The organism is Pseudomonadota bacterium, from assembly GCA_026388255.1.
Lineage (GTDB): Bacteria > Desulfobacterota > Syntrophorhabdia > Syntrophorhabdales > Syntrophorhabdaceae > JAPLKB01.
This window is the reverse complement of the sequence record JAPLKC010000023.1, coordinates 1-51,442: the sequence shown is the minus strand read 5'-3', so window position 1 is coordinate 51,442 and position 51,442 is coordinate 1. Positions and strand designations below refer to the sequence as shown.

42 protein-coding genes, 1 tRNA gene and 1 other RNA gene are annotated in these 51,442 nt (G+C 41.7%); 20 read left to right on the top strand and 24 right to left on the bottom strand.

The genetic code is table 11. From position 1 onward, the window contains the following. The 3 genes from NT178_02260 to NT178_02250 all read left to right on the top strand — a co-directional run. Positions 1-710 (top strand): MFS transporter (locus NT178_02260; GenBank protein ID MCX5811356.1); only part of this gene is annotated, 710 nt, incomplete at its 5' end. A gap of 116 nt (positions 711-826) precedes the next feature. Continuing rightward, the gene (locus NT178_02255; GenBank protein MCX5811355.1) at positions 827-1,441 is read left to right on the top strand and encodes a cysteine hydrolase; all 615 of its coding nucleotides are present in this window, start codon (positions 827-829) and stop codon (positions 1,439-1,441) included. A gap of 123 nt (positions 1,442-1,564) precedes the next feature. Continuing rightward, complete coding sequence (locus NT178_02250; protein ID MCX5811354.1) at positions 1,565-2,692, top strand: NAD(P)/FAD-dependent oxidoreductase; 1,128 nt, start codon at positions 1,565-1,567, stop codon at positions 2,690-2,692. 110 nt (positions 2,693-2,802) lie between these two features. On the opposite strand, the gene galT is transcribed toward NT178_02250, so the two are convergent. The 6 genes from galT to NT178_02220 form a co-directional block, all read right to left on the bottom strand. After that, the gene (gene galT / locus NT178_02245) at positions 2,803-3,807 is read right to left on the bottom strand and encodes a galactose-1-phosphate uridylyltransferase (GenBank protein MCX5811353.1); all 1,005 of its coding nucleotides are present in this window, start codon (positions 3,805-3,807) and stop codon (positions 2,803-2,805) included. A gap of 226 nt (positions 3,808-4,033) precedes the next feature. Continuing rightward, complete coding sequence (locus tag NT178_02240; protein MCX5811352.1) at positions 4,034-7,498, bottom strand: response regulator; 3,465 nt, start codon at positions 7,496-7,498, stop codon at positions 4,034-4,036. After that, positions 7,499-8,074 (bottom strand): GGDEF domain-containing protein, encoded by a 576-nt coding sequence (locus tag NT178_02235; protein ID MCX5811351.1) that lies wholly within the window; start codon positions 8,072-8,074, stop codon positions 7,499-7,501. It abuts the gene before it with no gap. Positions 8,075-8,101: 27 nt separating this feature from the next. Continuing rightward, positions 8,102-10,978 (bottom strand): response regulator, encoded by a 2,877-nt coding sequence (locus tag NT178_02230; GenBank protein MCX5811350.1) that lies wholly within the window; start codon positions 10,976-10,978, stop codon positions 8,102-8,104. 46 nt (positions 10,979-11,024) lie between these two features. Continuing rightward, on the bottom strand, positions 11,025-13,565 hold the full coding sequence (locus tag NT178_02225) for an ATPase, T2SS/T4P/T4SS family (GenBank protein MCX5811349.1): 2,541 nt from the start codon (positions 13,563-13,565) through the stop codon (positions 11,025-11,027). Positions 13,566-13,584: 19 nt separating this feature from the next. Next, entirely contained in the window at positions 13,585-13,908 is a 324-nt protein-coding gene (locus NT178_02220) for an Hpt domain-containing protein (GenBank protein MCX5811348.1), read from the bottom strand. A gap of 857 nt (positions 13,909-14,765) precedes the next feature. Here NT178_02220 and NT178_02215 point away from each other — a divergent pair. The 3 genes from NT178_02215 to NT178_02205 all read left to right on the top strand — a co-directional run bounded on the left by NT178_02215 (position 14,766) and on the right by NT178_02205 (position 16,906). Continuing rightward, positions 14,766-15,962, top strand: coding sequence for a SpoIIE family protein phosphatase (locus NT178_02215; protein MCX5811347.1), 1,197 nt, complete (start codon positions 14,766-14,768; stop codon positions 15,960-15,962). A 153-nt stretch (positions 15,963-16,115) separates the two neighbouring features. After that, positions 16,116-16,451 carry an STAS domain-containing protein gene (locus tag NT178_02210; GenBank protein ID MCX5811346.1) on the top strand — a complete coding sequence of 112 codons (336 nt, stop codon included), beginning with the start codon at positions 16,116-16,118 and terminating at the stop codon, positions 16,449-16,451. After that, the gene (locus NT178_02205) at positions 16,448-16,906 is read left to right on the top strand and encodes an ATP-binding protein (GenBank protein MCX5811345.1); all 459 of its coding nucleotides are present in this window, start codon (positions 16,448-16,450) and stop codon (positions 16,904-16,906) included. Before NT178_02210 ends, NT178_02205 begins: the two co-directional genes overlap by 4 nt. A 19-nt stretch (positions 16,907-16,925) precedes the next feature. Here the strand turns inward: NT178_02205 and NT178_02200 are convergent, their stop codons facing one another. The 6 genes from NT178_02200 to NT178_02175 all read right to left on the bottom strand — a co-directional run bounded on the left by NT178_02200 (position 16,926) and on the right by NT178_02175 (position 22,727). Then, on the bottom strand, positions 16,926-18,194 hold the full coding sequence (locus tag NT178_02200) for a sugar phosphate nucleotidyltransferase (protein MCX5811344.1): 1,269 nt from the start codon (positions 18,192-18,194) through the stop codon (positions 16,926-16,928). Further along, positions 18,191-19,426, bottom strand: a complete 1,236-nt coding sequence (locus NT178_02195; GenBank protein MCX5811343.1) for a sugar phosphate nucleotidyltransferase — start codon at positions 19,424-19,426, stop codon at positions 18,191-18,193. The genes NT178_02200 and NT178_02195 overlap by 4 nt, the downstream gene beginning before the upstream one ends. 246 nt (positions 19,427-19,672) lie before the next feature. Next, positions 19,673-19,918, bottom strand: coding sequence for a LapA family protein (locus tag NT178_02190; protein ID MCX5811342.1), 246 nt, complete (start codon positions 19,916-19,918; stop codon positions 19,673-19,675). A gap of 272 nt (positions 19,919-20,190) precedes the next feature. Continuing rightward, entirely contained in the window at positions 20,191-21,546 is a 1,356-nt protein-coding gene (locus tag NT178_02185) for a tetratricopeptide repeat protein (GenBank protein MCX5811341.1), read from the bottom strand. A 291-nt stretch (positions 21,547-21,837) separates the two neighbouring features. After that, on the bottom strand, positions 21,838-22,173 hold the full coding sequence (locus NT178_02180; protein ID MCX5811340.1) for a hypothetical protein: 336 nt from the start codon (positions 22,171-22,173) through the stop codon (positions 21,838-21,840). Positions 22,174-22,235: 62 nt separating this feature from the next. Beyond that, positions 22,236-22,727, bottom strand: a complete 492-nt coding sequence (locus NT178_02175) for a pyridoxamine 5'-phosphate oxidase family protein (protein MCX5811339.1) — start codon at positions 22,725-22,727, stop codon at positions 22,236-22,238. Positions 22,728-22,999: 272 nt separating this feature from the next. Here NT178_02175 and aspS point away from each other — a divergent pair, with 272 nt between their 5' ends. The 13 genes from aspS to NT178_02110 all read left to right on the top strand — a co-directional run bounded on the left by aspS (position 23,000) and on the right by NT178_02110 (position 35,445). Further along, positions 23,000-24,766, top strand: a complete 1,767-nt coding sequence (gene aspS / locus NT178_02170; protein ID MCX5811338.1) for an aspartate--tRNA ligase — start codon at positions 23,000-23,002, stop codon at positions 24,764-24,766. 86 nt (positions 24,767-24,852) lie between these two features. Further along, a complete protein-coding gene (locus NT178_02165; GenBank protein MCX5811337.1) occupies positions 24,853-26,661 on the top strand; it encodes a histone-lysine N-methyltransferase in 1,809 nt (602 codons plus the stop codon). Between the two features lie 4 nt (positions 26,662-26,665). Further along, on the top strand, positions 26,666-27,961 hold the full coding sequence (locus tag NT178_02160; protein ID MCX5811336.1) for a 3-isopropylmalate dehydratase large subunit: 1,296 nt from the start codon (positions 26,666-26,668) through the stop codon (positions 27,959-27,961). After that, positions 27,927-28,421: a 3-isopropylmalate dehydratase gene (locus NT178_02155; protein MCX5811335.1), complete on the top strand. Its 495-nt coding sequence runs from the start codon at positions 27,927-27,929 to the stop codon at positions 28,419-28,421. The genes NT178_02160 and NT178_02155 overlap by 35 nt, the downstream gene beginning before the upstream one ends. Positions 28,422-28,478: 57 nt before the next feature. Then, complete coding sequence (gene icd / locus NT178_02150) at positions 28,479-29,621, top strand: NADP-dependent isocitrate dehydrogenase (protein MCX5811334.1); 1,143 nt, start codon at positions 28,479-28,481, stop codon at positions 29,619-29,621. An 89-nt stretch (positions 29,622-29,710) separates the two neighbouring features. After that, positions 29,711-30,830, top strand: a protein-coding gene (prfB, locus tag NT178_02145; protein MCX5811333.1) for a peptide chain release factor 2 whose coding sequence is annotated in 2 segments (ribosomal slippage) — positions 29,711-29,779 and positions 29,781-30,830 — 1,119 coding nt in all. Because the reading frame shifts where the segments join, the coding sequence is not laid out codon by codon here. 6 nt (positions 30,831-30,836) lie between these two features. Beyond that, positions 30,837-31,070, top strand: coding sequence for a hypothetical protein (locus NT178_02140; protein MCX5811332.1), 234 nt, complete (start codon positions 30,837-30,839; stop codon positions 31,068-31,070). A gap of 8 nt (positions 31,071-31,078) precedes the next feature. Then, positions 31,079-31,339, top strand: a complete 261-nt coding sequence (locus NT178_02135) for a cell division protein ZapA (protein MCX5811331.1) — start codon at positions 31,079-31,081, stop codon at positions 31,337-31,339. Beyond that, a non-coding RNA gene (ssrS, locus tag NT178_02130) (6S RNA) lies at positions 31,340-31,518 on the top strand. Between the two features lie 158 nt (positions 31,519-31,676). Beyond that, the gene (rny, locus tag NT178_02125) at positions 31,677-33,227 is read left to right on the top strand and encodes a ribonuclease Y (protein MCX5811330.1); all 1,551 of its coding nucleotides are present in this window, start codon (positions 31,677-31,679) and stop codon (positions 33,225-33,227) included. A 1-nt stretch (position 33,228) separates the two neighbouring features. Next, positions 33,229-33,993 carry a TIGR00282 family metallophosphoesterase gene (locus tag NT178_02120; GenBank protein MCX5811329.1) on the top strand — a complete coding sequence of 255 codons (765 nt, stop codon included), beginning with the start codon at positions 33,229-33,231 and terminating at the stop codon, positions 33,991-33,993. Positions 33,994-34,089: 96 nt separating this feature from the next. Beyond that, positions 34,090-35,331, top strand: a complete 1,242-nt coding sequence (tyrS, locus tag NT178_02115) for a tyrosine--tRNA ligase (protein MCX5811328.1) — start codon at positions 34,090-34,092, stop codon at positions 35,329-35,331. A gap of 37 nt (positions 35,332-35,368) precedes the next feature. Further along, a tRNA-Asn gene (locus NT178_02110) sits at positions 35,369-35,445 on the top strand. Positions 35,446-35,597: 152 nt separating this feature from the next. On the opposite strand, the gene amrB is transcribed toward NT178_02110, so the two are convergent. The 3 genes from amrB to NT178_02095 are packed head-to-tail and all read right to left on the bottom strand — an operon-like array spanning position 35,598 to position 40,486. After that, a complete protein-coding gene (amrB, locus tag NT178_02105) occupies positions 35,598-37,103 on the bottom strand; it encodes an AmmeMemoRadiSam system protein B (GenBank protein ID MCX5811327.1) in 1,506 nt (501 codons plus the stop codon). Beyond that, positions 37,091-38,203, bottom strand: a complete 1,113-nt coding sequence (gene amrS, locus NT178_02100) for an AmmeMemoRadiSam system radical SAM enzyme (GenBank protein ID MCX5811326.1) — start codon at positions 38,201-38,203, stop codon at positions 37,091-37,093. Before amrS ends, amrB begins: the two co-directional genes overlap by 13 nt. 18 nt (positions 38,204-38,221) lie before the next feature. Beyond that, positions 38,222-40,486, bottom strand: coding sequence for a methyltransferase (locus tag NT178_02095; GenBank protein ID MCX5811325.1), 2,265 nt, complete (start codon positions 40,484-40,486; stop codon positions 38,222-38,224). A 248-nt stretch (positions 40,487-40,734) separates the two neighbouring features. Between NT178_02095 and NT178_02090 the strand changes: the two genes are divergently transcribed. Beyond that, complete coding sequence (locus NT178_02090; protein ID MCX5811324.1) at positions 40,735-41,637, top strand: LysR family transcriptional regulator; 903 nt, start codon at positions 40,735-40,737, stop codon at positions 41,635-41,637. Positions 41,638-41,725: 88 nt separating this feature from the next. Here NT178_02090 and NT178_02085 read toward each other — a convergent pair whose 3' ends face one another. The 9 genes from NT178_02085 to NT178_02045 all read right to left on the bottom strand — a co-directional run bounded on the left by NT178_02085 (position 41,726) and on the right by NT178_02045 (position 51,428). Beyond that, on the bottom strand, positions 41,726-41,983 hold the full coding sequence (locus tag NT178_02085) for a hypothetical protein (protein MCX5811323.1): 258 nt from the start codon (positions 41,981-41,983) through the stop codon (positions 41,726-41,728). A 204-nt stretch (positions 41,984-42,187) separates the two neighbouring features. Beyond that, entirely contained in the window at positions 42,188-42,847 is a 660-nt protein-coding gene (locus tag NT178_02080; GenBank protein ID MCX5811322.1) for a hypothetical protein, read from the bottom strand. Between the two features lie 108 nt (positions 42,848-42,955). Further along, a complete protein-coding gene (locus NT178_02075) occupies positions 42,956-43,999 on the bottom strand; it encodes a PEP/pyruvate-binding domain-containing protein (protein ID MCX5811321.1) in 1,044 nt (347 codons plus the stop codon). 196 nt (positions 44,000-44,195) lie between these two features. After that, the gene (locus NT178_02070) at positions 44,196-45,878 is read right to left on the bottom strand and encodes a PEP-utilizing enzyme (GenBank protein ID MCX5811320.1); all 1,683 of its coding nucleotides are present in this window, start codon (positions 45,876-45,878) and stop codon (positions 44,196-44,198) included. Between the two features lie 41 nt (positions 45,879-45,919). Then, a complete protein-coding gene (locus NT178_02065) occupies positions 45,920-46,675 on the bottom strand; it encodes an SDR family oxidoreductase (GenBank protein MCX5811319.1) in 756 nt (251 codons plus the stop codon). A gap of 56 nt (positions 46,676-46,731) precedes the next feature. Beyond that, entirely contained in the window at positions 46,732-47,595 is an 864-nt protein-coding gene (locus NT178_02060) for an ARMT1-like domain-containing protein (protein ID MCX5811318.1), read from the bottom strand. Between the two features lie 41 nt (positions 47,596-47,636). Then, a complete protein-coding gene (locus tag NT178_02055) occupies positions 47,637-49,319 on the bottom strand; it encodes an NAD(P)/FAD-dependent oxidoreductase (protein MCX5811317.1) in 1,683 nt (560 codons plus the stop codon). Between the two features lie 33 nt (positions 49,320-49,352). Then, on the bottom strand, positions 49,353-49,763 hold the full coding sequence (locus tag NT178_02050) for a hypothetical protein (GenBank protein ID MCX5811316.1): 411 nt from the start codon (positions 49,761-49,763) through the stop codon (positions 49,353-49,355). Between the two features lie 24 nt (positions 49,764-49,787). Next, positions 49,788-51,428, bottom strand: coding sequence for an NAD(P)/FAD-dependent oxidoreductase (locus NT178_02045; GenBank protein MCX5811315.1), 1,641 nt, complete (start codon positions 51,426-51,428; stop codon positions 49,788-49,790). Between the last annotated feature and the right edge of the window lie 14 nt (positions 51,429-51,442).

Below are 51,442 nucleotides of genomic sequence, written 5' to 3'. Positions count from 1 at the left end.
GCAAGGAAAGGGTTGTTATGCAGCACGGGCATAAGGTAAAAATCACCGATGTGCTCAAATACAAGAATGTAATCATTTCGACTATCAACAGCATACCGGTCATGGCCTGGCTCTGGATTTACAGTGGCTTCTCCGCATTATTTCTTGCCAAGGTTCACAACATGAGCATGGAAGGCATCGGTCTTGCTATGGGCGCCTCCGGTATCGGTGGATTCCTCGGGATGATAATTATGGGACGGTTGTCGGACAGCATAGGACGTAAAGCCGCCATTATTATCAGCGGCCTGCTATGTTGCCTCGCAGGTGTTGGGATCATCGCTATGCCTGTGGGCACTACCCTCACTGCTTTCTCCATCCTCTTTTTCTTCTGGGGTATGTTCGGCGGCGCGTTCTTCCCCTTGTATGTGGGCACCCTGGCCCCCGAAGCTGTACCGCCTGAATTTGCCGGAACAGCCGTGGGCGTTCCTACGGCAGTAGGTGAGATTATCGGTGCAGCCATTATGCCGACTATTGCGGGCGCACTTGCCGATAAGTTCGATCTTTATGCACCCATGTGGATGGCTGCAATAGCAGGACTATTGGTTATGGTTATCTCGACGGCCTATGTAGAAACGGCGCCAAGGAAGGTTGCAAAGATGGCGAAAAAACCAACGCGCGATGACCATCTACTTAAGCCATTCAGAGGTAAGCAGCCGATCGTCACGTCTTGACCCTGAGAGCATGTGTAAGCGTTAATATATAGATTTCCAACACCCAAACCGAGGCCAGGATAGTCCTTATGATGATCCTGGCCTCACCCCCATCGTTTATTAAATAGGAGGAACTCATGGATATTAGCAACCTGACGCGGAAAGCTGCATCGGAACAGACCGCACTTCTTATAGTGGATATGCAGAAGGATTATTGTTGTGAAGGCGGGATTTTCCACAGAACAGGCTTTGATGTAGAAATTGCCAAAGCACTTGCGATTCGGCTCAACCTATTTCTGAACCAGGCAAGGAAAGCGCTTAAACATATCGTTCATTTAAAGATGACAAAAATTGCATCTCTCAGCTCGCCGGTAGCACTCGAACATTATCAGCGCCATGGCATCGAAAGGCACTACGATCCTTCATACTCGGACTTTTATGAAGTTTTACCGGTTGAAGGGGAATTGGTAATACCCAAATACAGGCATTCCGGTTTTGTTTCAACATATCTGGAGCACTTTCTGAGGATTGGCAATGTAAAAACGTTGATCTTGACAGGATTGGCTACAAATGTTTGTATAGAATCTACAGCGCGGGATGGATTCGCACGGGATTACCATATAGTTGTTCCCGAAGACTTGACTGAGGGGACCAGTTCGGAGGCCAAAAAATGGTCGCTTATCAATATAGATTCTTTTTTTGGTGAAATTGTAAAGTCAAATGATCTACTCCGCTGCTGGGGCATTATCTGAACTGAAAAAGAAGATGGGGCATATGGACACGGATGGTGTGCCCTGCTTCCCTGGAAGAAGCTGCACTACAGCACCTCTAGTAGACAACAAAATAGAAGGAAATTATATGCTGGAGGAGGTTTGATGAACAAAACAGCATGGGATGTTATTGTTGTGGGCAGTGGTCCTGGCGGTAGTGTAGCGGCAAAAATATGCGCCGATGCCGGGCTGGAAACACTGCTCGTGGAAAAAAAGCTACTTCCACGGGACAAGGTATGCTCAGGAATGGTGATGGGGTACTGGGCAAAAGACCTGATGAAGGAAAACTTCGGAGACATACCGAAAGACGTCCTCATCGAACAGGGCCAATATAACGGTATTACCCTTCATGTGGGAGCGGAAGCTTTAGTGGATATACCAGCCCCTATTCCTGTGGGGTGGAGGAAGAACCTCGATTACTGGATGTGCAAAAAGGCAGTGGAAGCCGGGACGCAGTTAAAGGACGGCGCCAGGGTCTACAATATCAGACAGCTTGACAGAGGTTACGAGGTGGCGCTTAAGAAAGAAAACAAAGAAACTGAGATTATTAATACCAGGTTCCTGATAGGCGCTGACGGGGCCTATTCTGCGGTGAGGAAGTTCGTCTGCCCGGACCTGAAGGTGCGCTACCGGCCCGCATACCGGGAATGCTATGAAGAAAATCTGTCGATTGAGAAAGACCGATTTCATTGGTTTTTCCCTCTCATAGCTTCATCGCCAAGATTCGACATAAATTACAAAGAACATTTTCTACTCATCGAAGGGGGCAATATTCGACAGATTAATGTCACAATGCGGCGAATACTGGGGCGCTATGGATTCCATCCTGACGTGAAACCTCTCTGGCGGGACGGATGTGTTATCCCTGTGCTGCATGGCGACTTATTGAATGGCACCTTTGTGCCTGCAAAAGATAATGCCATGTTGGTCGGAGATGCAGCGGGTATGCTTTTTCCCTTTACTCACGAAGGGATCGGAGCTGCCCTGAAAAGCGGAGTCCTGGCAGCTCAGGCAGTGACAGAGGCCATCGCCGAAAACAATACAGCCGGTGAGCTTTATATGAGAAAAATACAGGGAATAAAGGTGTTCTTAAAGGAGTTATGGTTATTACACCAGGAGATGAACGATATCGCAAAAAATGGAGCGGATGCACTTGCCGAGGCTATGGGAAAATTCATTGAAAAGACAGTTCAAGAGACGGGATTGGTCAACGGAGACCGGTTCATGTATTGATCCGAAGGAGAGGTGTGTATTGCCTTAATCATCAGTTTTTTACAGTATGTTGTATAAAATAGTTATAGACTTCTTAGTACCTTATCTTCTCAGTTCCAGCTTTATTTTGCTTACAGAATCTTTACTTCTCTTAAAAATCTGGCGCTTTCTTCAGGCATGGCAGTATTTATAAACATGCCTGTACCGAGTTCAAATCCTGCTATCTGAGTTACCTTCGGTATTATTGCCATATACCAGTGAAAAAACTTTGAATCAGCGCCTGCCGACGACAAAGACCTTATGACATAGTTAAAATCCGGATTATCAAGTCCGACATAGATACGCAAAAGCGTATCTTTAAGTATAACGGCAAGATCTGATATTTCCGTTTCTGTTATATGGCCAAAACATGCGTTATGTTTCCTGGGAAAAATCCATACATGAAAAGGCGACAAAGCGGCATAGGGCACAAAGGCGACAAAGGAATCGTTCTCACTGATGATTCGTATTTTGTCCTTTTGCTCATCTTTCAAGTACAAGCAATAAAGACATTCTCCAAAATTAACGTAATAATAGTTCCTGATTGCCTCTTCGAGACGGTGCATGACCTGTCCCGGAAATACCGGCGTGCCGACAATTTGTGAATGGGGATGTTCCAGAGAGGTGCCAGCGCCTTCGCCGTGATTTTTGAATATAATCACATGCTCAATTCTTGAGTCTTCATAAAATGCGAGTTGACGATTTTTATAGGCAAGCAATATTTGTTCAATATGAGCAACAGGGAGCAATGCAGTTGTCATATTGTGTTCCGGTGCCTCAACAATCACTTCATGGAGCCCAACGCCTGTAATGTGTTGTTTAAAATCTATTTTTGTTTTGACTATTTCGCCCTCAGGTGAAAAGGCGGAAAATTTATTCGGCACGCATCTTACCAGCCAGTTATCATCAGGCCCTTTTAGCGAAAAGGTTTCTGGCGGGGTCTTGTCCTCATTTCCTTTACAAAAGGGACAGGTAGCAACGTAAGCTGGTACTTCCTTTTTTTGTTTTATATGGACGAAATCTTCCGGGCGCTTTGCACGTTCTGTCGCAATCACAACCCAATCGCCGGTTATAAGGTTTAAACGGACTTCTGACATGTTTCACCCCCAGTTTTAATTGCTCACAGTTAACTTTTTAACGGTCTAAGCTTACTTTGTCTGTTAACAGAAAACCGTGGATTAATAAATTGATTTTATGCCAAACAGATTATATTAACAACAGGAAAAACAAGTCTTTCAGCAGCCTACTATCAGCCGGAGGCGTACTACAAAGTACGTCGAGAAACACCAACAAGTGGTTACCCGGAAAGCCACGGGATACCTTTTATACCTGCAATTTGTTTGTATATTCAAAAATCTTTTCCAGCATAAAATTCTTTCTTATCGGTTTTGTCAAGTGGGCATTGCATCCTGCATCAAGGCTCTTTTGAGCATCTTCTTTCAAGGCATAAGCCGTTAAAGCTATTATTGGTGTGGGTTTTAGATTGTTCTCCTGCTCCCACCCCCTGATCTGTTTGGTAGCTGTATACCCATCCATGACAGGCATTTGCATATCCATTAGAACCAGATCAAAGACATTATTCTTAAATTTATCTATGCCAATCTTGCCATTTTCAGCAATATCAATAAGATAAGGGGTATTTTTTAGATATGCCTTTATGAGCAGGCGGTTGTCATCAGAGTCTTCGATGAGAAGGATGCGAAGAGGCCGTTGATCTTTTTGTAAAGCCGGGGCTGTATCAGATTTTATTTCCTTTGCAATTATGGTCTTTCCGAGGGCAACTTTAATGGCGTTTTGAAGGTCTTTCTGCTTAACTGGTTTCATGAGATATGCCGCTATTCCCAATTCCTTTGCCCTGTTTGTGTCGCCTGTGCGGCTTTCAGAGGTGAGCATTATGACGGTTGTGCCCATCAGGTCCGGATCGCTTCCGATTTTTTCCGCAACGGAAAAGCCATCCATAAATGGCATACGGACGTCCAGAAGCACCAGATTAAAAGGTGTTTCTGATTTTTTTGCCTTTCCAATTGCAACGAGCCCTTGAGCGCCATTTTTTACTGTTGTTACGACAGCCCCCCATCTGATCAGCATCTCTTTTAAAATAAAACGGTTTGTTGCATTATCATCAATAACAAGAATCCTTAATCCTTTTATGTCTACATCGGGTATCCGGACAATCTCCCTTTCTTTATCACAACAGTCAAACATTGCTGTAAAGAAAAAGTTGCTCCCCTTTCCGACCTCGCTTTTCACCCATATTTGCCCACCCATCATTTCCACCAGTTGTTTTGAAATTGTTAAACCAAGTCCTGAACCTTCGTATTGTCTTGTTATAGAAGAATCTGCCTGGGTAAATCGTTCGAAAATGGCATCCATTTTATCAGGTGGAATGCCGATACCTGTATCATTTATAGAAAAGATGAGGGTGATTTCCGATTGCAGCACCTGCAAATTTGTGAAGGGGGTTGCGAATTGAGGCATGTCCTCATTCCATACCGGTTTTTTTACTTCCAGGACTATCTCTCCTCTTTCGGTAAATTTGACGGCATTGCCGAGGAGGTTGATTAAGATCTGTCTTAAACGGGTAAAATCGCCGTTAACGTAACGGGGGACATCCGGTTGAATGTGACAGGCCACCTCAAGCCCCTTTTTGTGAGCCTGAACAGCAATGACCTCACATGTTTTTTCAATAATTTCCAGAAGATCAAATTCAGCAATTTCCAGACTCAATTGCCCGGATTCAACCTTTGACAGGTCCAGAATGTCATTAATAAGCGAAAGCAGGTTATCACCGGCTGATTTAAAAATCTCCACATACTGTTGTTGTTCCGGTGTTAAAGGAGATTCCCGGAGAAGATCTGCCATGCCGATAATAGCATTCATCGGTGTCCGGATTTCATGACTCATAGTTGCTAAAAAAGCGCTTTTTGCAACATTGGCTTTTTCAGCCTCTATTGCCAAGCGTTTTGACTCTATGGCTACCGATTCGAGTTGCCGGTTTAATGCCTCTGTTGCCTCCTTCGACTCTTTCAGCCTTTCTTCTACCTGTTTTTGTTCAGTAATATCAAGAAGAATGCCTACTATGCCGATCGGGGATCCATCGGTATCTTTATAGAGGGCTTTGCGGAAAATAAAATCGTGTATAGCACCCCCGGGATAGGGGATCTCCAATTCGTAGGCCTGATATTCATGGTTTTGAAGGAGCAGGATGTCCATTTTATGATCTTTTTCCGCCAAATTCGGCGATAATATATCGTACAGAGTTTTGCCGACAATTTCGTGTCTTGGCCTGTTGGTGAATTGCTCAAAGGCATTATTGCACCCTTGAAAAACCCCTTTTTTGTCTTTGAAAAAAACAGGACTTGGTATTGTTTCCATAATTGTCTGGATAAACTGGAACTGTTCCTGCAATGCCGCCTCTGCTGCAAGGATTCTTTCGGTGTCTTCTTTCTGACGTTGCATGACAACAATAAAACCAAACAATATCAATGCAATGACTATTGTAACACATATTGGAACGAGACGGTAAATACTGACAAGCCTCTTCCACTCCAGTGCGTCCATATCCACTGCAATGAATGCATAATTTTGCAGTAAAACAGGATCGCGGATAGGGGAAAAAGCAGAAACATAGGTGCCGCGAGAATCAACATGAGGACCGGTTACTGTGCCGTGGTCGTATTCAAGCACCTCCTTGATGTTCCAAGGGGCATTCTCGTAAATATCGCCCGGCAGCACTGAAGGGTTGTTAAATTCCTTCGGTCTATCAAATTGAGCATCAAGATAAAATAATACTTTATTTTCTTTAGAGTTTATCAGGTAGATACGACGGAGATCCTTCTGCGCTGCACTTATTTTAGCCAGCAACTCACGTAATTGATTATAGCCCGTTAGACTCACATCATCAGGGGAGCCGGTAAGGATTTTAACCTTTTCCAAAGGCATAGCGGCAGCAATAATATTTGCCCTCGTGAGGAATTCAAGCCGGAGTATTCTTCTCGCATGCCAGTCCATTTTAGCAGTAGCAAACCATCCTCCTATTAAAACAAAAAACATGAAAACAACCATAATAATAGAATAATAGTCATGTGACGTTACGCCATATTCCATGCGTTTTGTCTGTCTGAAGGTGTTAAGATATATCCAGATAGCAACGGCAATGATAATTGCGAGCCCCCCCCGGAGCAATTGAACGGGAAAGCCCGAAGCCTTAAAAAAAGTTTCATTGTTTATAAAGGATGCGGGGAAGAAATCTATCTGAGGAACGATGATGCCTGATGCAACAGCATACAAAACCATTGCTAAAGCCGCAATAACCATTATTTTTCCGCCGGCTTTTTTAATCAGGGATTCACGGTAAAAAACGAAGGCTGTCCATGAACCGCCTGTTAGCCCCAGGGCGTATCTGGCAGAAGTATCTAAGCCATTTATGCCCGAAAAGCCGCCTAAAAGGACTAAGCATAGAAGCGGCAGATAAATCCAGCGCCCAGGACCCTTTCCTGTCAGAGCAATACTCCCTGCCCGCCCGAATTCTATAAGAAAGATAAATGAGAGGATTAGCAGGAAAAGTCGTAAAACAGTAATGCCTGGCGTGTCCCACAGACTGATGGATAAAAGCTCAAGCCATTCGTTAAGACCTTGTATTAAACCGAAAAGCCCTAAAAACATCCAGGGAAGATCAGACCTCTCTCTTTTGTATAAACTAAGACATGTTGCGGCAAGTATAAGAAGTGCCAATCCGTAGAAGAAGAAGATATAATCCATTTGACCTTTGAGGAATTGTGATGGCATCTAAAGCGCCTTCAATGCGTACGAATAGAATTGAAAATTATTCTTCCCTTTGTCTTTGGCATAATACAATGCAATATCTGCGTTCTTCAACAACTCCTCTGCCAGGTTTCCATGCTCCGGAAAAATGGAGATGCCGATGCTTCCGGTGAGGTAAAATAAGCTTTCATTAATATCGAAGGGGTACTGAAAGGATTTAATTATGCTTCTTGCAACCTTGATGGTGTTGTCTTTTCGCATAACTGCCGGCAGGATTATTGCAAACTCATCTCCTCCGAGATAAGCCACGGTGTCCACTTTTCTGATGCATTTTGTGAGTCGTACGCCTGTCTCTTTCAACAGGCTTTCGCCAACGAGATGGCCGTTGGTATGAATAATCTTTTTAAAATCATCAAGATCAACTATCATAACAGCAAACCTTTCCTTATTGCGCTGTGCTTGAATGATAGCCATGTCGAGGCGGTCATAAAAAAGTGCCCGATTCGGAAGCCCTGTAATGGAATCATGGGTCAATAAATATGACATGTCCTTTTGTAGATTTGTTGCTTTGTCTTGCCAACCTTTTTCTCTGTCAATCATATCTCTCCTTAATGTATAAATTCAGATTTATTTTCTCTTAGCATAAGCGGCAACAGCTTCAAGAAACTGTGTCTTTTTTACCGGTTTTGTTATATGACCGTTGCATCCGACCCCAAGACTTTTCTGAATATCTTCTTTCATGGCATATGCTGTAAGGGCAATGATCGGCGTTGGTTCAAGCCCGTTTTTCTTTTCCCATGCCCTTATTTGTGAAGTAGCTGTGTAACCGTCCATTATCGGCATTTGCATGTCCATCAGAACCAGATCATATTTTCCCTGACCTTCTGTAAATTTTTTTAAAGCCACCAGGCCGTTTTCTGCCAAATCTGTTTTATGAAGCGTATTTTTAAAGTATGACCAGAAGAGCAATCGGTTATCCTCATTATCATCAACAATCAGTACATGTAAAACCTCTTTTTCACCGGGAGATGGTTGAACAACGTGGGCTTGAGCTCCATCATCTTTATGAGGGATATAATGCATTGCAATATTGATTGCCTCTCTTAGTTCAGCACGTTTGATCGGCTTAAATAGTATTGACGTGATGTTAAACTGATGGGCCATTTCCTTATCGCTCTTAGAAAATCCTGAAGTAAGAATAATTACAGAGACATGTTTGAGCTGTTCATTTTTTTTAATACGTTCTGCTACTTCAAAACCATCCATATCAGGCATATGATAATCAAGAAAAACAAGCCCTATCAATTCTTTTCCAACAACGCTGTGCTCCAGTATTTCAAGACCGGTCTTGCCGTTTTCCGCCTCTGTTACCTGAGCGCCGAAGCTGCTTAGCATCTCTCTCAAAATCATTCTGTTTGTAGCGTTATCATCAATGACGAGAACTTTAACATCTTTTAAATTCACATTATAAGGCAAGGTCTTCTCTTCTTTCAAGCCCTCCTGAATATTAAAACATGCTGTGAAGAACATAGTGGTTCCAACATTGACTTTGCTTTCAGCCCGGATTTCACCTTCCATGAGATGGATAATCCTTTTTGAAATGGTCAATCCAAGGCCTGTTCCGCCATATCTCCTTGTAGTTGAAGCATCTGCCTGAGTAAATTTTTCAAAGATCATATTAATTTTTTCATCCGGAATGCCGATACCCGTATCGCGAACAGAAAACAGAAGGGTAACTATTTCTGATTTAGAATTTAGAATTTTGGATTTAGAATCTGAAAGACCTTGAACCTCTTTTTCTGAACCTTGTTTGCTTACTTCGACAACAACTTCACCTTTTTCTGTAAATTTTATTGCGTTTCCGATTAAATTAACCAGAACCTGTCGCAATCGTGTCGGATCTCCAATCAAGTAAGCGGGAATATCCGGGGATACATGGCAGGTCAGCTCCAGGGCTTTTTCATTAGCCCGGAGCGCCAGAATATCGTAGGTCCTTTCAATGACATCCATGAGATCAAAGCTTATATGTTCCAGGTTTATTTGGCCGGCCTCCACTTTAGAAAGATCGAGGATATCATTTATGAGTCCAAGAAGGTTTTCCCCTGCGCCCCGGGAAACCTGGACATACTTTTCCTGCTCAGAGGTGAGTGGCGTATCCATGAGAAGTTCAGCCATGCCTATTATGGCATTCATTGGAGTTCTGATTTCATGGCTCATGCTTGCAAGAAATTCACTTTTTGCACGGTTTGCAACTTCTGCTTCTTCCTTTGCTTTCCGCAAAGCAATCTCAGTTTTTTTAAGATCAGTAATGTCAAGGATTACCCCGACCAGTCCGGTAATGCTTCCTTTCCTGTCTATATAGGTAGCTTTACTGAATACTACGTCATGGTTTGAACCGTCGGGATGAGCAACAGTTGTTTCATACCGTTGTATCCCCGGCTCCCTATAAAGGGCCATGTCCATTTTATCAATCTGTTCAGCCACTTCCTTTGTCATTACGTCATAAACAGATTTGCCGATAATTTGTTCTTTAAGCAGACCAAGATGAGACTCGAAACCTCGATTGCAGCCCACGTATAAACCGTGTAAGTCCTTGTAGAATACCGGTGCGGGAATTGAATCAATTAACACCTGCAAGAAATGCACTTGTTCCTGAATTCTTTCTTCTGCTCCCTTACGTTCGGTAATGTCGACAAAACTCTCCAGGTAGTATGCATGACCGCTTATTTTTATGGGAACAACTGTTTTAATAATTGGTATTCTCTCGCTATTAGCATTTATGAGAATTCTATCTGAATTATCGACAGTCTGTTTGAGGTCGGAAATCGGACATTTCCCTTTTTCTGCCGGGCATATGAAGGTGTGACATGTCTTGCCGATGACGTTTTTTTCATTGGTTCCAATCATTGTGATAGCCGCAGGATTTGCGTAAACGATCTTATGTTCATCGACATCGATGAGCATGACCCCTGTTTGCACAGAGTTTAATATGGATTTTAAGTAGTTCTCGCTGTCTTTAAGCGCATCCTCTGCCATCTTAAGTTCGGTGATGTCGCGGGCAACATGAACAGAGGCAATCAGATTACCTTTTTCATCATATAGCGGAGAGACAGTTACTGAGAAAAAACCTCCGAAAGCCTCTACTTGAAGTTCTGCGTTATGGATTTGTCCATCCTCCAATAAGAGGGTATGGGGGCAGAAAACAGGCGGGGTTTCCATATCATGAACCGATTTATAGCATGGCATCCCGACCATTTCCTTTGGTGAAAGATCCAACTTATCTGCCATTGCTTTATTTACCCGCATAATACGGTGTTGACCGTCAATGAGTGCAATCAGATCGGGCACGGAATCGAATGTATATTCCCATTCCTGTTTGGCACGAATAACAAGGTCTTCCAGTTGTTTGTGCTCGATCTCCAGCTTTTCCAGTTCAATATTCCGTTGACGCAATCGTTGAAGCTCATCAATAAGTTGTTTTTTTGTATTATACATATCTTCCATAGATACTGCCTCCGAACATTTCTTCTTTTTTGTATGCACCGAAAGTTCAGATGCCTTTGAGAGCCTTTTTAATTCTTAATAACAGGACATCCTTCTTTACCGGTTTTTTGATAAAGTCTGTTGCGCCGAGTTTAAAACCTTTGATCTCGTCTTCATCGCTATCTTGTGAAGTAATGAAAATCAAGGGAGTTTCTATGCCCTTTTGTTGTTTCAGTTCCATGAACTTAAATCCGTCTAAATTGGGCATCTGAATGTCCGAGAGGATAAGATTGAAATTCTTTTGCGCCAACTGCATTAAGGCATCAATGCCGTCATTGGCAACCCTTACATCATAACCCTCACCCTGAAGGTAACGGGTTATCAGTCTTTGGGTATCCATATCATCTTCAACGACCAGCATTGATATCTTTTCGCTGTCTGTTTTAACCAGAACGGATATTTGTTCAATCACAGGTATGTCAGGGATTTTATCGGCCATCTGTGTACTTTGTTGCGTTTGTAAAAGTTGTTCTTCCACAAGTATTTTTTCGTATACAGCCTGTGGTGAAAAGAGAAACTCCTTGACCTTTTCCACTGCATGGTGGCTGATAAGTTTAACGCCGGTTTTAGCTACATATTCTCGTATCTCGACAATAGATTTATTGGCCCGTACCATTTCTATTGTTTCAGGTTCGAAGGGTATGATTTCATAGACCCCTTCGCGTCCGGCATAACCGGTTTCACTGCATTTCGGACAGCCTACAGGGTGGGCAACCTCAACAGGCAGTTGATCTGTGAATGGTGCAAGCATATCTGCCTCTTCATCAGAGATGGGCACTATCTCTTTGCAATAGGGACAGAGCTTTTTCAATAATCGCTGGGCAACAATACCAAGGATTGAGTCTGCCATCTGACCTCTACTAATTCCAAGCCTTTCAAGACGGAATATTGCAGTAGTGGCGTTCGATGTATGCAAGGTTGTAATCGCAAGGTGTCCTGTGCTTGCAAAATCAACGGCAATGCTTGCCGAATAGGAATCCCTTACCTCACCGATAAACAGAATATCAGGGTCCTGTCTTACTGAGGATTTAAGAATTGCTTCAAAAGTCACCCCTTTTTTATCATCCACCTGTTGCTGGTTGGCAAAAGTTATACGGTATTCAACAGGATCTTCAACTGAGATAAGGCTTCTTTTTTGGCAATCTATCTGGGAGAGGAGGCTATAAATGGTAGTGGTTTTCCCTGAACCGGTTGGCCCGACAACGAGAACCATGCCTTTAGTTCGTCCTGCAAAATCATGCATTGTCTCGAACTGTTGATCCATCATTCCCAGTTCTTTCAGATCCTTTTGCTTTGCATCCGGTTCAAGCATCCTTATGATTAAACTTTCTCCACTGGGTGTTGAGGTGCTTGCAAGTCTGAGCTTGAAACTTCTGTTATTGATTATGGCTTCCAGGGAACCGTCCTGTGGTTTATGCCGTTCTGTAATATCAAGCCCTCCAAGGGCCTTTAACCGTGTCAATACCATAATGCCCGTATCCTTGTTCAGAGAAAACATGTCTCTCATATCCCCGTCTATCCTGAATCGGACTATGGTATGTTTTTCCTTTGGTTCGATATGAATATCGCTTGCCTTGCTGGTTACGGCAGTGTAAAGAATTGTATTTGTAATATGTACCACGGGACGTTTTTCAGTTTCTTCTTCAGTAATGAGGCTCTTTTTTTCAGAAGCAGGTCTTGCAATCTTTATCTTTTCTTCGAGCTTGTCAATCATTTGATCTGCAGCGGTTGTGCCGTATTTTAATAATGAGGCTATATTCTCCGGTTCAGTGATTACGATATCTATCTGTTTTGACCTTGAATTTTTTTTCAAAACTGCAAGAAGTTCCCAGTTAAAAGGGTTGCTCAGAACATACGTATTGTCCATAGTCTCTGACTTAACGGCAACAACAGAGTTGCTCTTCGAAAAAGGTGTAGAAAGTATGCCCAGATTTACATCATCGGGGTCTATAATAGGCGTGTAACGAAATCTAAAAAACTTTGCGATAAGCTGTGCCACCTGACTACTCGGAATGCCTGAATCCGAAAGCATCGAATAGATTTGAGAAGGGATAGTATGCATAAGCCTGTCTTTTATGTCAGAGGAAAAGCCGAGTTCTTCGGCAAGAAACTCTTTGAATTGAATAAAGTCTGAAGGAGTGATTTTTCCTTCCTGCTCCGGAACAATCCCTTTTTCCACTGTTTTCCAACGGGTTTTTGTATTTATATGTTGTTTAATTTTTTCAAGGAGTAGTTTTCTTTTAAAAGGTTTTACTATATAGTCAACTGCCCCTGCAGCAAAGGCCTTTGCTTTGTTCTGTTCTTCTTCAATGCCGGTTAGAAATAAAACAGGTATATATGCAGTTTCAGTATTTTGCTGCAACCGGTAACAGGTTTCATAACCATCCATGTCCGGCATTAATACATCAAGCAAAATTAGATCAGGTTTCAATGTGTGAATTATCTGGAGTGCTTTTTTTCCGTTTTCGGCAGCAACAACCTCGTAATTATTATTAATCAGTATCTGTTCGATAAGCCGCCTTATATCCGGATCATCATCAATACTCAAAATTAAAGGTCTGTCCGGGTTATGCATAAATTATGTCAATGTTTTCAAGATAAATTGAAAGTTCATAGGCATATCTCTTGATTGCTTCATAATTTTTATCTTTTGCTGCTTCCTCTATTGACTTGCCAAGTGTGGAGATATCATCAAATCCGTAGCCTCCACCAGAGCCTTTCATGCTATGTCCTATAATCCGTATGCTCTCATAATCCTCGCGCCCAAGGGAGACCAGCAGGGACTTTATATCTTTTTGTCTGTTTTCGAGGTATCCGGGTATCAGGTCTTCCAAATCCTTGTCTATGCGAACAATTGTTTTCCCTTTACTTGTATCGGTATCATATGTCATGGGGAATTGCTCCTCCTTTCAAAAGATGCTTATCCTACATGCTTACAAAACATATAATAACTTGATGAATATTGTTTTTCAACAGGTTATGCAACATCTGTTTTTGAAAACAAAAAGAACTTTAAATAAAGACGAATATCTTCGCTTTTAAAAGGCGGGTTTCTTGAACGAGCAGTTGCAGTTTTAACCTGTTATCATAAAAAAATTACAATGAATCTAAATACAGCATTACTATGATATTGTAGTTGAGATACAATTTGTCTTCCAGTTTTTTTATTACGTTCAGGTAGAGCATGGTATGATCATCAGAAAAAGTAATTTTGAATATTTCTAAATATATTTCCGACTCAACTATCGACCTAAGTTCTTCAAGTTCAATGGATTTAGATATTTCTCAGGCAGATGACATTTTGTTTTTAAGTTTTATAAATATGTTTTCAAGCGCTGTATGATGTTCCTTGACTTTTTTTCTTACATCTTCCAAGAAATAGTCTTTTAGCTGGGGATATTCCAGTTGTGAATAATCTGTAATCCTTGAAGAATGCGGGATAACATGGCCCGGATATATATAAACTCCTTTTTTAACAATACAGAGTCCTTCATAAGAATAATAAGTGTATGTTCTCTCTGAGTTGCTGGTACAGGATATGGATATAGCTGGTATTCAAACCAGAGGTGGTTTGAGCCCGGAAAAGGGAGATTTATGGAGTTATTTATCCTACGCGCTTCTTTGCGCTGCTCATTTTTCATATTATACAGCTTATTTAAAATCTTTTACTCTAAAAGGGCAGACTTTCAAAAAAACATAGTAAATAAACCTTTTACAAAACGAATAGTTGGTTATAATATAATAGCCTATGGCAGATAAAATTCTGATTGTCGACGATAGTGAAGATCTGAGAAAACTTCTTTTACTTATACTGAAAAGGGCAGGATATGAGGTGATGGAAGCATCCAATGGCTCTGACGGAATTAAAAAGGCAGACACATTTGCCCCTGATCTTATACTTCTCGATATTGTAATGCCTGGAATTGATGGCTATGAAGTATGTGTAAAGTTTAAACAGGCTGAGCAAACAATGGATATACCCATTATTTTTCTTTCTGCAAAAACCGACACAGCAGATAAGATAAAAGGGCTTGAAATGGGCGGAGCAGATTATATTACCAAGCCTTTTGACAAGGGCGAGGTGGTTGCAAGGGTGCAGAACCAGCTTAAAATCCGTCACTTAACCCATGAATTAATCGACAAAAACAGGGAATTAACGGTCAAGCAAAAAAGGCTTGATGAAGACCTTGAGGCAGCGGGAGGCATTCAACGAAGTTTGCTGCCGCAAAAAATTCCGCATATTGAAGGACTTGATGTAGCCTGGAAATTTCTCCCTTCATATTTAATCGGGGGAGATATATTCAACATTATCCAGCTCGATGAAAACAATATAGCCTTTTACATGATTGATGTAAGCGGTCACGGCGTTCCTTCTGCTCTCGTTACCGTTTCCCTGTCCCAGATACTGCAACCCAATATTGGCAATATTACAAAAAGAAAATATGATAGGCCGCCAGGTTATAAAATAGCTTCACCTAAAGAAGTGATGCAGGCCCTTGACAACGAATATCCTCTCGAGCGGTTTGATAAATATTTTACCATGACATATTTAATTATTAATATCCTTGATAATACGGTTTTTTACAGCAATGCCGCACATCCAGCACCTGTACTCCTGCGACACAATGGCAATATGGAATTTTTAGATAAAGGCGGGACCATCATAGGGATGGGTGGAATAATGCCCTTTGAAGAAGAACAAAAAATGCTTAAAGAAAGAGACAAAATTATACTTTATACAGATGGTGTAGTTGAGTTTCAGAACAAAAATGGTGAGTTTTACGGTGAAGAACGTTTTTATTCCCTACTTGAAACCATTAAAAACGAAACTGTTGACAACATGCTTAATAAGGTAATAGCCTCTATTAATAACTTTGGAGAAGGTATAATAGAGTTTCAGGACGACATTACGCTTGTAGGAATTGAATATAAGAAAGAAGGTTGAGTGGACTGGCATGACAATTGTAAGCCCCAATTATGATGAATTGCTTTGGTTCATACAATGAGCGAAAAGGGGAGGTCCCGGCAGCTTGGTTTACGGATTACGTATGGGGCGCCAGGGTATCCGCGGGGGTCCAAATAATTGAAAGGAGATAACATGCAAATACATGGTAAGAAACTCGGTGAAATTCTGGTTGTCAAGCCTTTTGAGAAAAGAATCGATGCTTCTTTATCCACTGATTTAAAAGGAAGAATGGTGGATTGGATTAATAATGGAAACAAACGAATAGTGCTCGACCTTTCTGAAGTGGAATTCATAGACAGCAGTGGGCTAGGGGCGATTGTGTCGAGTTTAAAAACAATCGGCAACGAGGGATATCTTGTGATTTGCGGTATGAACGAAACTGTGAAAAACCTTTTCCATCTGACACGTATAGACCGGGTATTTCAAATATTCCTATCTGAAGAAGAAGCAATAAAGTCAATCACATGATGAACATAAAAGAAATTTTACCGGATAAATCAATTGCTCTGTCAATTGAGAGCAGGTTTGAGAACGTATCTCTTGTAGGTATCACAGTAAAAGCCATATGTGATTTTATATTCATTAACAAAAATGAGCCTTATAACATGGAATTAAGTGTGACAGAAGCAGTAACTAATGCAATAAAACACGCATACAACTCTGAGCAGGGACAAAATGTTGAAATTAATATTTTTGTTTATAGCGATAAAATGGTTTTTAAGATAAGTGACATTGGCAAGGGCATGAATCCCACTCAGTGCAATTCCAACCATGTATGCCTCGATTTTGAGCCGGATAAAATTGAAACGCTACCCGTTGGCGGAATGGGTTTGCATATCATAAACTCCCTGATGGACGAAGTGCTATATGAGACGATCGAAGGGAAAAACACCATAACATTAGTTAAATTTATTAAGAAATAAGATAATTTGATCTTACTTATTAACCGACTTCTTTCTTCTGAAGGTTTTCCCCGTCGGCAACATGTAATGTGTAAAAATCCTTTTCAGCAGTCATCGAATATATAATGCAGTCAGTGCCGATTGTTGCATTATCGGGTATAACAGAATATTTACCTATGAGTGTCAGACCTGTATTGAGATGGTCGGGAAAGAGGCGATTGGCAACCAAAGCATCACCAATGCCTATATGTGATTTTTTCCCGATAAACACCTTTTTATCTATGATGCACCGCTCCACAAGAGACCCTTCTTTAATGACTGTATCATGCATAACAACAGAATTTTTTACAGAGACACCTTGTTCTATTGCTACCCCGGGGGATAGAACGCAGTTTTCCACTTTGCCGGAAATTATACATCCAGGTGATATTACTGAATTCATTATATGACCTGTTTTTGTAACCATAATGGGTGGACGATCATAAGGAATTCCCTTTGTACTTAAATTCGACATTATCTTCCATGCTTCAGGAGAAAGCCCGCTTGCGGCATCGAGAATGTCCATATTTGCATCCCAGTAAGCCTGAACAGTCCCCACATCACGCCAGTAGCCATCAAAAGGATATGCGAAGACATTACCTTCCTGTAATGCATTCGGGATAATATGGTGCCCGAAATCTAACTCTTTTGTTGCTTCAAGAAGCTCAACGAGATAATCCCTGTCGAAGACGTATATTCCCATTGAGGCAAGGTTTGATTTTGCCTGGGGGGATTTTTCTTCCCACTCTATGATACGGTATTGTTCATTAATGATGGCTGTGCCGAATTGATGGGTTTCTTCCCAGGGTACTTCTATCATACTTATGGTAACCTTGGCTCCATGCTCGTGGTGAAATTGGAGCATTGACCGGTAATCCATATGGTATATGTGATCTCCGGAGAGGACAAGGACGTTTTTATAACTCCCTGAGGTGAAAAAATCCAGATTCTGACGGACTGCATCAGCCGTGCCTCTATACCAGTCCCATTCCTTCTCCCCTGTTTTTGGAGGTAGTATCTTTGTGCTCCGGGAACGTCCTGAAAGATCCCAGGACGAACCATTGCCTATATGATCCATAAGAGAAAGAGGCTTGTACTGGGTGAGTACCGCAACGTTTGCAAGACGTGAGTTTGCTATATTGCTGAGCGTGAAATCAATAATCCTGTATATGCCGCCAAATGGAACAGCGGGTTTTGCCCGATGGCTTACGAGGATATTCAGTCTGCTTCCCACCCCACCGGCCAGAAGCAGTACCGCAGTATCTTTCATTTAATAATTTCTCCTGTGCGATAAATACTTTTTGTAAAATTTGCAGGTCCAAGATTTGGATATACTGTTACACCCGATGAAATCTTCGTTTCTCTGGCTATGCGTGTTCCCATACCTATGACGGTGAGCTCGCCGGAGGCATCTTCTCCGATTTGTGCATTTACTCCGACCGTTACATCTTCATCAATTATAGTTTTCATTACCCTTGCGTTCTGTTTGATGACGGTGTTGGAAAATAGTATCGAGTCTTCAACTACTGCCTGGCTATCTACTTTGGCGCCAGGAAAGAGTATTGAACGAATTACTTTGCCTCTGATCTTACATCCGGAATAAAACAGGGAGTCTTCAACCTTTGCGTCAGGGCTTATTAAAGCCGGTTGACGATCACGAATATTGAAATTGGAAAGGTTTGTACATATATGCCAGGATGCAATATCGATCCCGGGAGAATCCCCCAGGAGGTCCATGCTCGTCTGCCAGTATTCCTGGGGTGTACGGGTATATCCCCAATAGCCGTGATGTTTATACCCAAATACCTTATAATTATTGGCCAGTAAAAAAGGGATAATGTCTTTACCGAATTCGTGTGAATTCTCCTCTGCATTTGACTTGAGAGCCTCAAAAAGGGCATAGGGTGTAAACATATAGATAGTTAAGGAAGCCCATTCAAAAGGTGTTTTGTCGCTTTTTTCCGTGTATTGTAATACTCTACCGCCTCTTGCGTCTCCTTCTTCAATATTGGCCAGACCAAAACGATGGGCGCCTTCCTTCGGCACTTTTGCAAAGGCTATGGTAAGATCGGCGCCTTTCTCCAGATGAAACCTGATCATCTCCCGATAATCCATTTTGTATATGTGGTCTCCTGATAATACAACAATTAGTTCGGGCATATGGTTACTGAGAAAATCAAGATTCTGATACACTGCATCGGCAGTACCTTTGTACCAGTCAGACGTCCCCATGCCTTTAAACGGCGGGAGTATGGTGACAAACCTGTTGCGTCCCGACATATCCCATGGTTCTCCGTTACGCATATGCTCCATCAAATAAAGAGGCTTATATTGAGAGAGGATTCCCACCTTCTCAATGCCTGAATACATCAAATTGCTCATGGGAAAATCAATGATGCGGTAAAGCCCGCCGTAAGGCATTGCAGATTTCGGTCTAAAAAAGGTGAGTACCCCCAGATCGTCCACCCTTGCACCTGCCAGTATCATTGCAATGATATCCAAAAAAACTCCTTTTCACAATTCAGTAACTTATAAACAAGATACAACCTTATTATACTGTCTTCTCAGTTCATAATCAATTGCACTGTTCAGATTCAAATTCATCGATTATTTTTTCCAATCTTTTTCTTCCCTTGACATAGACGGTTTTTTGAGGAAATGGTGTTTCGTATCCCCTTAATAAATATACTCTTCAAATAAATTTCCAACCTATCTTTCGTCCCTTTCCGTTAATTTTAGTATTATGCATCAATTCTTTTTTGTGTTTTCATTATCCTTATTGTCTGCACAGGTTTGTTTGTTTCTTGATATCCGAAATGAGAATACGAGTATACTTCCTATAATGACCCCTATGAGTACAGAAAGAAATACTACTATTGCGAGAGATGCTGCAAATTTCCAGAAAAAAAAGGAAATTGCAACAGGTGCTGCATTCTGAACTGAAAATATGGTAACCAACAGCAAAATAATGATTACAACAATCAATATGCTCATTGATGCCCCCTTTAAAAGTTAATCAGATTCATAATGATTTTCTCCTGCAATTTTTCTTGTCGATAAATTCTGTTAAATCAACTCTTTTTCATCCTATTATCTTTTACCCTATTTTTTCAACAAATAAACATGTTTGTTATCGTAATAATGTTTGTACTTTATGCTTTTGCAATGGGATAAAAATATTAGTCAGGCCTTTGTTGTTTTTATTGTGATAATTATTTCAATCAATAGATTCCTCAAAACTCTGTCTCTGCCGCGGTGAAGTTCATTTACTTTTCAATCAATAAAAGATTGTTTCGTGCCAAAATGAAATTTGGATCAAGCTGCAACGCCCTTAAATAAGCCTTCCGCGCCTCTTTGGAACGTCCCGCAAGATAGTAAGCGTAGCCGAGATTATTAAAGATTCTTGCTTTGTTCGGCGAGTTCAGCGCAGTATCCTTCCATAGGGTGATTTCGTTACGATAGACATTATTGCGTGATATTGTGAATGCTCCTAAAATCAAACAAAGGGTAATGATGCATGTCCAGATATATTTCAGATTTATGTTAAATTTTGCAAACAGGATTGCAAGACCTGTCGAGAAAATGAGAAAAATTCCCCATCCGGCGAGATAGAAGTGTCTTTCGTTAATGATATCAATCCTGGGTATAAACGAATTTACCGGTAGAAGATGCAGGAAAAACCAGCATATCACAAAGTATATCCAGGGACATTTTTTCCGGCATATAATCCCTGCAACAACCATGAAACCCAAAAAGGATGCATAAAAAATAAGCATGGGAGACCATTGTGTTATAACCGGCAGGTCCGGATCAATATTGAGTTTGTGAACCATGACAAGCCGCGAGAGAAGATAAATAATACCATGAATCTGGCTCAAAATGTTGTCATGGACGCTACGAAAGTTAAGGCCGAAGGAAATAAGTTGCCTATATCTCGGGTGGGTAAATATTAATAAGGCTATTATACATAACAACGCCCAGTGAACCCGTTGAAACCTGAAGGCTCGCCGGACAGAAAAGTTTGTATTTCTATCAATAGTTTCCCATAATAAAAGTGCCGCCGGGAGTGTAACCGCCACTTCTTTGGTAATTACAGCAAAAATAAACAGTACCGGAGATAGAACATACATAAAAATGGGATGGTCAATATCCCTCCCATGCACATAGGCAAGGAAACTGCCCATGTAGAAGAGCGTAATCAGCGATGCAGACCGGCCGCTGATATATGTCACTGCCTCTGTCTGGATCGGGTGAACTGTAAAAAAAAGGGCGGCAATCAAAGGAACATATGTTTTTAAGGTATCCGGTATATTCTGCTGAACTTCCATAATTTTTTGCGAAAGGGCATAAACCAATATTGTATTGACAGTATGTATGCCCAGATTGAACAGATGAAACCCGAAAAGCCCCATACCTGAAGTCCAGTTGAGGGTCCAGGTAAATTTCAGGAATGAACGTATGCCGCCATGATATGCATCTCCCCACCAGGCTGACCACGAATGGACTACAGGATTGAACACGATTACATTAAAGTCATCAAACTGGAATGTGCCCCTGAACGAATTCAGATAAACAAGGGTAGTGGCGGATACAAGTATTATAAAGTGGAGTTTGCGTTTCACGAATTAGATGCCTGCCAATGGGGTTTTTGGAGACTTTCTAACATTGGCTATTATACAAGTTTTCCGGTTGATGTTTAGAAGGAGTAACTTCTTCCGTCAATAAGTCTGAGTGTAAAGAAGTTTTCATCATGGGAAAGGCTATAAAATTTATCATCCTTTTCTTCCCAGAAGTAATTGGGAGACCGTTCTTATAATTATTGCCCTGTCTTTGATAAGGTTTTTACCTGGCAACTTTTCAATCAATAGATTCCTCGAAGCTCTGCTTCGGGGTAGTTTATTTCTAAACCGTTTTTATAAAAAAACGACTACGAAATCGGTAAGCCCTTGATAATCCGATACCCATGGTCCGAACCGGATAAGGTCGGAACCGTTATTAAGCAGTATGGTAGCCGGTGCATACCAGTCAAACTTCCAGAGCGTTCTATCTGTTGCGGTTTCTTTCACAATGCCGTTTCCTTCTTCGCCATACGGGGCTTTTGGTCTCATTTCGACAATGAACTTTCTGTTTTTGCTTGTACTGTATGGTTTGTTAGGGGATATGCTGTCTGCATGCAGGGGATTGGCAATAAATATTACAGCGCATATTGTAAATAAGATGATCGAATAAACAGATTTTGCAATTTTCATAAGCTCATTATTTTAACAGGTTATACTTATGGATTGTCAATATAACAAATTAAGCTGTAATATTAATTATTTGAGATCATAGGTTCCCATGTTGATACGGTTTGAAATTCCCCTACATGGATATATCTGATTATTTCGACTTCCATAAGCGCAGTTGTCGGGGCCTTTATAAATTCTTCAAAGTCTGGATGTTTATTAAGGAAAATACGTGCAAACTCGTCCCATAAATTGCCTCTTTTTACAGGGCGGGCAATGCCGAGGCATGTTAATGTTTCAAGCTTAATGAGATTTTTGTTGCCACTTGACCTGTTGTCAATTAATAGTGCCACTTGCTTTGAATTAATCATATTCCTGTATTTGTGGGTATCTTTTGTTGTTGCAAAAATCAGCTTTTTTAAATCCGGTGTTATGGCATAAGCAACCAGGGAGGTGTAGGGGGTATTGGTGTCCTGCGTCGCAAGAATGCTAAACGATTCAACTTTATCAAGAAACTTCAATCTCTCTACAACAGACACCGAGCCCTTTTTAACTATCCCAGGTAATTGATCTGACATAATCTACGTACTCCTTCATAAAATCTGTTTTACATCTGTCATAGCTCATATAATATATCTTACCAAAAATACTTCCTTCGTTCCCGAAGCCCCGTATTAAATTTATCATAATTGTATCTTACCACCACAGATTAAATCTTGCTATGCTAACTATAAAGTATTATTGAAATATGTCAATATAGTTGTATATATAATATAGAGACTGATGCAATTCGCGCTGTTAGGTAGCCCTTGATTTACTCCATATAAACTTATATAATTATGGACATTTAATGGAGGTTCAAGTGAGAGATATTTATTGTGGTTTAATTAAAAGCGAAGATATAGGGAAGACGCTACACCTGTCAGGGTGGGTATACAGGAGAAGAGACCACGGTAGTCTGATTTTTGTAGATTTAAGAGATGTAACAGGAATTGTTCAGGTAGTTTTTTCTCCTGATATATCTGTAGATGCCCATCAAAAGGCAGGAAATATAAAGCAGGAGTATGTCATTAGTGTCAAGGGCAGGGTTGCGAAAAGACCTGAAGAGACAGAAAATCAAAATATTCCCACCGGCAAAGTAGAAGTCCTGGTGGAGACCTTTGAGATTTTAAATACTTGTAAAACGCTGCCTTTTCAACTTGATGATGAAGAGACAAACGAATCCCTTAGATTGAAGTACCGATACCTTGACATGAGAAGACCCGAGATTCAGAAGATATTTGTTGACAGGAGTCGTGCATATAAGGTTACAAGGGATTATTTTGTATCGAATGGTTTTCATGAGTTCGAAACACCGTTTTTTACGAAGAGTACACCGGAAGGCGCCAGGGATTTTATTGTCCCTAGCCGTCTGAATCAGGGCATGTTCTATGCTTTACCCCAGTCTCCCCAGCTTTACAAGCAGATTTTGATGATAGCCGGATTTGACAGGTATTTCCAGATTGCAAGGTGTTTCAGGGATGAAGATTTGCGGGCAGACAGACAGCCTGAATTTACCCAGATTGATGTTGAGATGAGCTTTGTGGATGTAGATGATGTGATCAGTATGGGCGAGGGACTGATTAGCGCCCTTTATGAAGCCTTAAGAGGCGAGATGATAGAAACCCCGTTTATGAGGATGACATACAATGAAGCAATGAATCTATATGGTTCGGATAAACCTGATTTACGGTTTGAACTGACCATGGTAAATTTGACCGATATTTTTAGACAGACCGGTTTCGGGGTTTTTAAAAAGACCATAGAAAATAATGGTGAGATCAAGGCCCTTATATTTAAAGGCAAGACCCTGTCAAGGAAGGATCTTGATACTGCTGTTGACGTTGCAAAAGAAATCGGGGCGGGCGGTCTTATCTGGATTCGCAAGGAAAATAATGTTTTGCAGTCACCTACGGTCAAATATTTAAGCGAAGATGAAAAAACTTTTTTAGAAGAAAAACTTGGTGTTGAAAATGGCGATGTAATTTTTATTATGAGTGATAAACGAGATAAAGTGAATGAACTTATGGGAAGGTTAAGGCTATATCTTGGCGAGAAATATGGACTGATCCGTAAGGATGAATTCAGGTTCTTGTGGGTAGTAGACTTCCCACTTCTTGAATACAGTGAAGAAGACAAAAGGTATGTTGCGCGACACCATCCCTTTACGTCTCCTCAGGGGAAGATAAAAGATTTCGAGGGGGACTATGATTCTATTAAAGCAAAGGCTTACGACCTTGTTCTAAACGGTGTGGAGCTTGGAGGCGGAAGCATACGTATATACAGCACAGATGAGCAGATGGAGATGTTTAAACTTCTTGGTATTAAAGAAGAAGAAGCGTTTGAGAAATTTGGATTTTTACTTGAGGCCCTGGAGATGGGCGCGCCTCCGCATGGCGGCATTGCCTTCGGTTTTGACAGAATAATCATGATGTTTTTGAAACTTGACAGCATCAGGGAGGTTATACCTTTCCCGAAGACACAGAAGGGAACATGTCCCCTAACCGGCGCTCCATCAAGGGTTGCACAAAGACAATTGAATGAATTGAAAATAAAGGTAACGGTCGAATCAACATAATAATGTTTTCAGTTCACAGTTTTGCTGCAAGCTATATATCGATTTTTTACCGTGAAACGTAATTGTGAACAAATAAGGAGGTTTCCTTGAAAAAGAAGAAAGGCTTTATATTTAAAAATGTTGCCAGAGGTACGAAATATCCTTTGATAGACGTTGAAATTCCTGAGCTTTTCAGGGATGTTTTTCCGTATACGGAAATGTGCAAAGTAAAATTTGACCACAAGATCGAACTCATCGACCCCCCTGATGATATATTTATTACGGATACAACATTCAGAGACGGTCAGCAATCCAGGCCGCCTTTTACGGCAAAGCAGATTGAAGACCTTTTTGATTTTTTGCATAGGCTCGGCGGAGCGAACGGTGTGATAAGACAAAGCGAGTTTTTCCTTTATGGCGATAAAGATAAAGATGCCGTTGTAAGATGTCTTGACAAAGGCTACCGTTATCCAGAAATTACCGGCTGGATAAGAGCTGTAAAAGAGGACTTACAGCTTGTAAAAGATCTGGGACTAAAAGAGACAGGCATACTTACAAGTGCTTCTGATTATCATATATTCATGAAATTAAAGAAAACGCGCTCACAGGTTTTTAAAGACTATGTAAAGATTGTAGAAAGCACTCTTGAACACGGCATAATTCCGAGGTGTCATTTTGAGGATATAACAAGGGCCGACATATATGGTTTCTGCGTTCCCTTTGCACAAGCCCTAGTTAATATGTCGGAAGAGGCAAAGATACCGGTAAAGATAAGGCTCTGTGATACTCTCGGGATTGGCATTACGTATCCTGGTGCAGCACTTCCGCGGTCTATGGGAAAAATTATCAGGGCTATGATTGATGATGCCGGGGTTCCTTCAGAGTATCTTGAATGGCACGGTCATAATGATTTTAACAAAGTTATTATAAATAGTGTGAGCGCATGGCTTTATGGCTGTTCATATGTAAATGGAACATTGCTCGGTATAGGGGAGAGGACCGGTAATGCCCCTATTGAAGGACTTATAATGGAATATATATCTCTTACAGGTGAAGAGAATGGTGTTGATACTAAGGTAATTACGGAGATCAGGAACTATTTTGAAAAAGAATTGGGCTATCACATACCGAGGACCCAGCCCTTAGTAGGACTTGATTTTAATGCAACATCAGCAGGTGTACATATAGACGGTTTATTGAAAAATGAAGAGATATACTCATCTTTTGACACAAACAAGCTTCTCGACAGGCCAATAACCGTTAATATAACCGATAAGTCAGGTCTCGCGGGAATTGCGCACTGGATAAGCTCGCATTTTGCACTGGTTGGAAAAGATAGGGTAGAAAAGACACATCCTGGAGTAGCGAAGATTAACAAAAGGATAATCAAGCAGTATGATGAAGGAAGAGTAACCTCTATGTCGGATGATGAGATGGAGCATGCTGTCAGAAGGTATATGCCCGAAATATTTATGTCTGAATTCGAGCTTTTGAAGAAAAAAGCTCATGACATGGCGGCGCATTTAATAGAAAAATATATTGAAAATATTGATATAAAGAGCATGGCGCCGTTACAACAAGAGAATGCATTAAAAAATATTGTTGAGGAATATCCCTATATACAGTTTGCATATACTGTTAACAGTGAAGGCATTAAAATTACAAGAAATATCACACAGGTGGTAGACAGAGCCAAATACTCCAAAATAGGTTTGCATGAGGATTTTTCAGATAGGGACTGGTTTATAAATCCCATGAAAACAGGAAAGATTAGTGTAACGGATATATATTCATCAAAAATTACCGGCGCTCTTTGTGTAACCGTTTCTGGACCTATTAGAGATGAGTTCGGGGATATAATAGGCATATTGGGTCTTGATATCAGATTTGAAGATTTGACAAAGGCCGGGGAATAAACAAATGGGTAAGACAATAGTCGAAAAAATATTGAGTATGAATACAGGAACAGATGTAATAAAGGGAGATTATGCGATTGCGAATGTTGACAGAATACTCCTGCAGGATGGGACTGCCCCACTTGCCATAAAAAAATTTAAGGAGATGGGATTTAAAAAGCTTTTTGACGGCAGCAGGATCAATTTTTTTATTGACCATGCATCCCCGAGTTCAAGAATGGAGCTTTCAAATGACCACATAACGATAAAAGAATTTGCGCAAGCATATGGTGCCAATTTGTATGATGTTGGTGATGGCATATGTCATCAGATTATGATGGAACGTGTATTGTCCCCATCTGAAGTACTGCTCGGCGCAGATTCGCATACATGTACCGGAGGAGCCCTTGGGGCTTTTTCAACCGGTATGGGATCAACGGATATTGCTGTTGCTATGGGACTTGGGAAGACCTGGCTGAGGATTCCGGAAACAATTAAATTTGATATTGATGGGGAATTTCCTTCAGGTGTTTTTACAAAGGATTTAATTTTAAAAATTATCGGCATGATTGGTGCAGATGGTGCTACTTACAAATCCATGGAGTTTACGGGAGAAACATTATTCCATCTCGATGTAGAAGAAAGAATGACCATTGCCAATATGGCAGTAGAAGCAGGGGCGAAATGTGGACTTTTTCCTTCAGATATTATGACATTCCTTTATCTTAAAAAAATGAGGAGAGAAAAGCAGTATATTGAAATACTGCCTGATGATAAAGCACATTATGAAAAAATAATTGAAATTGATTTAGGACATTTAGCGCCAATGGTAAGTCTTCCACATGAAGTTGATAACACGAGAAGCATAGAAGATAAACAAGTAAAGGCAATAAATGTCAACCAGGTTTTTATCGGTTCATGTACAAACGGGAGAATAGAAGATTTGCGGATAGCATCATTAATTCTGAAAGGCAGAAAAAAATATAAAGATGTGAGGCTTTTGGTGGCCCCTGCTTCGAGAATGATTTACTATCAAGCTTTACAGGAAGGTATACTTACAACACTTTTTGAAGCCGGTGCAACGATTTTGCCGCCCGGATGCGGGCCATGTATAGGCCTCCACCAGGGTGTCCTGGGTGACGGAGAGGTTTGTATTTCGACTTCAAACAGAAATTTTTTAGGCAGAATGGGAAACCCTAATTCAGGTATCGTGCTTGCTTCACCGGCCACTGCGGCAGCAAGTGCATTGAAAGGAAAGCTGACGGACCCCAGGGAGGTTTTTGATGATTTTAAAAGGAAGGGTGTGGAGATTTGGAGATAACATCTCTACTGACCATATAATACCGGGTAGATTTTATCATTTAAGGTCCAATCTGGAAGAATTAAAAAAACATGTCTTTGATGATGTTATGCCTGATTTTCATAAAAAGGTAAACAAAGGAGACATTGTGGTAGGTGGAAGAAATTTCGGGCTCGGTTCAAGCAGGGAACATGCACCTTTGATTATTAAAATGGCAGGAATTGACGCGATAGTTGCGAGTTCATTTGCGAGAATATTTTACAGAAATGCTATCAATGTAGGACTTGCAGCAATAATATGCGATGTTGACGGCATAAATGAAGGGGCTACGCTTGAGATTGATATGGATGAAGGTGTAATATTTAATAGAGCAAATGGTATTCAGAGATGCTTCTCCAGACTTCCTTCGATAATGAGGGATATTCTTAAAGAAGGTGGCCTTGATAAATATATTATTAAAAATAAAAAACTGGCGGTCTAATATTGAGAATAAAAAGTTCTAAATTATTGTTTTTGAAAACTTACGGAGATTAAAGATTTGAGCAAAAAAATTGAAATTCCTTATTTGTCAGGCGACGGTGCCGGTGAGGACATTTGGAAAGCTTCGAGAGAGGTGTTGGAAGAAGCTGTCATAAAGGCATATAGCGCTGAAAAGAGGATTGAATGGATTGAGGTGCTTGCAGGGCAGAAAGCTCTTGAATGTGCCGGATCATTACTTCCGCAAGAGACTTTGGAGATCATAAAGCAATACCGAATAGGCATAAAAGGTCCCCTGACTACGCCTGTCGGTGGAGGGTTTAGAAGCTTAAATGTCTATTTAAGACAGGTTTTAGATCTCTATGTTTGTATAAGGCCTGTAAGGTATTTTAAGGGTTTGCCAAGCCCTTTAAAAATGCCTGAGAAGGTTGATATTATTATTTTCAGAGAAAATACTGAAGATATTTATAGAGGTATTGAATGGAAGGAAGGTTCAAAAGAAGCAAAGACCTTTATAAAATTTTTGAAGGATAAGATGGGTGTAACAATACCGGATGATGCCGGGGTAGGGGTTAAGCCGATAAGTAAGGATAAAACAATAAGATTTACAAAATGGGCAATAAACTATGCAATAAAAAATAAAAGAAAAATGATCACCGTTGTCCACAAAGGTAATATCATGAAATATACGGAAGGGGCCTTCAGAGAATGGGCCTATGATGCTGCAAAGGATTTTGAAGATTTTATTACATTTGATATGGAAAAAGACAAAATATCCTTTAACGACAGAATTGCCGATAATATGTTCATGCAGGTGATAATGAAACCCGAAGATTATGATATCCTTTTGTGTCCCAATCTTAACGGCGATTATCTTTCCGATGCTTGCGCAGCACTGATAGGGGGGTTAGGTGTTGCTCCAGGGGCAAATATTGGTGATGATGTGGCAATTTTTGAACCGACGCATGGAAGTGCCCCGAAATATGCTGGGAAAGATATGGTTAACCCTACCTCTTTTTTGCTTTCAGGATCAATGATGTTTGAATATATGGGCCTTGATAAAGCAGCGCAAGTGCTGAAAGAGGCAATAGAGGAGACAATAAGGAGCGGGATTATGACCTATGACCTTGCACGGCAGATTAAAGGGGTAAAACCGGTTAAATGCTCGGAGTTTGGGGAAGCAGTATTAAAAAGAATATTATAGAACTTATTGATGTGAAGGTAAACATAGGTCTTATAAGTCATTTTTGACCTATATTATTCCCTTGCAGATGACAAGAGAGGATAGATATTATGTTAGATGATACAAAAAACAGAATAGATGCATTAGCAGAAAGAATGAACAGCCTAAGGGGTTATCTTTGACCTCTCTGCCATAAACAAACAGATTGATAAGCTTGATAAAGAGATTTCACAAGGAACTTTTTGGGAAGACCAGGAAAATGCACAGAAAATATTAAAGGAAAGAGCGAGGCTCCAGGAAGAAATTAATCGATGGGAAGGACAGGAAAAAGAACTCGAAGAGGTGCTTATATTAAACGAGATAGTCAGGGAGACGGATGATCCGAAAGACATTGATGAATTGGTTACAAGGGTTGGATATCTCGATGAGCTATTAAGCAAATATGAGATCGAGAGAATGCTTGGAGGTGAAAACGATAAGGAAAATGCAATTGTTTATATAAATGCCGGCGCTGGTGGCACAGAAGCCCAGGACTGGGTTGAAATGCTGCTCAGAATGTATCTTAAGTGGGCTGAAAAAGAAAAGTTTGAAACAGAGGTGGTTGATCTGCTTCAAGGTGACGAAGCTGGTGTAAAGAGTGTTACCTTCCTTGTAAGGGGTTCATATGCATACGGTTATTTGAAGTGTGAAAACGGAATTCACCGACTGGTCAGAGTGTCGCCTTTTGACGCAAACAACAGGAGGCATACATCCTTTGCATCTGTATATGCATATCCTGAATTACCGGACAATATAGCCGTTGATATTAATGAGGAAGACCTGAAAATAGATACGTTCCGATCAAGTGGTCCCGGAGGACAGCATGTGAACAGGACTGAATCTGCCATACGGATTACACATACCCCCACAGGTATTGTTGTTCAGTGCCAGAACGAGCGCTCCCAGCACAAGAATAAGGCGATAGCAATGGCAATATTGAAATCGAGGCTGTACGAACTTGAGAAGAAAAAGCAGGAAGAGAAGATGGATACTTTAAATAAGGAGAAAAAGGACATTGCCTGGGGCAGCCAGATCCGTTCTTACATTCTACATCCGTATAAGCTTGTTAAAGACCACAGGACAAAAATTGAAGAGCATAATGCGGATGCAGTACTTGATGGAGGGATTGAGCCCTTTATTAAGGCGTGCCTTTTATTCTTGACTTTTGAGCAGAAAAAGGAGGATAATTAACAAGATATGGAACTATTGGGCGAGAATAAATTAGACGAACTCGAAGGGAAAATTGAGAAGTTAGTAATTAATTATAAGGCTGTAAAAGAGGAAAAAGATAAGCTACTTGTTAAAATTCAAGCATTAGAAGCACAAAACATAGAATTGAAAGAAAAAACTGAAGGTTCAAAGAGTGAAAAGGAACTAATAGCCAATAAAATTGCAAAGATTTTAGAAAAGATAGACAAAGCTGAGGTTTGAAGAAGTAAATGGAAAAAAAGGTTGAAGTAAATATATTAAATCAACCATTTACGTTTATTGGCGAGGACGAAGAAAGAATTAGAAGGGTAGCACAAGATGTTGATGAAAGAATAAGTCGTATTGTTAATGATTACGGGATAGTAAACACGATGAACGCGGTTATAATGGCAATGATGGAGTTAACAGATGAATTTTTTGAGATAAGGGCGCATACCGAAAAGTTTAAGGGGAGGACCCTGAATCTTTTAAAAAGGGTTGAAGAATTATGAAATTCCCTGCGGTGTACGTGATAGATGGTGGACTTTGAGCCAACACCTCTTTTATGGGAACTTCCTCTTGTTGTGGTGTGCATGCTTGCCTTGCTGCAAGAAGCCTAATGCAACAAAAAAGTGCCCACTTAACCGAGAGGTTCAAGACATACTGTTTACACGGCATTCGCGGGGGTTTTTAGGTTAGTTGCTGAGGAAATAGAGATTTAAATATAAATAACTTTATGTTGCTCGGAGGTAGAATAATTTCATTGCATCAGTAATATAAGGTACTCTTTTCCCTCAAAATACTGGCCCCTAATGGTGTTTTATTTGTATATATTTATGAGGGGGCAATTTGAACAATATAGCGATAATTATTATAGCCATAGCAGCTCTTTTTGCTGGTTTTGTACTTGCCAGATTTATTCAGAAAAAAAAGATCGGTGAGTACGAGAAGATTGGCAGGAAAATACTGGATGATGCAAAGAAAGAAGCGGATGTGCTTACTAGAGAGGCATCTATCCAGGCTAAAGATGTTGCAATTCAGTCAAAGAATGAGTTTGAGCAAGAAATAAAAACAAGAAAAATCGAGCTTCAGAATATAGAGAAGCGACTTTCCCAAAAAGAATCAAACCTTGACAAAAAAATCGAGTTAATCGACAAAAAGGAAGATGAGCTATCAAAAAAAGACAGGGAAGCAACAAACAAGCATTCTCAACTTGATAACAAGATCAGGGAATACGAAAACCTGTTAGCAAATGAAAGGAAAAAGCTCGAGAAAATATCAGGGTTAACTGCAGAGGAAGCGAAGAAAATTCTTATGGAATTAATGGAAGATGATGCAAAATATGAAGCCCTGAAAATATGCAAGAAAATTGAGGAAGATGCGAGAGAAAGAGCGGACAAGAAGGCAAAAGAAATCATAGCTCAGTCGATTCAGAGGTATGCAGGCGATTATGTCGGGGAAGACGCTGTCTCAACCGTTTCCCTTCCTAATGAGGAGATGAAAGGCAGGATTATAGGCAGGGAAGGAAGGAACATAAGGGCATTGGAGGCGGCCACAGGCGTTGATATTATCATTGATGATACGCCCGAAGCCGTTATACTCTCATGTTTTAACCCGATAAGAAGGGAAGTTGCACGGATTGCCATCGAAAGACTGATAAGCGACGGGAGGATTCATCCTGCAAGGATTGAAGAGATAGTGTCGAAGGTTGCCGAGGAGATGGAAGAGAAGATAAAAGAGGCTGGCGAACAGGCTATATTCGATCTGGGAATTCACAATGTACACCCTGAGCTTGTAAGGTTGCTTGGACGGTTGAAATACAGGAGCAGCTATGCTCAGAATATATATCAACATTCACTTGAAGTTGCCTTTATATGCGGTATTATAGCATCAGAACTGAGAATTAATATTAAAGAAGCAAAAAGAGCGGGGCTCCTGCATGATATAGGAAAGGCGGTGGACCATGAAGTCGAAGGTTCACATGCTTCACTTGGCGCTGACCTTGCCAAGAAACATGGCGAAAGTGATATAATTGTCCATGCAATCCTTGCACACCACGAAGATATCCAGGCTTCAGGCATCCTTGATGTGATAGTCCAGGCAGCCGATGCTTTATCCGGTGCGAGACCTGGTGCAAGAAGGGAAATGCTCGAAACATATATCAAAAGACTTGACGAACTTGAACGTATTTCTAACAGTTTTCCTGGTGTTGAGAAATCCTATGCTATACAGGCGGGAAGAGAAATACGGATTATTGTAAGCAGCGAGAAAATAAACGACGAACAGACTTATTTACTGTCAAGGGACATTGCAAAGAAGATAGAAACGGACCTTTCTTACCCCGGACAGATTAAGATAGTGGTTATCAGAGAAACAAGGGCTGTAGAGTATGCAAAATGAAATAAAGGTCCTTTTTCTCGGTGATGTCATAGGTAAGCCGGGAAGAAGGGCTGTTGAAACCTTCATAAAAGACGTCAATGTAGATTTCAAAATAATAAATGGTGAAAATTTAGCCGGTGGCATCGGGATTACCCCAAGGGTTGCATTGGAAATGCTGTCTTGTGGAATTGACCTGATAACTACCGGTAATCATGTATGGAAAAAGAAAGAAGCAGCTTCTTTCCTGATGGAAGAGCAGCGTGTCATCAGGCCGCTTAATTATCCGGAAGGGACTCCTGGTCTTGGATATAAGATCATTAAAAAAAACAATATAGAATTATGCGTAGCCAATGTTGAGGGAAGGGTTTTTATGAATTCTCTTGAATGTCCTTTTCGGGCAATGAAAGATCTTACTGAACATTTTGACTATGAGATTCCGATAATTGTGGATTTTCATGCTGAGGCTACGTCGGAAAAAATTGCCCTTGGTTGGTATCTTGATGGGAAGGTTTCGGCAGTCATAGGAACTCATACACATGTTCAGACGGCTGATGAGAGAATTCTGCCGAACGGCACCGGATATATCACAGATGCCGGGATGACAGGCCCTGCAGATTCGGTAATAGGTATGGATAAGACGGCTGTTTTGAAAAGATTTATAACCATGATGCCACATAAATATGAAGTTGGCAAAGAAAACATTGAAGTACAGGGAGTGATTCTGACGATAGACGGCATGACTAATAAATGCTTAAAGATAGAGAGAATAAAGGAAAAGATCAGTTGAAAACTTCAATTTTGACGGTTCGTAATTCCCAGTTAAAAATATTAAAAATGCTTTGGATTATGCTGTGAGTAGGGGACCGTGGAATCAGGCGGGTGTATGGATATAGAACAGGAAATTGAAATAATTAAGCGTGGCGCAGTTGATCTCATCAGTGAAAACGAGCTGAGAGACAAACTGAAGAAGGCAAAATCTGAAAAAAGGCCCTTACGGATTAAGCTCGGACTTGACCCGACCGCCCCCGATTTACATCTTGGTCACACTGTTGTTCTGCAAAAATTAAAGCAATTTCAAGAACTTGGCCATACGGCAATTTTTCTCATCGGGGATTTTACCGGCATGATCGGAGACCCTACCGGAAGGATTGAGGCAAGACCTGCATTAACTAAAGAAGAGCTTCTTCAAAATGCAGAGACTTATAAAGAACAGGTCTTCAAAATCCTTGATCCTGACAAAACAGAGATCAGGTTTAACAGTGAGTGGATGGAGACCATGACAGCTGCGGACATGATCAGGTTATGTGCGAAGTATACGATGGCGCGGATTATGGAACGGGAGGATTTCAAGAACAGATATACAAACAACCTACCCATAAGTATCCATGAATTTTTATATCCCTTGGTGCAGGGATATGATTCCGTGGCATTAAGGGCTGATGTGGAGCTTGGCGGACATGACCAGATTTTTAACCTTTTTGTTGGAAGGGACTTACAGAAGGCTTATGGGCAGGAGTCACAGGTGCTTGTAACAGTACCGTTGCTTGAGGGTACGGACGGCATAAACAAAATGAGTAAAAGCTACGGAAACTATGTCGGAATAGATGAGCCGCCCGATATCATGTTCGGGAAGCTTATGTCCATATCGGATGAGCTGATGCTCAAGTATTATGTGCTTTTGAGTGACATAACCATGGATGAGTTTAAGACATTGAATGATGATTTAAAAAACGGAAAGGTTCATCCGAGAGACACAAAAGTAAACTTTGCGAAGGAAATGATAAAAAGGTTCCATGGAAACACTGAAGCCGAAGCTGCCTGTATAAATTTCGAGAAGATACACAGAGAAAAAGAAATACCCGATGAAGTTGAGATTATAAAATTAAAAAAGGAAAATGATACTATATGGATACCGAAGCTGCTCTTTGATATGGGTATGGTGACATCAACATCAGAAGGAAAACGCATGATCGGACAGGGCGGTGTTGCTGTAACAGATGCTGGAAGTATGACAAAAATAACATCTGAATCGATAATTGCAGATAAGGTTGATGGAGAAATTTTTAAGGTTGGTAAGAGAAAATTCAAAAAAGTTGTTTTTGAAGATAAGCAGTCTTTGACTTGACATAAGAGTGCATTTTATAGTTAACTTAATACCGCACTCCCCGGTAGCTCAATCGGCAGTAGCGTCTGGCTGTTAACCAGTAGGTTGCAGGTTCGAGTCCTGCCCGGGGAGCCAAAAAGAACTCATAGCATTGGCCAATTCGTATGTTTTTATCGGCTTTCATTTCCATGCCACAGGGCAGATTGTTGCTTTGTTTCTCGCCGGTCTCTTGGTTGTCGGAAGTGATTATCGGTATATAAACATTGACGACAATGCCTCTGTTGATTTTATTCTGAAAAAATTTGGGCTGTGAAGGTATAAATGTTCGTTCCCTTTTCTTTCCAGGCATTTATGGGTAGACCGGCCTTGTGGCATGTCTGTTTCAGGAATTCTTCCTTGTTCCACTTCTGCTCTGTGGCAACCTGCGGGAGTAGAAGGCCCGAGTAGTTTCCTCTGGTTATATATAGCCCGTGTCTGCCCACCTCAACCTCGTCTGTGCTGCTAATCAATTTTAACGGGCTTAGCACGGATATCTCGATGTGAATGTCTTTCAGTTCATCCTTGGAAACAGGTGGAAAACGGGGGTCTCTGCTTGAAGCTGCGATTGCCATTTCAGAAACTGCCCTGTAAAGCTGCTCAACAGGCACAATATACCCTATACACCCCCTCAACTCACTTTTTTTTGTGAGAGTGACAAAAGCGCCCCTCTTCTCAAGGAGCTTGCCCTCTTTTATCTGAAATCCCGGGATATTCCCTTTTGTAATATACTCATCCACGGTTTTCCGTGCGATCATAAGGAGTGTCTTCTGTTCTTTTTTATTGAGTGCATGGCTGTCATCAGGATAGTAGAAGGCAACCGAGCCATACCCGACAACACGACCCTTATCCCTTGTAACATCCCCGGAATTGGCATAGCGTAGGGTCTTTGCCTCGGCATTCAGTGTTTTTGATGCCATCAGTAAAGCAATTACCCCCTGGGCGCCGCACAGTTCATATTCTCCATTATTTAAGCCATCAAACAGCTTATCCGTATTAAGTGCCTCGATTTCCTTTAATGCGGGCTTATCCATCTGATTTGCCTGATTGTATGTGTGATAATGAGACATATCCGATGAAACTACGATAAGGGTCTCTTTCGGGTTTTGCCTCAATATTTTCACGAGTGCATCGGAAAGCGTTCTGTAATCATCAGTGTTCATTGACCCGATAAGCAATGGAACGATCCTGAAGGATTTCAATGTTTTTTGTAAAAAGGGCAACTGGACCTCAAGGGAATGTTCCTGTTCAAAGGCAGGAGAAAAGACTTTGATGGCCTTGCACTGTTCCATAAGCCTCTGTGCAACCTTCTGATCTATTTCCACCTTGCCTAAAGGTGTTTCCCAGGCGCCGGAAGGGTAGATGGAAATGCCTCTGAAGGGCATTCTGTGGCTTGAGCCTATGATAATGACTGTTTTATAATGTCTGCCTCTCAATTGACTGTATGCATATGAGGCAACCTCCCCGGAATACTCATAACCGGCATGGGGGACCATTATGCCGATCAAAGGAGAATTCACCTTTTCAACCTTTGATTCTGCTTCTTTTAGAAAATCATCTATTTTCTTTTCAAGTGCGTCCCTGTCTGCCGGATAAAAAGAACCGGCATAGACCGGTTTTCTTACTTTCAGTGACCCTTCTTCAGCCGCAGACAGTGCCGGAAAAATAAAAAAACATATAATGAATGTTGTTATGCTCCAGTTTTTAAAATTCGAAATTCGAAATTGAAAATTAAAAATTGCTTTTAAACGTTCCATATGCCTCCTATCTTTTCATCACAAAATTTACATTTCCCGGCCTTCATATTATTTTCCAACATGCTGTATCCGGCTCTCTTAATCACTATTTTTCTGCATTTCGGACAGTATGTGTTTTCCCCCGGATGTCCCGGTACATTCCCGATATAAACGTAATGCAGCCCTGTTTTCAACGCTATTTCCCTTGCCCTGTCCAGTGTGCTCACCGGGGTAGGAGAGACCCCTGTTAGCTTATACATGGGGTAGAACCGGGAAAAATGCACAGGCGTATCAATCCCGGCATTGTTTTTTAACCATTCACACATATTTGCAATCATCTTCGGATCATCGTTATAACCTGAAATTACAAGGTTCGTAATCTCTACCCACACTCCTGATTTCTTTAATGTTTTTATCGTTTCAAGGACCGGGTTGAGTTCTGCCTCACATACTTTGTTGTAAAACTCCTGACTGAATCCCTTTAGATCAATGTTTACCGCATCAAGATATTTGCACAGCTCTTTTAACGGCTCCGGATTGATATATCCGTTTGAGTGCGATACGTTCAGGATGCCCTTGCTTTTTGCTATCCTGGCTGTATCAAACATGTATTCAAAAAAGTTTGTCGGCTCGGTATATGTATAGGCAATGCTTTTGCAGTTGTTTGCTTTTGCCATTGAAACAATTATGTCGGGAGGGCGATAACGGTTTTCCGTTTCAAGCGGGGAGACCTGCGATATCTGCCAGTTCTGACAGAATTTACATCTCAGGTTGCATCCCGCACTGGCAATGGAAAAGCTGAGACTTCTGGGAAGCACATTAAAAAAAGGTTTTTTTTCAATAGGGTCAATGTGGATGGCGCAGGGTAGGGCATATCCGAGTGAGTAGAGCTTTCCTTTTATATTTTTTCTTGCCCGGCAGAAGCCTGAAGTAGCTTCAGAAATGGTGCATCCTCTGGGGCACAATTGACACCATACGATCTGCTTTTTTTCGTCATATTTTTCGTAATACAGTGCCTCTTTTAAAGGATTACCGTCGCTGCCAAGAAGAATCTCCGGTTTTATGTTCAGGATAAGAGGGGTAAGACAGGCTATTTTTATGAAGTTCCGTCTGCTCAGCATAACGTACGGTAAATTATACTACTTTTTGTATGAGGTTAACAATAGCACGAAGCTGCTTATTTTTAATGTTATAAGTGCGATGCACCCATCCGACAAACCAAGTATGGGCAGTAGCACAATCCCGCCTATAATCCCGCCAATCCAGCCGCCAAGAAGATCAGCGCCGTATAAAATTCCGGCAGTTCTGCCAACGCTGCCTGCCCGATAAACCTTGTTTGCTAAGGGGAATTCCATGCCGGCCAGAAATCCTGAGACAAATAACAGGATGAAAAAGATTACCCGCACGGATAGGGGATTATAAGTGACGGCAGGCTCAATAAAAAGGAGTATCAGAAGAAGGATGAAGCAAAAAAGGGCAATTGCTGCCTCTGTATAGATGAAGGCGAGGAATATCTTTTTGATATGGTTCAGGGAAAGAACGATAACAAGACTGCCGGCAGCCATGCCTGCCATAAAGGTTGTTATAAGAATACCGATTTCATGGAATATATAACCATAAAATATCTGAAAACTGAAGAGAAGGATCAACTCAAGAATCATTGCTGCAAAACCTGTAGTTGAAATGGCATAGACAATGCCTGTCCCGCTGTACCTTCTCTGAAGAAAAAAGAAGACCAAAAAAAGTGATGCTATGAAGACAATGGAGACAATAATGTTAATCTGATTTACATAATCGAAAAATATTTTCAAATATGGGGAAAAAAGCAGGTTGATGTATGTAACATGATAAAAAAGGCCTTTTGGAGAAAAATCTCTATTGATGGACGCCGTTGTGCCCTGCATGTTGGATAGGAACCAGTTGCGCCGGATTTCTTCAAAGCGGTAGTTCAGGTGCGAAGAGGTGATAAGGCCTGTTTTTATCCCGTACCCCCTTAACCTGCCATAAAGAAGGGCAGGGGAGATGAGGGCAACCTCCTGGGCGTCCGATGCCATAAAAAGGTTGAAATCGCCAGGTAGTACATACACGTAGGAAAATACCTTTTCAACGGTATGTATAATGCTTACATTTAGTTCCTTTAATTCCTTGCTGTAATATGTTAGGGAACCTGTCAATGTTAGCGTAAGTATTCCATTATAATTCAATCTTGCCTTCGCTGCTGTGAAAAATTCCTGTGTAAAGAACCTGTTTGCCTGAAGCGTATAGGGCGGAGGTAAACCAAGAAGTATAACATCGTATTTATTAGACGTTTCTGTTAAAAAACGCTTTCCGTCAATATAATACAGGTTGACAATGGGGTTATCCAGCTCCCTTTGCGTCAGCGGTGTAGAAAACTTCCGAATGACTTTAAGAAACAGCGGATCTCTTTCAACATAATCTATTTTTTTAACAGAAGGGTATTTGAGCAACTCGTTTATGATACCCCCAGCGCCTGCGCCTATGATGAGTATATTTTCCGGGGAAGGGTGGGCAAGCATTGGAAGGTGCACGAACTCTTCAACAAAGGCAATGTCAGGGATGGGCGTTGTGACGGCAGGGATGCCATTGGAGAAAAAGGTATACTGACTGTCATTCTGAACAACGACGATGTTTTGATAATGGGAGTTTCCGTAATATACCATGTTTTGACCAGGCCATTGCCTTTTTAAAGCAAGGTTGTTGATCTTTTCTGTTCCGCTGCCTGTCAGAAAGATAGTTGAAAGAACAAACAGGCATATTGAGATGCTTGTTATAATGCGTTTTTTTGAAAGGCCTGTTGAGCAGGCAAAAAATGAACACGTCAATGCACTGATTAGGGCAACCCCCATAGCTATCTGAAAGGAGTTATAATAAATGATAAGCAGATAATTAACCAGCACACCCCCGATAATTGTTCCAAGCATTTCGATGAAGTATACCTTCCCTGTTGAAGTAGTTCCTTCTCCTGTAATCTCATTGTGAGCTGAACAAGCGAGAGTAAAGAAAAGGCCGTGGAGAAAACCTGTAGGCAGGAGAATAATGACTGAGGAATAAAATGTAGGCAACAATCCGATACCCACGCCGGGGTCAATGCTGGCAATTGTTTTGAAGACACGCGTGAAGTATATGCTCGCAGGAAAGAAGACTGAAAACAGGATGATTGATGACATGAGGGCGTTCATACTATTTATTTTGTTCCATCTCCCCCCGATGAAAGACCCTATTGCTTCCCAGATGACCCAGGAGCCTATGATAATGCCAATGGAGAATTCATTTCCGGAGAAGAGGATAAGCATTTCCCTGAGCAGGACTGTCTGGGCAACAATCCCGCCAAGGCCGCCGACAATCAATAAAGTAATAAAATAGATAAGTTTTCGATTAATCATTATTCATATATATCCAATAAGCCTGCGGGGTGTCAACAACAAGTCGTGTTTGAACATTATATACCGAAAGCCTGTGCGGACTACCTTTAAAATTTAGGCGGTAAACTCAGTTAAATCTTATACATTACAAAATATCTAAGACAATTGCTTTCATTGTTTTCAGCGGAGCGCGATCAAGTGAATATGTCTGCCTATGTTCTATAGATTATAGCTGTCTTTGTTTTCAAAAATCTGGTATGATAATCTTTATGGAAAACATCAAGATAAATCTCGAAAATCTTATAGCTTTTTTCTTTGTAGCAAAGGAAAGAAGTTTCAGCAACGCAGCAACAAAACTATTCCTTACGCAACCTGCAGTAACCACCAAGATCAAATGCCTGGAAAGACAATTTGGTACAAAACTCTTCATCAACGCAGGTAAACAGCTCCAACTCACCGATGTGGGCAAAGAAATCCTCCCCATAGCCGAGGAAGTATACAAAAAGTCAAAGGAAATTGAAAATATTCTGACATCATATAACAATGCAGGCAGGGGCGTGCTGCGTATTGGAGCATCAAGGTCTCTTTCTCAGACATATCTGCCCCTGATCATAAACATCTTTAGCGATCACTACCCGAACATCCAGGTAAGTATTACTGAAGGCACTTCACATGAAATCATTGAAAAAATAATGCAATTCAAAGATAATATAGGCATTATTCCTAAAGTTCCCATAAATGATAAGATTACGGCCATTACGATATCAAACGAGAAGATTGAGTTTGTAGTTAGTAACAAGAATCCGCTTGCCCAAAAGGAGCATATTTCAATAGATGACATGTTGCATCAGCCCATACTTGTTGCAGGAGAAGGTTCTGCTACGAGACTGGCCCTTTTGGATGTTTTTGACAAATATAAGGTAACACCGAATATTGTTTTTGAAGCAGAAAATCTGGAAATGATAAAGAAATATCTTTTAACAGGCAAGGGTATGGCGCTTATGTTCCCGGCAGTGGTCAAGAATGAATTAGAGGAAGGCCAGCTCAAGATTTTGAGTATGGCCGATATTAACATATACATAGATGTACAGCTTATTTTTCTCTCAGAGCACTTGCTAAGCCCGAGCGCTAAGAAGGTTATTGAAATTATTCACTCGACCTTTTCTGTCTGACGCCCTTTAACTATCGACTGCACTTATTATATATAATACATTGGGAAATCAGACCTGATGTGAATAAAAATCAGTACCTGATCCCCCATTATTTCATGTGATGTAAGATTTTATGGCTGCCAGTTGTCGTATTTCTGATCCAGTATAGGTGCTTTCCGTTCGCCCTCAACTTCTTTATGAGATCGACCAATATTTTGTCCACCTCTTTGCCCTTTTCACCGAGGGGCATTAGCGCTTTCACGTCAAATTTCTTGTATTCCCAGCTCTTGATGTTCTTAAGACCGAGCTTCTTCAGTGCCATATCTGTTTCAGGCGTGGCCATTACCCAGCAGTCTAATCTCCCCATATCCACCTTCTGTAAGCTCGACTCAATACTGGGGGGGGCGGTTATGTTGTGTATCGGGGCATCCAGGATATACTTGACGGCCTCATCCGTTCACATAAAATCGGGAGGGGGCGGCCAAAAAAATATATTTTGACCGCCCGGTGTGTGTGGGTGTTCAAATTTAAGATATAGCAACATTTGCTTATATTCCAGTTTCTCTGCTCTCTATATCCCTTCGGTCAGGCCTTTTATAAAATACGGAATTTCCACTCTTCTTGTCGGAGCCATTATCCTGCTCTGAAAGTTCATTATGTATTTTGACTTCAATTGTCTCATAAGGGCTCTGTATTTGTCCGTATCCACAGACTTGGCAATATCCTGTAAGCCGGGGCTGCTGCCTTCAACAAGGATGAATGGTCCCGAACCAATAACTACCTTCCAGATATTTGTTATCTTTATTCCTAACCCTTCCATTTCCGGGATGAATTCATTCTTGACAAAATTCTTATATTCTTCAGCCATTCCTGGAATAATATCAAAATATTGATTAAATCTCCACATACCAAACTGGATATTGTATCTTCCTACGTCGATTGGACCGTAGGATACATAGAGTTTGCTTGAATAGTTCAATATAAGAGGAAAAAGTTGTTCAAGAAGCTTGGTATATTCAGCAGAAGTCACAATTTTTTGGAATTCCTCAACACTGTCAGTTGTGGATATGGCAGCTATGTGAGGTCCTGCACCTACTACCACATAAAAGCCTCCGACAACCCTTAATCCCAATTTCTCTAAAACAGGTATATGTGTTCCCAAAATAAAGTTTTCATACTCTCTTTCTTTGTTCTTCGCAACGCTCCAGTGCTGTACAAAAAGTATGGCCATGATACCTCCTAAAAAAAGATTTGTAAAATTATAGGATCAGAGCTTGTATTGACCTCTTTGCCCGGTTTAACCTTGGAAAAAGTCATCCTTATATACATTTCAAATTTTCTACTTTCTAAAGAGTTGAAGCATCATGTCTACTACATACGCTTCATCCTTTCCAACATCTTTTTTTGTGTATTTCGCTCCTCTGGCCTGCACCCAGAAAATATTTTCCGGAAAAGGGAATCTTTTATCCACGGCCCATTCCATATCCTGGGGAAAACCGAAGTAATTTTCAACTTCCTTGCCAATTCTTACTATCTCGAGTATTTCGTTATCATCGAGACAAGGCGATTTTTTTAACTCAACCGGCACTTCAGCAATTGTTGTACCAATTTCGCCATAGACAACCATCTTAGTCTTTTCAGCAACAGATCTTGATTCTATTAACATATCAATTTTGTTTATTATAAAAGAGTCGGGCGTTATATCCCCGCTGACAACACTTTCTCCAAGACCAAAATTACCTTCAACTATGGCACGATCAAGATCGCCTGCACTGGGGAGAACAGTCAATGTAACACCGGCGCTTTTTGCATCGATCATCATGATTACGGCAATGCCGATAGGCGCCCATGAAATAGGCATATTGCTCTTTATCCTGAAGACGATTGCCCGTGTTGTAAAGGCGCTTGCCCAGACCTTTTTTACATTCCTGATGATCTCAGATTCACCCTTTATATTCAGATAGGTTTCCATCTGGCCCGGCATACTTACGGCCCCGCTTGATCTTACAGCGCAGGCTACATCGGTGATACCTACCTTTTTTTGAAGCTCCATGTAGAATTCAGCGATGAGCGCGGCCATACCCGGCGGCATTTCACACTCCTCGATGGCCTCTCTTATTGTCGCGCTCATCGCTATCATCCTGTCTATTTCTTTATCAACATCAAGGCCTGCATTTGTTTCCTTTTCAACTATCTGTATTACCTTTTCCTTTAAACCTGATTGTTCCATAAATGTTTCATAAGCTTTTATGGAAAGAGCAAATCCATAGGGCACACGAAGGCCGATTTTTATCAGCTCTCCCAGGTTTGCACATTTATTTCCCACAGCTTCTCTATATTCTTTAGATAGTTCATCCAACCAATAAATTTCTTTCATATCCATAGAAGTCTCCTAATCAAAGGACATCCCGACAAGTCAGTATGACTTAAGGATTTTCGAATCCAGGGGACGAGAGCTCAGGTAATAAACCTGAACCCCGTACCTGGAATCTGATAAAAATCCTTTCTCGGCTTTATAACTCATCCAAAAGGATGCAATCATCACCTTTTGGTTTGCCCTTTGCCTTTTTTCGTTGTTGTTACTTGTCAAGGATGTATATAGCACCCATATTTGCGTCCAGCCTTATCCTCATTCCATCTTTCAAGACCTTTGTGCCTTCGAATGTATTCATGACAACGGGTATGCCATATTCCCTGCCGACGATTGCAGCGTGGGAAAGGCTCGCGCCTCTATCCACGATAACCCCTCCCAGAATAGAGAAAACGGGGGTCCAGCTTGGAGAGGTAGTAGGCGCTACCATAATATCTCCTTTTTGTATCTTCGATAGTTCTTCCTCTTTCCAGACAACCTTCACAGTCCCTTCAGCCACGCCTGGCGAACCGCAAACACCGAAGAGATCAGCCTTGAGTTCCGGTCTTACCACAGGCATACTGCCCACAACGACCTTTAAGGCGATGGGATCCATGGATCCGATCAATCCTCCCATTGCATCCTCAAAAGTGAAACCTTCTTTCATAAATGCCGGCGGGTTATCTTTCGCACACCAGCCCTGCCAGTCAGCCTTTCTGCGGTCTACAATCGGTCTGAGGTTGAACATATCAGGGCTTATGCATGCCTTTCTCACCTCATCGGGTATCAGGTAGAATATATCATCAGCAGTTTCGATCGCGCCTAATTTTGCAAAGCGTTTTCCTATACCTATAACACTCCGTCTGACCATGGCGTGCGCGTAAAGGTCAAGATAATGGTTGTGTTCTTCGCTGAACCAGGCGCAGTCCTGCGCAAGTTTCAGCATCGTTTTGAACCAACCCTTCTGTTCTGGGGATATCTTTGCCAATATCTCATTCTCGGCAACGATTCTCTCAGCTTCAAGTCTCTTCCTGTCTTCATCGAGGTTGTAGTTCATTCCCTTAGTAATGGCCATTTTGATCACGGAAAAAGCCGGGGTAGGATCCTCAAGCCATGTGGGGCAATTGATCTCTGCCATCCTATCCAAACGCCATCCCGCTTCCTTTTCCATAAAATCATCAAAGGCCTTGAGAAATTCCTGTCCGTTATACGTGGGTTTGAGGGCATCTCTCATCTTTGATGCTTCAGTGGAAAGAAATATATCTTTCAATCCCATAGCCTCAGCTTTCCGGGCAAATTCAAAAAGGCCCTTGTCCACCTGGAAGCTCTTGTTGTCAAAACCGCTCATAAGCCTGTGGAATTCTGGGCTTGAGTCATTAAAACCGAGGAGCTGCTGTGTCATCTGTTCAAAGAGTACGAATGCGGTATAGACGCCATACATCATATACATGTGTATTTCCCACATGCGCTTGCAGACATTGATCGTCCCTTCAAAATTCTCCAGAAGATCTATATTGGAGGCTTTATCGAGATCGATCTTCAGCGCATCGTACTTCCCTACAATCTCGTCCACAAAACCCTTCCACAAGCCGCTGAAATCCTGGATGAAAGGCATAATAGCAACTTTGAAACGCTCCTCACGAGCCTTTCTTTCCTCAGGATCCTGAACAATGAGCAAGGCCAGATAGCCGCCTCCATCCTTAAACCGCCAGTCCCATCCCTTTACCGTGGGTAAAGAAAGCTTTTCTGCGCCATACTGCATGCCGTGCCGGCAGAAATTGATCCAGAACCAACCGAACATAGGTGTCCATGGCGGCACAGAGTGCGTAGCATCCAGAAACCAAGCCGGCGAAACCGCAAAATCCAAACTCTCATCAAACTCAAGACCTGGAACACAATCGTACATCTTCATAAATCCTCCCCTTTTTCGATTTTTTTGGTGCATTGCTCTTTTTAATGCATTGCTTTTCCTCCATCCACAAGGATGGTCTGTCCAGTTATGAAATCTGCTGCATCTGAAGAAAGAAAAATCGTAGCTCCGACGATATCTTCCGCCACACCGAGTCTTTTAAGAGGTGTTTTGGATGTATCGTACTTTGTGACATCTGCAATTGTGCGGCTTGCTTCTGTATCCGTGAACCCGGGTGCAACCGCATTGACACAGATGTTATACGGCCCGAGTTCAATGGCCAAAGCCCTGGTCAGTCCAACAACAGCGCCCTTAGTTGCTACGTAGTGAACAAAACCATGGGAACCCGTAAAAAAGACCTCTGATGTCAGGTTGACAATCTTTCCTTTTCCAGCCTGTTTCATAAAAGGAAAGACTGCAACAGTTGGAAGCCAGGAACCTTTGACATTTACTGACATCATCATGTCCCACTCTTCATCGCTGATTTCATCAAATCCCTTGCGCTCAACACCATAGTAGAATGCCGCGTTGTTTACCAGGATATCAATCCTGCCGAACCTCTCCATTGCAAATTTTACCATTCTCTCATTATCAGCCCTGGATGTCACATCAATTTGGAGATATTCCCCTTCAGATCCTGCTTCTCTCACTGCCTTTACTGTTTCTTCCAACCCCTTCAAGTCTTTACGGGTCACCGCTAAAACCTTTGCTCCTTCCCGGGCAAATCCTTCACAAAACGCCCTTCCGAGTCCTTTAGCACCACCGGTGACAATCGCAACTTTTCCCTCCAGACTTATCATTGTATACCTCCTTTCTCTAAATTTAAAGACTTAAATAAAAAAAATGTATACATTTTTTATTCAACCTTCACAATAACATTTCCCCCATCCATCCCCAATTCTCTTGCTATGGGTTTGCACTTTATCTTCAGCATATAAACTGCTTTCTTATCAGGTATCTCGCCATGTATGGCCTCGTAACTTCCGGTGCCTTTGGCAATAACAAGGTCACAGGATTTGAAGGATGCTGCAGTTTCTTTATCCATTTTATCGGGTGCAAGAAAACCTGGAACCGTTATTATTTCATCAACCAGCCCCTCAAGACCGAAGGTGTTGACGTCAATCATGGTTGCATCTTCAAAAAAGGTCTGCTTTTTTACTACAAGAGTAATTCTCAATCCCATATCCTTAATCTGACGAATAACAAGGGAGTCAAAACCTATTTCACCTGCATTATCTGTTACATAAAACACATGGCGGGCATTCTTAAGGGCCCCGAAAAGGTCACCCATTACAGCCATCTTAGCATCTCCGAGATGCATCAAATCGCGTATTTCCTGAAAAGTGTAAGGACTTGAAGGTGCATTCAGAGGGGCAATATTGGCAGCAGCGGCAAGAAAGCAGGCTCTTGACAGTCTGCCTTCCAGTGTTTCTTCTTTATTTATGTATTCCATGGCCTCAACCAGGATCATTTTTGCATTTTCATTGCTTTTATGCTTAAGATCCTCATAATGTTGGGGAAGCCCGGGTGTTGAATCAAAAACAGCATGTACTGTTCCATTGCACAGAGAACCAACGTTCGCCTGTGGTGAAACATCGCTTAGCAGTACTCCAACTATGTTCCTGACGAGGACGGCTGTTCCACCTTCAGGGGTATACGGCGCCGTCCTTTCAAACACCCAATGAACAAGACATGCGCCGCATTCCGGATGAGGTTTCATATATGATACACTTTCACTGAATCTTAGGTTTTTTCAATCTTCTACCACCCGCGTTCTTCCCACGGCTTGTATTTAAGTCCAAAATCTTCTGCAATCGTCTTGTAGCAGGCATAGCTGCTGCCACGCCCTATACCGTGCGCAGAGTGTGCCGCCGAGGAACAGAGATAGTAATTCTTTAATGGCAAACGGTATCCCGATATTTCAGGGAATGGTCTCAACCTGCCGGAGCATTCGTAATGGGCATCCAATGCGCCCCAGCCACCCTGAGGCATACAGGGGTTCCTGTTAACCACATCATCCGGAGTTGCAATCCAGGCAGATATGAAGTTTTCCATATTGACATTAGGTGCATATTTTCCCCACTCTTCAATCATCCTGAATTCAATCTCCTTTTTCATCTTCAGCCATTCTCTTTCTGAAAAGTTCCTCCATGGGCAGGTAAACTCTTCGACAAGGGCTGCAAACCGTCCAGCCGGTGCGCGGGTCTTGTCCCATTGAACATCAGGGGCAACGAGGAGATATAACTTGTCGGAAATACCTTTTTCCCACCGATCCCTCTGGTACTGTCCGCTCAGGAAGTACTCTGGGTTTGCTTCACCGAAGTATAATCTCGGAACCATGCCCAGTTCGGGATTCTGCGGATAAACCGGTGCATCCATAAGTGCAATATTACCCCATAGAAGTTGGGTTCTCTCATATGCTTTATCATCAAGTGTCGGGGGTTTCTCTTTAAGTTTCTGGCCTCTTGCCCAGAGATCGGCCGGCCAGTTTTCCTTGCCTGCTACGTCCATTGTGAGCTCAATGCTTAAGTCACTGATTACCATATCGGCAAAAATCCTATCGCCGTTTACCAGTTCGATTCCAGTTGCCTTTTTGTTATCGCTCAGTACCTTCTTGACCTCATTAAGAACAAAGAATTCGCCGCCGTATTTTTCAAAGGCACGAAGAAGTGCATGGGTAATGCTATGAGTGCCACCGGTTACGATTGCTGCGGCATCGACGGAAAGAATGAGACCAAGAGCATGGATGTGCCAGTATGGCCCGGGTCTGTCCTGCGGAAAAAGACCGTTTGAAGTCTGAATTGCCCTCATATAAAATGTTTGCATCTCAGGACTCTTGAACATCTTCGTGGCAATTTCGCCAACTGTCCCTAAGGCGATATCACGATCAAGTCCATCTATCGGGTCATCAAAAAGCGCTTCAAGAGGATCGGGTCCATTACCCCACTCAGCCGGACCTGTGTATCGGTACAGTCCAAATGCTTTTCTCCACTTGTTTTTAAATCTCCTTATAATATCCTCAACAGTATTTGCATCATCTTTATTGATTTTTGCTATTTCTTTAATGGTATAATCAGCAGCCTCCTGAGAGAACTCTGCCCTTCCGGTAAGAGGATCAACAACCGGGAAGATCGTCTTACCCAATATGTAGCTGCCGTCAGGATAGATCCATGCCTCGTTGTTCTCAGGGAACAGGTAGACCAGTCCATGATCTCTCAGGTCAAAATCACTGTATGCCGGGTTTGTATAAAAACGCGTAAAATGTGCGCATACATTCTGGATAAATCCCGGTACAGGCAGTTCCTCACCACATGCACCGCCACCCATTTCATGCCATCTTTCAAACATGGCCGTCTTTAAACCGGCTCTCTGCAAATAGCAGGCTATGATTGTAGCATGATGCCCACCGCCTACTATAACCGCATCGTACTTTTTATCTGCCATAATGCCCTCCTTATTCTTATATCTTCATTAAATTCATGCTCTTGATGGTATGGCGCCCGGTCCCTTTGGTATGGCGCCAGGTCCCGGTACTGAGGCTGGTCCTTTCGGCGCCTTTCCCGCATCTGCTTTAGGGGCAGATGCTTCTACCTTTGCCAATTCCCCGTAATCAGGGTCTTTTGAAAAAAAGAACTTTATACCCTTGAGGATGAGTAACGGATTTGTCACTATTACCTTCACTATCTTTCTTAAATCAGATGGATCCAAAAAGGCACGTACTGTCCAGTGCACAGGGTTCACAATCTCCATCATCATCATCATACGCACAGGTTCCGTGACACCCTCTTGAGGTTCTTCCAACGTAGAAGGTACAACTGTGGTAGCAAAAATGTTCGACACTTTACCAGTGAGTAATGTCCTTCCTAAACCGGTTGATCGCATAAACATGGTATCCTCCTTTTATTCCAGTTACTAAAATAGTCCTAAATCTCTTGCTTCTTTAACGCCCCGTGGTTCAGGCCACCATTTCTTAATCCCCAGATTCTCTGCAATCTTTTCTGCTGCATTAAAGCCGGGACCGTAGGTAATCATACCGCCGGAGTGTGTGGAGGCTCCACCGACATAGAGATTCTTTATTGGCGTATCATGCTGGCCGCAGTATTCATTGGGTCTCATAAATCCCATCTGGAGCGGGAGATATGCGCCCTGTTTAAAACATCCCTGCTTCATATCAGGGAATTTATTCTCAGTGTCTAAAGGCGTACTGATATAATCCCATACTATGGTATCTTTATTCATATTTGGTGCATATTTTTCCAGTATGGCCTTGCAGCGTTCTGCATAGGGTCTTCTGTGTTTGTTCCATCCGAGGCCACCGCCATCCTTAAGGTTGTATGGTGCGCATTCCATGGAGATAAGACCGATGTGTTTGACAAAACTGCCTTCATGTCGATGCATACGGATTGGATCATGAATGGAGGGGAAGCAGCAGTTGAAACCGCCGTCATGCAGTTCTCCTCTTTTTGAAGCTTCAAAGTGATCGACAAGATCCTGTTCGCTCTCATATCCGATTACATAGATAAGTGCGTTCTCAAGTTCCGGATGCTTTTCAAATATCTTGAATTTCGGTTTCTCTGTCAGGGCCAGGTGTGTAGTAAAAAAGCTCATGTCGGAATAATGCCACTCGTCAAGCCTTGTGATCAGTTCCTTGTCGAGATGTTCTTTTCCCACCATGTCATAGAAGGTCTGGTGCGGATTAAGGGTGCTGCAGACAAACTTCTTTGCCTTGAGAATTGTGCCGTCTTTAAGTTCAACTCCCTTGGCCTCATTGTTCTCAATGACAATTCTCTTTATTTCGCATCCGCTTATTACCCTGCCGCCGTTCTCTGATATATATTTCCCCATAAGATGTGCTATGTGGTGGGAACCCATGTGAGACAGCTTGAAATGCCATGCACGGTTTATCATGAGAGGCACAAGGTATCCGAGGCCTTCAAGGTCATAATCAAGTCCCCACATGGTGGCGCAATAGAGAAATAATGCACGTACCTTATCATTCTCAAACCAGGAATCTACAATCTGTTTCGGTGTGAATCCCGTGAGTTCATCATCCCATTTGGTGGCAGGATGAAGTTCGAGCTTTGCTGCCTGCTCAATGCTGGGAAGAGGATTCACATAACTTGCCGGGGCAAGGAATATATCCATAGCTTCTTCGGATATATTGGCAAAGTTAAGGAAGGTCTCTGCATCCTTTTTTGAAAACTGCGCAATAGACTCTGCTGACTTTTTGGGATCGCTGTACAGGGCAAGATATGTTCCGTCCATAAAGGGCATAACAATCTGAAGCTCCGGGTAGATCCATTTCAGGTCATACTTTGTCTCCAGTTCAAAATCCCTCATTGGAGGTGCATAATCTACCATCATGTGGTAGATGGCATGACTGTCAACAAGCATACCGGGAAGGAGAAGGTTCTCTGTGGCTAACCCTCCGCCGATCTCATATCTCCTTTCCAGGATTGCAATCTTCAAACCTGCCTTTGTTAAATAACCTGCTGTTGTCAGGCCGTTGGGGCCTGCTCCGATGATAATGCCATCGTATTCCAATTCTCTCATAATTCTGCCTCCTT

What these genes read in the sequence shown, in the direction of transcription:
- NT178_02255 (MCX5811355.1), top strand. Translation starts at nt 827, where the DNA reads ATGGATATTAGCAACCTGACGCGGAAAGCTGCATCGGAACAGACCGCA.
- NT178_02250 (MCX5811354.1), top strand. Translation starts at nt 1,565, where the DNA reads ATGAACAAAACAGCATGGGATGTTATTGTTGTGGGCAGTGGTCCTGGC.
- galT (MCX5811353.1), bottom strand. Translation starts at nt 3,807, where the DNA reads ATGTCAGAAGTCCGTTTAAACCTTATAACCGGCGATTGGGTTGTGATT.
- NT178_02240 (MCX5811352.1), bottom strand. Translation starts at nt 7,498, where the DNA reads ATGCCATCACAATTCCTCAAAGGTCAAATGGATTATATCTTCTTCTTC.
- NT178_02235 (MCX5811351.1), bottom strand. Translation starts at nt 8,074, where the DNA reads ATGATTGACAGAGAAAAAGGTTGGCAAGACAAAGCAACAAATCTACAA.
- NT178_02230 (MCX5811350.1), bottom strand. Translation starts at nt 10,978, where the DNA reads ATGGAAGATATGTATAATACAAAAAAACAACTTATTGATGAGCTTCAA.
- NT178_02220 (MCX5811348.1), bottom strand. Translation starts at nt 13,908, where the DNA reads ATGACATATGATACCGATACAAGTAAAGGGAAAACAATTGTTCGCATA.
- NT178_02215 (MCX5811347.1), top strand. Translation starts at nt 14,766, where the DNA reads ATGGCAGATAAAATTCTGATTGTCGACGATAGTGAAGATCTGAGAAAA.
- NT178_02210 (MCX5811346.1), top strand. Translation starts at nt 16,116, where the DNA reads ATGCAAATACATGGTAAGAAACTCGGTGAAATTCTGGTTGTCAAGCCT.
- NT178_02205 (MCX5811345.1), top strand. Translation starts at nt 16,448, where the DNA reads ATGATGAACATAAAAGAAATTTTACCGGATAAATCAATTGCTCTGTCA.
- NT178_02200 (MCX5811344.1), bottom strand. Translation starts at nt 18,194, where the DNA reads ATGAAAGATACTGCGGTACTGCTTCTGGCCGGTGGGGTGGGAAGCAGA.
- NT178_02190 (MCX5811342.1), bottom strand. Translation starts at nt 19,918, where the DNA reads ATGAGCATATTGATTGTTGTAATCATTATTTTGCTGTTGGTTACCATA.
- NT178_02180 (MCX5811340.1), bottom strand. Translation starts at nt 22,173, where the DNA reads ATGAAAATTGCAAAATCTGTTTATTCGATCATCTTATTTACAATATGC.
- NT178_02175 (MCX5811339.1), bottom strand. Translation starts at nt 22,727, where the DNA reads ATGTCAGATCAATTACCTGGGATAGTTAAAAAGGGCTCGGTGTCTGTT.
- aspS (MCX5811338.1), top strand. Translation starts at nt 23,000, where the DNA reads ATGGAGGTTCAAGTGAGAGATATTTATTGTGGTTTAATTAAAAGCGAA.
- NT178_02160 (MCX5811336.1), top strand. Translation starts at nt 26,666, where the DNA reads ATGGGTAAGACAATAGTCGAAAAAATATTGAGTATGAATACAGGAACA.
- NT178_02140 (MCX5811332.1), top strand. Translation starts at nt 30,837, where the DNA reads ATGGAACTATTGGGCGAGAATAAATTAGACGAACTCGAAGGGAAAATT.
- NT178_02135 (MCX5811331.1), top strand. Translation starts at nt 31,079, where the DNA reads ATGGAAAAAAAGGTTGAAGTAAATATATTAAATCAACCATTTACGTTT.
- tyrS (MCX5811328.1), top strand. Translation starts at nt 34,090, where the DNA reads ATGGATATAGAACAGGAAATTGAAATAATTAAGCGTGGCGCAGTTGAT.
- amrB (MCX5811327.1), bottom strand. Translation starts at nt 37,103, where the DNA reads ATGGAACGTTTAAAAGCAATTTTTAATTTTCAATTTCGAATTTCGAAT.
- amrS (MCX5811326.1), bottom strand. Translation starts at nt 38,203, where the DNA reads ATGCTGAGCAGACGGAACTTCATAAAAATAGCCTGTCTTACCCCTCTT.
- NT178_02095 (MCX5811325.1), bottom strand. Translation starts at nt 40,486, where the DNA reads ATGATTAATCGAAAACTTATCTATTTTATTACTTTATTGATTGTCGGC.
- NT178_02090 (MCX5811324.1), top strand. Translation starts at nt 40,735, where the DNA reads ATGGAAAACATCAAGATAAATCTCGAAAATCTTATAGCTTTTTTCTTT.
- NT178_02085 (MCX5811323.1), bottom strand. Translation starts at nt 41,983, where the DNA reads ATGGGGAGATTAGACTGCTGGGTAATGGCCACGCCTGAAACAGATATG.
- NT178_02080 (MCX5811322.1), bottom strand. Translation starts at nt 42,847, where the DNA reads ATGGCCATACTTTTTGTACAGCACTGGAGCGTTGCGAAGAACAAAGAA.
- NT178_02075 (MCX5811321.1), bottom strand. Translation starts at nt 43,999, where the DNA reads ATGGATATGAAAGAAATTTATTGGTTGGATGAACTATCTAAAGAATAT.
- NT178_02070 (MCX5811320.1), bottom strand. Translation starts at nt 45,878, where the DNA reads ATGAAGATGTACGATTGTGTTCCAGGTCTTGAGTTTGATGAGAGTTTG.
- NT178_02065 (MCX5811319.1), bottom strand. Translation starts at nt 46,675, where the DNA reads ATGATAAGTCTGGAGGGAAAAGTTGCGATTGTCACCGGTGGTGCTAAA.
- NT178_02060 (MCX5811318.1), bottom strand. Translation starts at nt 47,595, where the DNA reads ATGAAACCTCATCCGGAATGCGGCGCATGTCTTGTTCATTGGGTGTTT.
- NT178_02055 (MCX5811317.1), bottom strand. Translation starts at nt 49,319, where the DNA reads ATGGCAGATAAAAAGTACGATGCGGTTATAGTAGGCGGTGGGCATCAT.
- NT178_02050 (MCX5811316.1), bottom strand. Translation starts at nt 49,763, where the DNA reads ATGTTTATGCGATCAACCGGTTTAGGAAGGACATTACTCACTGGTAAA.
- NT178_02045 (MCX5811315.1), bottom strand. Translation starts at nt 51,428, where the DNA reads ATGAGAGAATTGGAATACGATGGCATTATCATCGGAGCAGGCCCCAAC.